Below are 53,733 nucleotides of genomic sequence, written 5' to 3'. Positions count from 1 at the left end.
GCCCCGGCGCGAGGTCAAGGCCCTTTCAGAGCCAGGGTGTTGCAACCGTACGCAGGGGCAATCCGGCCTTAAGAATTGCCCGCTAGCCCTATTGCAGGCAAACGAGGGGGCTTTCATGCTGCGTTATATTTTTGCAAACGATCTGGATCAGTACCCGCGTCTGCGCGATACGATGTTTCGCGACCGCGCGGATCAGTTCAAGGCGCGCCTTGGTTGGGATGTGTCGGTGACCGCGTCGGGCGAAGAGCGCGACGAATATGATGCGCTGAACCCTCTTTATGTGATCTGGCAGGGGCCGGACGGGCGCCATGGCGGATCAATGCGGCTTTTGCCCACCACCGGCCGGGTGATGGTGAACGAGCATTTTGGCCATCTGACCGGGGGCAAAAAGATCGCCGATCCTTCGATCTGGGAATGCACCCGCTTTTGTCTGGCGCGCGGTGCCACGCCCAATGTGGCGGGCGCGCTCATGCTGGCTGGGGGCGAGGTCATGCGCGGCTATGGCATCAAGCAATACGTCGGTGTGTTTGATGCGCGGATGGTGCGGATTTACCGGATGATCGGCGCGTCGCCCACGATTATCGGGTCAACGGGCGAAGGGCGTGATCAGATCAGCGTTGGCCTCTGGGGCTTCTCGGACGCATCGCGTCTGCGGGTGGCACAGCGTGCGGGTCTCTCGCCCGAAATATCCAACCTTTGGTTCCGACGCGCGGTTGGGGCGACGTCGGCTCTTTCCGCCTGAAGCGAAGCACGTCTTGAACCTGCGTCTTTCGCTGGTGCCGGGCGGGGCGTGACGCTAGGGTCGCGCCATGACAAATCAGGCGCTTACATACTCTTCCGATCAGGCCGAAGCGCATGACCGCATTTCCCAGATGCTGCGCGGCGCGGGCGTCGATCTTGACGAGGGTTTGCTGACCCCGTTGCAAGAGGAAAAACAGGCCGTGATGGCCGTTGTGGGCAAGGCCGGATCGGGCAAGACCCTGCTTCTGGCAGAGCTTTACCACGCGCTGGATGAGGCCGGTGTCGATATCGTTTCCGGCGATTACGAGGGCCGCAAGCGCCCCGACCGGCGCACGCTGGCCATTCTGGCGCCCACCAACAAGGCGGCCAGTGTGCTGCGCCTGCGCGGCGTGCCCGCAACCACCATTCACCGCATTCTATATACGCCCGTCTATCACCCCGAATATGAAAAGATCGCCGAATGGCTGGCCGGTCAGGGCGAACGCCCCGAGATCGAAGGGCTGACCGATCTGGCGCTTGATCGGGCCCTGGCGTTCTATCAGGGGCAGAAATCAATTCCCGGTGCGCTTGCCGCGGCCGGCTTGCGCGGCTCTGATTTCATCACCGGATGGAAGCGGCGCGAAGACCCGCTTGATATCGGCTTTGTCGATGAGGCAAGCATGCTTGACGAAAAGCAGCTTGACGATCTCAAGGACATTTTCCCGACGCTTTTGCTGTTTGGCGACCCGGCACAGCTTGCCCCGGTGAAATCTCAAGGCGGCATGGTGTTCGAGAGCCTGCCCGCGCCTGCGCGCCTTGAGCTAAGCCGCATTCACCGCCAGGACGCCGACAATCCGATCCTCGATCTGGCGCATGCGCTTGCCGATCCGGCGCTTGAGTTTCACGACTTCGAGCGCATGATCGAAGACGCCGCCGCGCGCGACGAGCGGGTGCAATGGGCACAGCGCGTCGAGGTCGATCTTATGGCCCGAAGCCCGGTTCTGGTCTGGCGCAATGCCACCCGCATCCGCCTAATCAATGCCTTTCGCGCGGTCCATGGTGCCCCCGAGACCGAGCTTTTGCCCGGTGAGCCGCTGATCTGTGACGGAATCGAACTTCCCCTCAAGCATCGCAAGAAGCGGCTTGACCTTGAGGCGCGCGGCTTGATCAAGGGCGCGCAGGTGGTCTATCTCGGGCCCGGACGCAGGCCGGGATTTTCGCGCTTGCATGTGGTCGGCGCCGAAGACCCGCAGGTCAGCGCGGCCAGCATCATCAAGATCGAAAAACCCGATGAGGAAGAACCCTTCATCCCGTTCGCTGCCAATATGGGCGCGACCTTCCTGCATGGCGCGGCGGTGACGATCCACAAGGCGCAAGGTAGCCAGTGGCGCGATGTTCAGGTGTTTTCCCCCGATATCTATGCCGCCGCGCGCATGGGCCGCTCCGAGGCCGGTCAACCGCTTTGGAAACGGCTTGCCTATGTGGCGATCACCCGCGCCGAAGAGCGGCTTCATTGGGTGGTGCGCAACCGCCTGTCAAAACCCAGCGTGCCCTTGGGGGTCGATGATCTCAAATCTGCGCCTGCGCCGCTGAAACTGGAGGAAGAAGAATGAAATCCATCGTGATCACCGGAGCAAGCTCTGGCATTGGCCGGGCCACGGCAGAGGTGTTTCTTGACGCCGGGTGGCAGGTCGGCCTGATCGCGCGGCGCGCCGATGTTCTGGGCGAGATCGCCAAAACCCATGACAACGCCACCGCCCTGCCATGCGATGTGACCGACCCGGACACCATGAAAACCGCCTTTGACAGCTTTGCCGCCAAGGCGGGCGGCCTTGATGCGCTGTTCAACAATGCCGGCATGTTCGGCCCCTCGGCGCCTATCGACGAGGTTGATATCGACGCCTTTGATCAGGTGATCGGCGTCAATGTCCGGGGCATGTTCATCGCCGCAAAGCTGGCCTTCGCGCAGATGCGCAGACAAGACCCGCAAGGCGGGCGGATCATCAACAACGGTTCGCTTTCGGCGCATAACCCGCGACCCGGATCAATCTGTTACACCACCAGCAAGCACGCCATCACCGGCATGACCAAGAGCCTCTCGCTGGACGGGCGCGCCTTTGATATCGCCTGTGGTCAGATCGACATCGGCAATGCCCGGACCGAGTTGGTCGAAGACCTGAACGCGCGCATTCTGGCGGAAAATCCAGAGGCGACCCTGATGCCGACAATGGATGTGACCGAGGCCGCGCGTTCGGTCCTGCATATGGCAGAGATGCCCCCCGAGGCCAACGTTCAGTTCATGACCGTGCTGGCCACCAAGATGCCCTATATCGGGCGGGGGTAAGGGCGCGCGGCTTTGTCGCCGCTCGCCTAAATCATTGTTGGGAAAGACCCATATGTCCAACGTCAATATGAGGTTTTCCCATCTGCCATGCGCCGAAAACCGACATCGGGGCAGAAATTCAACCCCGGCGCAGCGCCTGGAATGCGGCCGAGGCCATCCAGCCGGCGGCGATGGCGATGGCAAGCGACATCAGGCCGTAAAGTATTGGCTGTTCGCGCGAGAGGCTGAAAAGCCAGCGTTCAAGGCCCACTTTACGCACGTCAATCGAGGTGTTGAGCTGTGACACCACCCGGCCCTCGCGGGTCAGGAAAATGCGCGTCTGATAGATGCCTTCGGTCAGGTTTGCCGGCAGGCTGATCGAGGTGCGAAACAGGGTTTGCTCATCAAACGCCACGTCGCCTTCCCGCATCTGATAGGCGCTCTTGTCGCGCCGGATGCGGATCAGGGCATCGGTAAAGCGCTGTGCATCTTCGGCCATGGTTGCGGCCCCGACCGAACGGATCGCGCGGCCGATTGATACGCGGTGGCGCAGGTCTTCGGTATTGCTCAGCACCTTGTCCAGCGGGCCGGTGGTGGCCACGGCATAAAAGCTTGGCGCGGCGTCAAGTTCGACCATCTCGGTATTGACCCATATGCCAAGGCGCCGGTCCTTGCGCCGCACCGTCACCGGAAGCGAAGGCCCGGCGACGGTGATGATCACGTCGAGCGGGGCCTCGGCGATTGGCGCCTCGCGTTTGACCGCGCCAAAGATCAGGATGTCAGAGCCTTCAAACGTGGCCGTGATCGCAACCTTGTCGCTTGACAGCCCAAGCACCACCTCTTCGGCATGTACCGGCAGGACCAAAAGGACAAAGGCAAGGAAAATACGAAGCATCAATGCCCCCCGCCTGCGCCAAGCGAATAAAGCTCGGATGGCATGATCAGCAGATCAAGCGCCAGCTTGCCACAGACCACAAGAACCATGATCGCCAGCAAAATCCGAAGCTGTTCTGCCTTCATCTTGGTGCCGATAGTGGTGCCGATCTGTGCACCGATCACCCCGCCCACCAACAAAAGAACGGCCAGGGCAATATCCACTGTAAAGTTGGTAGTCGCATGCAGCATGGTGGTAAAGGCGGTCACAAATATGATCTGGAACAGCGAAGTGCCGACAACCACTTTGGTCGGCATGCCCAGCAAATAGATCATTGCGGGCACCATGATGAACCCGCCACCGACGCCCATGATCGCGGCCAGAATACCCACGGCAACGCCAACCAACAGCGGTGGAATCACGCTGATATAAAGACCTGACGTGCGAAAGCGCATCTTGAAGGGCAGGCCATGCACCCAGCCGTGCTTTTTGCGTTTGGGGGCTTTTCCTTTGCGTGTGTTTCGGATCGCGTTCAGGCTCTCGATGAACATCATCCCACCAATGATGCCCAGAAACACCACATAGCAAAGCTTGACCAGAAGATCGACCTGACCCTGGGCCTTTAGATAGTTGAATATGAAAACGCCAAGCCCTGCGCCGACCAGACCGCCGACCAACAGGACGGTGCCCATCCTCAGATCAACTGTTTTTCGCCTGAAATGCGCCAGAACACCGGAAAAAGACGAGGCAACGATTTGATTGGCTTCGGTCGCCACGGCAACCGCCGGGGGGATGCCGATAAAGAACAAAAGCGGCGTCATGAGAAAGCCGCCGCCAACCCCGAACATGCCCGAAAGGATGCCCACAATGCCACCCAGACCCAAAAGCAGGAAAGCATTCACCGAAACCTCGGCTATGGGGAGGTAGATTTGCATGGCAATTCCTATCCCCATGTCGCTTTGCATTGCAAGAGGGCGGATGGGGGCAGCGCGCGCAGGCCTGATGTTTTTCTGTAACTGGACCTATTTCACGGCCGCTTTAGGGCCAGAAAGGTCAGGGAATTGGTTTTTGAAGGACAAGCGCGTCAATCGGCCCGCGATCGGGGCGCGCGTAGTACCCCCTGCGACGCGCTGTTTGCACATAGCCCGCCGCGTCGTAAAGCGCGCGCGCCCCGGCATTGTCGGCGGCGACCTCCAGAAAGGCAATGCGCGCGCCACGGGCCTTGGCCGCCGCCTCGAAGGCGGCAAGACGGGCGCGGGCAAGCCCCTTGCGGCGATGATCGGGATCGGTGGCCAGCGTCAAAAGCTCGGCCTCATCCGCGATGGCGCGGCCAAGGGCAAAGGCACGCGCATCGCCGACGGCAAAGACCAGCGGGCTTTGCATCAGGTCGGCGATCTCCTGTGCGGACCAGCCACGCGATTGCCCGGTAAAGGCGCGCGCATGGGTCCGGGCCAGATCTTCAGGCGTCATCGGCAAGGATAACCGGCGGCAGATCGCGCGCAGGCGCGGCATCGGCAGGGCGAATGTAAAGCGGCGCGGGGGCCGGTCCATCGGTTGGTGACACTGCCGCAAGCCGCGCGATGGTCTGCGCCAAAAGCGCAGGCTCGGGCGGCAGGGCGGGGGCAAGCCCGCTGGCCTCTGCCTCGGCGAGAGGCAGAAGCCGGGGGCTGCCGCCGGGCGCGCGACTATAGGCCTGATCGCGCGGTGCGGGCACCGTCGCAAGGCCGGTCGGGCCGTGCAAATGGTCAATCACGTCAAATGTGCTGATCCCGATGACAGGGATATCAAGCGCAAGCGCCAGACCACGCGCGGCCGAGACCGAAATACGGATGCCGGTGAAATTGCCGGGGCCGATGCCGACGCCGATGCGCGCAAGATCGCCCCATGTTGCACCGCCCTCGGCAAGCATCTCTTGCAACAGCGGCATCAGGCGCTCGGCCTGACCGCGCCCCATATCCTCGGACCGGCTGGCAAGAACCTTGTCGCCGGACAGCAAAGCGGCCGCGCAATGCGCGGCCGATGTGTCGAATCCCAAGACCAGAGTGTCAGATACCAACGGGGCGAACCTCGGTCACTTCGGGGATATAATGGCGCAGCAGGTTCTCGATACCCATTTTCAGGGTGATGGTCGAGGACGGGCAGCCGGCGCAGGCCCCTTGCATATGCAGGTAGACAACGCCGCGATCGAACCCGTGAAAGGTAATATCGCCACCATCCTGGGCCACGGCGGGGCGCACGCGGGTATCCAGAAGCTCTTTGATCTGACCGACGATTTCGGAATCTTCACCGCTGTGATCGGCATGGCCCGAGGCGGTGGTTGCATCGCCCGCCATCACCGATTGGCCCGATTGGTAATGCTCCATGATCGCGCCGAGGATTGCCGGTTTTATATGGTCCCATTCGGTTGCGTCGGTCTTGGTTACAGTCACGAAATCATTGCCAAAAAACACGCCAGACACGCCTGCGACCTTGAAGATACGCTCGGCCAGCGGCGATTTTTCGGCCCCCTCGGAGGTAGGGAAATCGGCAGTGCCGGTTTCAAGCACCGTCTGACCGGGCAGAAACTTGAGCGTGGCGGGGTTCGGCGTAGATTCGGTCTGGATGAACATGGCGGCACCTTTCGTGTGTGTCCTTGATATGAGCGCCCAGAGGCTTTCTGTCAAGGTTTAGAACGATTCTAAGCTATTGCCTCAGGTGATCGCTTCCAGGCGTTCTTTCGACAGATCGCCCGGCACGATGGTGATCGGAATTGGCAAAGAGCCTGCGGTTTTGGTAAGCTGCGTCACCAGCGGGCCGGGGCCCTTTTTCCCGGTAGCGGCCCCCAGAACCAGAACGCCGATGGCAGTATCGGCCTGAACCTGAGCGATGATTTCATCGGCGGGCTCGCCCTCGCGGATGACAAGCTCGGGGTCGATGCCCTGTTTGTCGCGCATCCATTTGGCGAAGACCTGAAAATGCGCCTCGATCCGCTCGCGCTGTTCTTCGCGCATGATGTCTCCGACGCCGATCCAGTGGTTGAACTCTTCTGGGGGAATCACCGCCAGAATTTCAACGCCGGCCTGGGTATGGGCCGCGCGCATGGCGGCAAACCGCATGGCGTTGAGGCATTCGCGGCTGTCATCCAGCACCACGAGAAATTTGCGCATCTTCGAATTCTCCCAATTGCGCGGTATCATGCAGACAATTTTGCAACAGGGCAAGAACCGTTTCGGAGGCCAATGCGGGGCCGCAACGCACCCTGTGCGCGCTGCCTTGCAGGGCTAGTCGAAGGTGCCCGCAACCCGGCCCAAAAGCATGAAAGCCCGCGCGGTGCGGGTCTCTGAAAGCTCGGAAATCTCGATATCGCTGGCGGTTTCGGCAAACTGGGTGAACATCCGGTCAAACAGTCGCAAAAAGTGATGTGCCGCATCGCGAAAGATCGTATCCTGTTTCATCCGCGCCGCCGTCAGGGCCAGCGATGAGCGATCCCGCACGCCGCCAAGCGCGGCCACCGTGCGCCCACGCTCCCCGGCCGCAAAGCGCCGCCAGATTTCAGGCCGCGCCATATCGGGGCGCAGATCATCCATGTAAATTCCGTCGTGCGACATCAGCGTAAGGATATCCTGCGCCGCGCGAATAAGCTGGGCGGTGGGGCGATCCTTGAGCGCGCGGCGCAAAGCGGCAAACCCGGCCTTGTCCTCGGGGTTTTCGGGAAAATTCAGGGCGTGGATAAAATCAGGACGCTCAAGCGGCGGCAACATATCCTCGGCAGAGGTGCCAAGCGGAAGCGCCACCTGATCGTCGGCATTTGGCTCTGCCGCCGGTGGCGCGATCATGCGGCGCGGTTCCGGCTGGCCGACGCGGGTGCTTGAAAAAGTGGTCAGCGCGGTTTCGGTCTTGCGCTGTGCGGCGGCGATTTCATCCAGTTTCTGATTGACCGAGGTGTCCATCACAAAGCCGCCGGCCTGATTCTGGGTGACATAGGCATGGCGGATGGCATCAATGGCCGCCTGCAACCGCTGACTTTCTTCGCGCATCACCCGGCTGGCGCGGGCCGCTGTGGCCCCGACCCAGATCATTGCCACAGGCATGAAGACCGCAATCAGGATAACCACGAATTGCAGGGCACTTCCGCCGGCCTCTTCGCGCGGTGTCAAAACGAGAAAAAACAGCGCGGTGCCCGCGAGCCACAACAGCGACAGGACCACGGCCACCATTTCGATGGTCGTGATCTGGTTCGAAGTGTCTTTGGCGGGGCCGCCCTTTATGTCGGACGGCGGAGCGTTGCGAGGAAGCATGTGATTTCGGCCCGTCAGATAAAGGCGACCTTTAACACTTCGTAAGCGCGATCACCACCGGGCGTGCGCACTTCGACGCTATCGCCCTCTTCTTTGCCGATCAAAGCACGGGCAATGGGCGATTTTATGTTCAAAAGACCTCTTTCGATGCTGGCTTCATGCTCGCCAACGATCTGATAGGTCTTTTCTTCTTCGGTATCCTCATCCACAAGCGTGACGGTCGCGCCGAACTTGATGGTGCCCGACAATTTGGCAGGGTCGATCACCTCGGCAAGGCTCAGGATGCCTTCGATCTCTTTGATGCGCCCCTCGATGAAGGACTGTTTTTCCTTGGCCGAGTGATATTCGGCGTTCTCCGACAGGTCGCCATGTTCGCGCGCCTCTGCGATGGCGCGGATGATCGCGGGCCGCTCAACTGATTTCAGCTGTTTAAGCTCGACCTCAAGCGCGGCATGGCCGCCGGCGGTCATCAGGATCTTTTCCATTGCACTCGTCCATTGTTAAAGCGGGGCCGCGCAATGCAGGCCCCGTCATGTCAGTCATCAGATTTCAAGGCAGAGTGCCCGAAGCCCCGGCCCGATTGCAATAGGGTAAAGGAATTCGAGGCGTTTTCACGCCATAAAACGTGACAAATTGCCATTTTCCTTTCGGTTTAACGTCGTGTTTCAATTGACGGTGAAGGCGCAGGCACGATAGGCAAGTCGCAACTTTATTGCGCGCAGGCCGATGCCCACCGCGCACTGCGAAAAGGACAAGGTCAATGACGGATGTGACGCGCGAGGCAATGGAATATGATGTCGTGATCGTGGGGGCCGGGCCGGCGGGGCTTTCGGCCGCGATTCGCCTCAAGCAGCTTGACCCTGATTGCGCGGTTGTCCTGCTTGAAAAAGGCAGTGAGGTCGGCGCGCATATCCTGTCGGGGGCGGTGCTTGATCCGTGCGGCCTTGACGCGCTTATCCCGGATTGGAAAGCCAAGGGCGCGCCGCTGAACACCCCGGTCACGCAGGACAACTTTTACATGCTCGGCGAGGGGGGCAAAGTCCGGGTGCCGAATTTTCCGATGCCGCCGCTGATGAACAACCACGGCAATTACATTGTCTCGATGGCCAATGTCTGTCGCTGGATGGCCGAACAGGCCGAAGAGTTGGGTGTTGAAATCTTCCCCGGCATGTCGTGCTCTGAACTTGTCTATGACGAAAATGGCGGTGTCAAAGGTGTGGTCGCCGGCGAATTTGGCAAGAATCCCGATGGCACCGAAGGCCCGAATTATGAGCCGGGCATGGAGTTGCACGGAAAATACGTATTCCTGTCTGAGGGCGTGCGCGGGTCGCTGGCCAAGGAAGTCATTGCCAAATACGACCTGTCCAAGGGCAAGGAGCCGCAGAAATTCGGCCTTGGCATGAAGGAAATCTGGGAAATCGACCCCGCCAAGCACCGCCTTGGCACGGTGACCCATACGATGGGCTGGCCGCTTGGCAAGAATGCCGGTGGCGGGTCGTTTATCTATCACCTTGAGAACAATCAAGTCTATGTCGGTTTCGTGGTGCATCTGAACTATAAAAACCCGCATCTTTTCCCCTACATGGAATTCCAGCGCTTCAAGCACCACCCGATGGTCGCTGACCTGCTCAAGGGCGGCAAACGTGTGGCTTACGGGGCGCGCGCGATCTCCGAGGGCGGGTTTCAGTCGATGCCGAAAATGGTGGCACCGGGCGTGGCGCTTTTGGGCTGTTCGGTGGGCATGGTCAACGTGCCGCGCATCAAGGGCAACCACAATGCCATGCTCTCGGGCAAGGCCGCGGCCGAGGCCGCGCATGCCGCGCTTGCGGCGGGACGCGCCAGTGACGAGCTAAGCGATTACGAGACCGAGGTGCGCGGTGGCGCCATCGGCAAAGATCTTAAAAAGGTGCGTAACGTCAAGCCGCTGTGGTCGAAATTTGGCCTTTTGACCTCGCTTGGTCTTGGCGGGTTCGACATGTGGACCAACACGATCGGCTTTTCGCTTTTGGGCACGCTCGGGCATGGCAAGACCGATGCCGACGCAACCGAACCGGCCGATAAGCACAAGCCGATTGAGTACCCCAAACCCGATGGCAAGCTAAGCTTTGATCGCCTGACCAATGTGGCGTTTTCCTTTACCAACCACGAGGAAAGCCAGCCCGCGCATCTGCATCTCAAGGATGCTTCGGTGCCGATCGGCGTGAACCTGCCCAAATACGACGAACCGGCACAGCGCTATTGCCCGGCCGGCGTTTACGAGGTGGTGAGGGAAGAGGGTAAAGACCCGCGCTTTGTCATCAACTTTCAGAACTGCGTGCACTGTAAAACCTGCGATATCAAGGACCCGAGCCAGAATATCAATTGGGTCACGCCACAGGGCGGTGATGGGCCGAACTATCCCAATATGTAACCATCGCGTGAATAACAGGCGGCGGCGCGGCAAATGGACCGCGCCGCATTGCCTTGGGGGGGCTGGCATATTACGTTTGGGGCACATCCAGATGATAAAAGGCAGCTTCGCGTGAAAATCAAATCTCTTTCGGTCCTCGCAATCGTCGCTGCTTTGCAGGTCACCACGCCTCCGGTTCTGGCCGCAGAGCCGAGCGGCGCCTATCTGGCCGCGCGTCAGGCCCGCTATCAGGGCGATTTTGCCGCCGCCGCGCAATATTACGCGCAGGTTCTGGCCAAGGATCCGTCCAACCCCGCCATTCTTGAAAATGCCACTGTCGCCTATCTGGCGCTCGGTCAGCTTGATCGCGCCGTGGCGATTGCCCGCAAGATCGAGGGCGACGGCTTGCGCAGCCAGGTGGCGCACATGGCGCTTGTGGCCGATGAGACCCGCAAAGAGGAATACGATGCCCTTTTGACCCGCATTCAGGATGGGCGCGGCATTGGTGCGCTTGCCGACGGGTTGCTTGCGGCCTGGGCCGATCTTGGCAAGGGCGATATGACCGCCGCGCTTGCACGTTTTGACGCCGTGGCCGAAGAACGCGGGCTGCGCAGCTTTGCGATTTATCACAAGGCGCTTGCGCTTGCCTCGGTTGGCGACTTTGAGGGCGCTGACAAGGTTTTTTCCGGCGAGGCCGACGGCCCGATGCAACGCACCCGCCGCGGCGTCATTGCCTGGGCCCAGGTGCTAAGCCAGCTTGACGCGCAGGATCGCGCCGTCGCCGTGATCGACGACACCTTCGGCACCGACCTTGACCCCGAAATCGCCCAGCTTCGCGCCGGTCTTGCGGCGGGCAATCGCCTGCCGTTTGACCAGATCACCAAGGCCGGTGATGGCATCGCCGAGGTGTTCTATTCGCTTGGGCGCGCGCTCATGCAGGAGGCGAGCGACGAATATATCCTGCTCTATTCCCGTGTTGCCGAGGCGATCAAACCCGATCACATCGACGCGGTGATCATGAGTGCCGAACTTCTGGAACAGATGAAACGCCACGATCTTGCGATTGCGGCCTTCAAGAAGGTGCCGCGCGATCATCCGTCGTTTCATGCCGCCGAATTGGGGCGCAGCGATGTGTTGCGCCGTGCAGGCCGGACCGATGCCGCCATCGAGGTGTTGGAACAGCTTGCGCAGACCTATCCCGATCTGCCGACCGTGCATGTGGCCGCGGGCGATCTCTATCGCGAGCTGGAAAATTTTACCGCCGCCGTGACCGCCTATGACAAGGCGCTGGCGCTCTATGCCAAGCGCGACACCGATCAGTGGTTCGTGCATTACGCCCGCGCCATAAGTCATGAGCGGCTGGACAATTGGGACAAGGCCGAGGCCGATTTTCGCCGCGCGCTTGAACTTAACCCGGATCATCCGCAAGTGCTGAACTATCTCGGGTATTCGATGGTCGAAAAGGGCATTAACCTTGACGAGGCGCTTGGCATGATCGAGCGTGCCGTCGCCGCCCAGCCCAACAGTGGCTATATCGTCGATTCGCTTGGCTGGGTTCTCTATCGCATGGGCCGCTATGATGAGGCGATCGTGCATATGGAGCATGCCGCCGAACTGATGGCGGTCGATCCGGTGGTCAACGACCATCTTGGTGATGTTCTCTGGGCCGTGGACCGCAAGGTCGAGGCGCGCTTTCAATGGCGTCGCGCCCTGTCCTTGCACGATAGCACCCCTTCCGTGGATGTAGACGCCGACCGCATTCGCGCCAAGCTTGAGGTCGGGTTGGACAAGGTTCTGGCCGATGAGGGCGCCGCGCCGTTGAGGGTGGTGAATGACGGCGGTTAAGGCGCACGCACCGGCCAAGATCAATCTGACACTGCATGTGACGGGCCGCCGGAGCGATGGCTATCACCTGCTTGATTCACTTGTGGTTTTTGCCGATTTTGGCGATCTGATTACTGTCCGCCCCGCCACGGTTTCGCGTCTTGCGGTCACGGGCCCGATGGCGGCGGGCGTGCCGGTCGATGCCGACAATCTGGTGCTGAAAGCTGCCGCTTTGATTGATGTTACGGCCGATATTACCCTTGAAAAGCACCTGCCTGCGGCCGCCGGAATCGGCGGCGGGTCAAGCGATGCGGCCGCCACTCTGCGTGCTCTTTGCGACATGACAGGCGTTGCGATGCCGCGTGATGTCCTGGTGCTTGGGGCGGATGTGCCGGTGTGCCTTGCGCCCCGCGCGGCGCGGATGCGCGGCATTGGCGAGGATGTCACGCCGCTTGCGGGCGTGCCGTCGCTTTATGCGGTGCTGGTCAAGCCGCCCGTTGCGGTGGCGACGCCCGGCATTTTTGCCGGGCTGACACAGCGCGAAAACCCGGCGATGTCTGACCCTCTGCCGGTCTGGGCGGATGCCGCTGCGTTCATGTGCTGGCTGGGGGAGCAACGCAATGATCTGCAAGGCCCCGCCATCGCCGCAGGACCGATTATCGCAGAGGTCCTTGAGGCCTTGCTTGATACGCCGGGATGCCAGTTGGCGCGCATGTCGGGATCGGGGGCCACCTGTTTTGGCCTGTATGACCGCGCCGAAAGCGCCGCTGCCGCTGCTGGACGGCTGGCACAGGATCGCCCCGGCTGGTGGGCCAAGGCAACCAGGCTAAACGCCGCTTAGTTAATCCGCGCGACTACGTAATCCGCCAGATCAAGCAACATCTGGCGCACCGGATGCTCGGGCAGGGCGGCCATTGCGGTCTTGGCCTTTGCGGCCCATTCCAGCGCTTCTTGCCGGGTCTGGTCAAGCGCGCCATGGGTGTTCAGCAACCCTATCGCATGCTCAAGATCGCCGTCGCGCTGGTCGCCCTTTTCGATCACCCGCGTCCAGAATGTCCGCTCTTGCGTATTGGCGGCGGCAATCGCCTTGATCACCGGCAGGGTCAGCTTGCGTTCGCGAAAATCATCCCCGACATTCTTGCCCGTCGCCGATGTGTCGCCCTGATAATCGAGCAGATCATCAACGATCTGAAACGCAATCCCAAGCGCATCACCATAGTCAAACAGCGCCTTGATCTGCTCCTCTGGCGCGGCGGCAATCACGCCGCCCACCTCGGTCGCGGCAGAAAACAGCGCGGCGGTCTTGCCGCGCACCACTTGCAGGTAAATGTCCTCGGTGGTGGCCAGATCGCGCGCCGCCGTCAGTTGAAGCACCTCGCCTTCGGCAATGGTGGCCGAGGCATTGGCAAGGATATCAAGCACCCGAAGCGAGCCGGGTTCGACCATCAATTGGAACGCCCGTGCAAACAGATAATCCCCGACCAGAACGCTGGATTTGTTATCCCATAGCAGGTTGGCGGTGGGGCGCCCGCGTCGCTGTGCGCTTTCATCCACCACGTCGTCATGCAACAGCGTGGCGGTGTGAATGAATTCGACCGTGGCGGCGAGATGCACGTCATAGCCCCCGCCATAGCCACATAAATCTGCTGTTGCCAGCGTCAGCATCGGGCGCAGGCGCTTGCCGCCCGCCTCGACCAGATGTGCGGTGACCTGTGGAATGCGCGGCGCGTGACGCGACGCCATGCGCGCCCGGATCAGGGCGTTGACCGCATCCATCTTGCCCGCAAGATGCGCGGCCAGCTGTTCGTGCGGTTTGGTTGCGGCGTGATCCAATCCCATAACACTCCTGTCAGCACCACTCGACAAATCGTCTTTGGTGTCCTTATGTCGGTCCCATGAAACAGCTTTTACGCACCAATGATCTGACGTCCATCGCTTTTGCGCAGGCCCTGCTTCAGGGCGAGGGTATAGACTGCTTTGAAATAGACGTAAATATGAGCAGCCTTGAGGGATCAATCGGAATTTTTCCGCGCCGTCTTATGGTGTCGGAAGATGATTATAAAGCGGCGCGCGTGGCGCTTCTGGATAATGGGTTCGACCTTGAGATGTGACAGCTTTGACGCGACCGAGCTAAGCCAGGACGCCTTTCTTGGCGGGCGTCTTGTGATTGGCCAACCGAAAGATGGCTATCGCGCCGGGGTCGATCCGGTTTTGCTGGCCGCGAGCATACCTGCGCGGGCGGGTGAGAGGGTGCTTGACCTTGGCTGCGGCGGGGGTGTTGCGGGGCTTTGCCTGGCCGCGCGGGTGCCCGGCGTTCTGGTGACCGGCCTAGAGGTGCAACCAGCCTATGCCGATCTGGCGCGGCGCAATGCAGAGGCCAATAATCTGGCGCTTGATGTGGTGACGGGCGATTTGTCAAACATGCCGGATACCCTGCGCCAGCAGCAATTTGACCACGTCATCGCCAACCCGCCCTATTTTGACCGTCGCAAAAGTACGGCCGCACGCGACATGGGGCGTGAGCGGGCCATGGGCGAGGGTCTTGCGCTCGCGGATTGGGTCAGGGCGGCGGCGCGTCGGGTGGCGCAAAAGGGCAGCGTGACCTTTATCCAGCGTGCCGACCGCCTGCCTGATCTTATGGCCGCCGCTATGGTGCATTTGGGAAGCCTTGAGGTTTTGCCGCTGATTCCCCGACGTGGTCGCGTGGCGCGACTTGTGCTGTTGCGCGGGCGCAAAGGCGGGCGCGCGGGGTTTCGGTTGCATGATGGCTGGCTCCTGCATGAGGGGCCCGAGCACGTGCAGGGCGGCGAAAAATACACAGCCGCAACCAGCGAGGTGCTGCGAAATGCGGCAGCTCTGCCTTTTCCTGTCTGATTTTAGGATAATCCCATCGGAAAATACCCGCCTATGCTGCGCGCGCAGCGTGACAGATTTGTAAAACTGTGGTGGACTGGTGGCGTTGACTTTAAACCAAAGAGGAGACGGCCCATGAACTTGAGTTCACACATTGCGGAACTGAAGAGAAAACATCATTCGCTCTCGGAAAAGGTGGAGGCGGCACAACGCGCCCCGGGCACCAGCACTTTGGAAATTGCTGAACTCAAGAAACAAAAGCTGCGATTGAAGGAAGAGATCGAGAAGCTGTCTGTGACGGCCTGATCCGGCTAGGCGATATCGGTCTTATGATCCTGCCTTGTTGCATCGGCGCAGGGCCTTTGGGTTTTTGCTCCGATAGAGAAAACGAGAATACCATCTGACGAAAAAGGGCCGGTCGCATGGACCGGCCCTTTCATATGTTAGCCTGCGCAAATTGCGCGGGGTATTAGCTAAAGAACTGCGCGCCGTTGGCGGAGATGGTTGAGCCGTTGATGAAGCTCGCATCGTCAGATGCCAGGAACGTCACGCAGCGGGCGATCTCTTCGGGTTCACCCAGGCGACCTGCCGGGATTTGGGCGATGATCGACTCGCGCACTTTTTCGGGCACGGCCATGACCATTTCCGTCGCGATATAGCCGGGGCAAACGGCGTTGGCGGTGATCCCGGCGCGCGCGCCCTCCTGTGCGAGGCTGCGCACGATGCCGATGTCGCCTGCCTTGGTCGCGGCATAGTTGACTTGCGCGAACTGGCCCTTCTGGCCGTTGACCGAGCTGATGACGATAACGCGGCCAAATTTACGCTCGCGCATGCCGCTCCAGACCGGGTGCACGGTGTTGAAAACGCCAGTCAGGTTGGTGTCGATCACCTGATGCCATTGCTCGGGTGTCATTTTATGGAACGGTGCATCGCGGGTAATGCCGGCATTTGCGACGACGATATCGACGGGGCCAACTTCGGACTCGACTTTTGCGATGCCTGCAACGCTTTCATCATAGTCTGCGACGTTCCATTTGTAGGTCTTGATGCCGGTCTCGGCGGTGAAGGCGGCGGCGGCCTCATCATTCCCGGCATAGGTGGCGGCAACGTTGTAGCCTTCGGCTTTCAGGGCTTTCGAGATGGCCGCGCCGATCCCGCGCGATCCTCCGGTGACGAGTGCAGTTCTTGCCATGGTGTCCTCCAATCTGGCTTAGGTGTTGGTAACTTGGTTACTATCGTGCGAGTGGATACGCAACATTATTGCGTGATGAATTTCTCTCTATACATCGAACTCGGTAGCGGTAGGCGCGGGATTTAAAAAAGGGGCGCCGTTTCTGGCGCCCCTTTCACTGCGAATCACAGGCCGGGCCTGAAGTTCAGGGGCGTTCGACGCAAAGAGCGACCCCCATGCCGCCGCCGATGCAAAGCGTGGCAAGGCCTTTTTTGGCACCGCGACGTTTCATTTCGAACAGCAGCGTGTTCAGAACGCGACAGCCCGAGGCGCCGATCGGATGGCCGATTGCAATCGCGCCGCCATTCACGTTCACGATCGCCGGATCCCAGCCCATCTCCTTGTTGACGGCACAGGCCTGGGCGGCGAAGGCTTCGTTGGCCTCGACAAGGTCGAGATCCTTGACCGTCCAGCCGGCTTTTTCGAGCGCTTTATGGCTGGCATGGATAGGCCCCGCACCCATGATCGACGGGTCGAGACCGGCGGTGGCGTAGGATGCAATGCGCGCCAGCGGTTCAATCCCGCGACGCTCGGCCTCATCGGCGCTCATCAAAAGGGTGGCGGCGGCGCCGTCATTGAGGCCGCTTGCGTTGGCGGCGGTCACGCTACCGTCTTTGGTGAAGGCCGGGCGCAGTTTTTGCATGGCCTCCATGGTTGCACCATAACGGATGTACTCGTCCTTATCGACGATGATGTCGCCCTTGCGGGTCTTGACGGTAAAGGCCATGACCTCGTCGTCGAACTTGCCAGCTTTTTGCGCGGCTTCGGCCTTGTTCTGGCTGGCAACGGCGAATTCATCCTGCATGTCGCGGGTGATCTGCCATTTGTCGGCAACGTTTTCGGCGGTCTGCCCCATGTGGTAGTTGTTGAACGCATCCCAAAGCCCGTCGCGAATCATCGTGTCGATATACTTCATATCGCCCATTTTGTGACCGGCGCGCAGGTTGGCTGCATGCGGGCTCATGGTCATGTTTTCCTGACCACCGGCGCAAATGATCGCGGCATCACCAAGCTGAATATGCTGGGCTCCAAGGGCCACGGCACGAAGGCCCGAGCCACAAACCTGGTTGATGCTCCAAGCGGCGCTTTCAATCGGTAGGCCGGCATTGATATGCGCCTGGCGGGCGGGGTTTTGTCCTTGGGCCGCGGTCAGAACCTGGCCAAGAATGGTTTCGGAAACTTCCGATTTGTCGATCCCGGCGCGGGCGACAACCTCTTCCAGAACGGCGGCCCCCAGATCATGTGCGGGTGTGTTGGCGAATGCGCCGCCAAATGATCCAACAGCTGTACGGGCTGCGGATGCGATTACTACGTTGGTCATGTGTGTCCTCCACCAGGATTTGCCAGAGCGAAGGGGATGCTTGGGGTGTCACATCAGATGTGTCGCCCCAGACGGCCTCCGCCTTTACGCGGCGTCATATCTTAGATGCCGCATTGCGGCAATGGACGGAGTGTCACATTCAAGCGATGGCTTGGTCAAGGGCACTGTCAAGCCAGGGCGGCTTTACCGTTGGGGCACCAAAGTAATACCCCTGAAGACAGTCGATCCCAAGCGCTGTCAGATAGGCGGCATCAGCCGGTTTTTCGACGCTCTCGGCAACGGTGACCATGTCGAATTGTTGTCCAACACTGGTCAGGGCGGCAGTCAGCACCTGATTATCGGCGTCATGCGCGATGTCACGAATGAACTGTCCGTCGATCTTGAGGATGTCAAAGTAGAAATCCTTGAGATAGCGGAACGATGTATATCCGGCGCCGAAATCATCAAGCGCAAAACTGATCCCTTTTCGCTGCAATTCCTTCATGAAACCGATCACCAACTCGGGCACAAGCATGGCCGAACTTTCAGTGATCTCAAGGATAAGCCGCTCGGCAATTGTCGGATCTTCGCCAAGCCCGCGTTTGAGGATGCGCATCCAGCGGGCGTAGCCGATAGAGCGGGCCGACATGTTGATCGCCAGCCGCAAATCAGGATAGTCCATCAGCGTCTTGAGACCTTTTTCCAGGGCCAGGCAATCGACGATTCGACCGGTTTCGGTGGTTTCGATTGCGGCGATGAATTCACGCGCAGGGATGATACGCCCGGTTTCATCAAGGACCCGAATCAGCCCCTCGTAAAAGGCCGGTTTGGCCTGCCTGCCCGCAGGCACAACCGCCTGATAGGCCAACACGACCTGTTTGTGTTTCACCGCTTGGTTGACCATCTCTATGACGGACCGGTCCCGCGCCGAAATGGCATAGGCGAGCGGGTTGTCATGCCCGGCCGGAATGTCGGCCCATTTATTTTTCTTCCCCATGCTCTTCTCCGAAATGGCGTGCTTCACAAGTTGGGCCATTTCCGTTAAGTAAAGCTTAAAGAGTTGTTTTTAAACACATTTGCGTGATGTCGGCAAAAGATGAGGGTGAGCAGGATGGAAAGATGCGGCTGGGTTGGGGGGGATGCGCTCTATGAGGCTTACCATGATACCGATTGGGGCGTGCCCGAATATGACAGCCGCGCGCTCTGGGAAAAGCTTGTTCTTGACGGGTTTCAGGCGGGCCTGAGCTGGATCACCATCCTGCGCAAGCGAGAGAATTTTCGCGCCGCTTTTCAGGGGTTTGACCCGAATATCATCGCCACCTGGGGCGAGCAGGATGTGCAGCGCCTGCTGGCGGACCCGGGTATCATCCGCCACCGCGGCAAGATCGAGGCGACGATTGGAAATGCCCGCGTCTGGCAACAGATCGAGGCCGGGGGCGGGTTTGATCGCTACCTGTGGGATTACGTCGGCGGCACCCCTGTTCAGAACAAGTGGCAGAGCCTGTCCGAGGTCCCTGCGCAGACCGATCTTTCCATAAGAATTTCGAAAGATTTGAAGAAACGCGGGTTCAAGTTCTGTGGTCCCACAATCGTCTATGCCTTCATGCAGGCGGTGGGCATGGTCAACGACCATCTGGTCACCTGCCCCTGTCATGCGCCGGTCGCACAGCTTGGGCAATCAAAACGCCTTTGATCTGCGCAAAGCGAGACGGTTGTGCGCCCCACCTCCCCGGAAAGGTGTGTAATTCCCGCGCGAATCCTATATGGAGATGCATCCAGACCCTAACCGCGCGAATGACCATGACCCAGACTGCCCCGATCACGCAAGACGTTCTGACGATCCCCCGCAAGATGCCCGAGGGGCCGATCAACCTTGTCGGCCTGACCCGAGAGCAGATGCGCGAGGTTCTGATCGCGCATGGCACGCCGGAAAAACAGGCCAGGATGCGGGTCGGCCAGATCTGGCAATGGATTTACCAATGGGGCGTGCGTGATTTCGGCGAAATGACGAACCTGTCCAAGGCCTTTCGCGCCGAGCTTGCCGAGAGCTTTGTGATCGAAATCCCCGAGGTTGTCAGCAAGCAGGTCAGTGAAGATGGCACGCGCAAATACCTTGTGCGCATCAATGGCGGTCACGAGGTCGAGGTCGTCTATATCCCCGAAGACTCGCGCGGCACGCTGTGCATTTCATCCCAGGTTGGCTGTACCCTGACCTGTTCGTTCTGTCACACCGGCACCCAGAAACTGGTGCGCAATCTGACCGCTGGCGAAATCATCGGCCAGGTAATGATGGCGAGGGACGATCTGAATGAATGGCCCGAACAGGGCGCGCGTAATGTGGAAGGTCGGCTTTTGTCCAATATCGTTCTGATGGGCATGGGCGAGCCGCTTTATAATTTTGAAAACGTCCGCGATGCGATGAAGATCGCGATGGATGCCGAGGGCATTCAACTCTCTCGTCGCCGCATTACTCTCTCGACCTCGGGTGTCGTGCCGGAAATTGCGCGCACGGCGCAGGAAATCGGCTGTCAGCTTGCAATTTCCTTTCACGCCACCACCGATGAGGTGCGCGACCGCCTTGTCCCGATCAACAGGAAATGGAACCTTGAGGTGCTGCTTGAGGCGCTGCGCAGCTATCCCAAGGTCAGCAACTCCGAGCGGATCACCTTTGAATACGTGATGCTCAAGGGGGTGAATGACAGTGACGCGGATGCGCATCGCCTTATCCGTCTGATCGAGGGCATTCCGGCCAAGATCAACCTTATTCCGTTCAACGAATGGCCCGGTGCCCCCTATGAGCGATCCAGCAACAACCGCATCCGCGCCTTTGCCGACATCATCTATAATGCCGGTTATGCCAGCCCGGTCCGCACCCCGCGCGGCGAGGATATCATGGCCGCCTGCGGACAGTTGAAATCAGCCACCGAACGCGCCCGCAAGTCCCGGCGCGAGATCGAGGCCGACGCCGGGCTTGGCGATTAGGCCAAGACACGCTCAAGGTCACGCCTTGGGGGGGCGGCCTGTCAGACGGGCCGCTCGATTTGTGAAAGGGAGCTGTATCATGCCCAAGTTCGCCTACCTGCCTCAGCCGCTGAATGCCAGGGGCACCCCCCGCCTTGTCGGGGTCGAGATCGAGCTTGGCGGTCTGGACGAGGCCCGCGTTGCGTGCACCTGCGCCGACACCCTTGGCGGCAAGGCCGAACAGGGCGATGGCCCGTTCTGGACCATCAAGGATAGCGAAATCGGCAAGATCGAGATTTACCTCGACGTTTTTTTGCGCAACGCCCAGAAAAGCAAACTGCGCGATCTGGCGCTTGATATCGGCCGCGAGGTTATCCCGGTCGAAATCGTGACCGAGCCCTTGGATCACGCGGGCCTGTCACGGCTGGATGATCTGCGCGCGGCCCTGCGCGAGGCGGGCGGGTTGGGAAGCGGCGCGGGATGGTTCTTAGGGTTCGGCCTGCATCTCAACATCGAAATCGCAAGTGACGCCGACACCGATATCGTGCATCCGCTTCTGGCCTATGCCCTGATCGAGGATTGGATTCGCACCGCCAATCCGATTGACGATTCGCGCCGCGTGCTGCCCTTTACCGATCCTTATCCGACCGATTTCGTGCGCGCGCTGATCGCGGCCGGGCCGGGCGCCAGACTTGACCATGTAACCGGGCTTTATCTTCAATACACCCCAAGCCGCAATCGAGGTCTCGATATGCTGCCGATCTTTGCGCATTTTGATCCCGACAGGATAGCGGCGGCGATTTCCGACAAGACTGCGGCGCGCCCGACCTTTCATTTCCGCCTGCCCGATTGCCGCATCGACGAACCCGGTTGGTCCATAGCCGATGAATGGAACCGCTGGCTTCTGGTCGAGCGCGTGGCGCAGGATGCAGACCTCTTGGCAAAGCTTGCCAGGGCTTGGCAGGACGATCACGGTGTGTTGACCCTCAGCCGCAAAAGCTGGGCGGTGCGCTGTGGCGCGATCCTTAAGGCGGCGGGACTGGACCGCGTTTCGCCATGAGCGCAGGCAAACCCCTGATCGGGGTGACCACCTCGCGTCGCTCCGGCTGGCGGATATATCCGCTGATCGCGCTCAATGTCTGGCTGGCGGGGGGGCGCTCAACCCGTTGGGTGGCCGGGAGCGATGCCGATATCGACGCGGTGGATGGCATCATTATCGGTGGTGGCGATGACATTTCGCCCGATCTTTACGGCGGTCGGCTTGTCACCTCGGCGCGGCTTGACCCGGATCGCGATGCGCTGGAGCACGATATGGTTCTGGCGGCGTTCGAACGCAACAAACCGGTGCTTGGGATTTGCCGCGGCAGTCAGATGCTCAACATTGCGCTGGGCGGTTCTTTGCATCAGGATGCCTATGCCACCTATGCCTCAAGCGACCAGATCCGCACCATCCTGCCACGCAAAACCGTCTGTCTTGAGCCAGACACACGCCTTGCCGGGGTGGCGGGCGCGGCCCCGATGAAGGTGAATGCGCTGCATACTCAGGCGGTCGATCTTCTTGGGCGCGGCCTGCGGGTGGCGGCGCGTGACACCGGCGGCATGATCCAAGCGATCGAGCGGGTGTCAGAGCCCTTCGCCATCGGCGTGCAATGGCACCCCGAGCATCTTTTCTATGCGCATCGCCAGATGGGAATCTTTCGCGCCCTGGTGGCCGCCGCCGCCGCGTGCCGTGACGCCACCCCGCAATTGCCTGAGGTGGATGCAACCATCTGAGCGGCCCAGACAATACCCCGAGTGCGCCACAATTCAGAACAATTGCCGCCACAACCGTAAACTATCCCTGCTGTAGTGGTTAATTGTAATGAGGCAGGAAACGATGGAACGTCAAACAAACGAAACCCCCGCAAGCATCCGCGACATGGTCATGCGTGAACGCCAATTGGCGGTCTCTGAGCGGGAATGGAAACATCGCCTTCGCGGCTATGGCTATGCGATCCGTGATACCGCCGAGGGGCGTTTTGTGACCTCTTTGCTGCGCGGTGCGCCGATTTGCCAGCTTACCTGACTCCGGTCAAAACCGGCCCGGTTTCTTCTGGCCAAAAATATCCTGGGGGAGGTGCCCTGAACAGGGCACCGGGGGCAACGCCCCCAATGACAACAGCCCCAAAACGACAAACCCCCGAAGCATAGGCTCGGGGGTCGTCAAAAGCTTCACACATCTGGTCCGAAAACCGATAATCTTTTTCGGGATGTGAAAACCCCGTGTTGGCAAAAGCTGCCCGAGCGGTCCTTAGACCATCCCTTCGCGCTGAGCTTTCTTACGCGCCAGCTTACGGGCACGGCGAATCGCTTCAGCTTTCTCACGCGCTTTTTTCTCGGACGGTTTCTCGAAATGTTGCTTGAGCTTCATTTCACGAAAAACGCCTTCGCGCTGCAGCTTTTTCTTCAGGGCACGAAGCGCCTGATCGACATTGTTGTCGCGAACACTAACCTGCATGTGGTTTTCACCACCTTTCTAAGTTGAGTTGCAAGGATTTGCAGGAAATCGCCGTATAGCAAAGCACCCCAGTTTTGTCTAGTGTGCGCGAAGCGAAGAGGAAAAGCCGATGCATGACCCCGATTTGATGACCAGATTGCTTGATGCCGCCAAGCTGCATGTGCCGTTTGACGGCTGGAGCGAGGCCACATTGAACGCCGCTGCAAGCGAGGCGGATATTGATCCCGGTCTGGTCGCGGCGATCTGTCCGCGTGGTGCGGTTGATCTTGCCTTGGCCTATCACGAGGCGGGCGATCACGCGATGTTGGCGCGTCTCGAAGCGGCTGATCTGGGCGACATGCGGTTTCGTGACCGGATTGCCTTCGCTGTTCGTGCCCGGCTTGAGGCGGTCGAGGACAAGGAGCTTGTCCGCCGTGGCATGACCCTGTTTTCCCTGCCGATCTATGCCGCCGATGGCGCCCGCGCCGTCTGGCAGACCTGCGATCGGATCTGGCTGGCGCTTGGCGACACCTCGGACGATGTGAATTGGTACACCAAACGCGCGACGCTCTCGGGGGTCTACGGCACGACGGTGCTTTATTGGCTGGGCGACACCAGCGAAAATAGCGCCCGCACCTGGGAGTTTCTTGATCGCCGGATCGAGGACGTCATGCAGATCGAAAAGTTCAAGGCACAGGCGCGCGACAATCGTCTGATGTCAGGGCTGATGGCCGGGCCGTTCAGCTTTCTGAATAAAATTCGCGCGCCACAAGCGGGCGCGACGACCGGCATGCCGGGCCGTTGGAACAGGCCCACCTGAGACAGAAGGAATCAAAAGACATGAGCAAGACGATGCAGGCCGTTGAAATCACCCACGCAGGCGGCCCCGAGGTTTTGGCGCCCACATCCCGCCCACGCCCCGAGCCGCGCGCTGGTGAGGTGGTGATCCGGCTGGCCTATGCCGGGGTCAACCGCCCCGATGCCCTGCAACGTGCCGGGCTTTATGCGCCGCCCGCCACCGCAAGCGATCTGCCCGGGTTGGAGGGCGCGGGCGAGGTGGTCGCGCTTGGCGCGGGCGTTGGCGGCCTTGCGCTTGGCGATCAGGTCTGTGCGCTCTTGCCCGGCGGCGGCTACGCTGAATATGTTTCCACCCCCGCCGCGCATTGCCTGCCGGTGCCTGCTGGCATGGGGTTGAAAGAGACGGCCTGCCTGCCCGAGACGTTTTTCACCGTCTGGTCGAATGTGTTTCAACGCGGCGGCCTCAAGGCCGGAGAACGGTTTCTGGTGCATGGCGGATCAAGCGGCATCGGCACCACCGCGATTCAGCTCGCGCGCGAATTCGGCGCGCGGGTGTTTGCCACCGCCGGGTCGGATGAAAAATGCCAGGCCTGCGAAAATCTTGGCGCCGAGCGCGCGATCAACTATCGCAGGGATGATTTTGTCGATGTAATGCGCGCCGCGGGCGGGGCCGATCTTATCCTCGATATGGTCGGCGGTGACTATCTTCCGCGCAACGTCAAGGCGCTGGCCGATGACGGGCGGCTTGTGCAGATCGCGTTTTTGCAAGGGCCCAAGGTCGAGTTGAACTTTGCCCAGCTGATGATGCGCCGCCTGACAATCACCGGAAGCACCCTGCGCCCGCAAAGCGATCTGGCCAAGGCGCGGATCGCCGAGGCGCTTCTGGCAAACGTCTGGCCGCTGCTTGAAGCAGGCAAGATCGCGCCGGTGATGGATTCCGAATTTGCGCTGGCCGATGCGGCAGGGGCGCATGCGCGGCTGGAAACAAGCGGACATATCGGCAAGATCGTTCTGAAGGTCGGCTAGGGTGGCACTGCCGTCTCTGGCGATCCTTGCGCTTGCAGGGCTAAGCCTGTGCCTGAGCCTCTGGTCGATCCGGCGCGGTGTGCCGCTCAACTGGCGATTTGCGCGCCCAGAGGCTTTGCCCGACACACGCACCCCACGCTTTGAAACGCTGTTGGAGTACACCACCTCAGAGGGCCAGGCACATGCGCCCGCGATTGTGCAGGACGGGAATGGTTTTTCGGTGATCTGGTTTCAGGGCAGCGCCGAAGCAAAACCCGATGTGGATATTTTCGCCGTGCATTTCACCCGTGAGGGCGAGGTCTGGAACGGCTCAGAGCCCGCGCGCCATCTGACCCGCGAGGCCTTGGCGCGTGTGCTTGAGCCGCGTCAATTGGTGGTGACCCTTGGCAATACCATTCAGAATGACGCGGCGCCCGGTCACCTTTATACCACCGCCGTGTCGGTGGGGGGCTGGGCCATGGCCGCAATCGCGGATGTTGCGACAGGCGCGCGCGGGCCTGTCAGGGCCAGCAAGCTCAACCTCTCGCCAATCCTCAACCGGTCGTTTCTGGTGAAATCGCCGATGGTTTCCTACGCTGACGGCAGTCACGCCTTGCCTGTCTATTTCGAAATGGGTGTGACCTATGGCGCATTGGTGCGGTTTGACGCCAGGGGACGGGTCCGCGATCAGCGCCGTATGTCCGGTAGCGGCATCAAAGCCGTCCAGCCGATGATCGTACCACTTGACGCGACCCGCGCGCTTGCCTTTCTGCGCGATCTCGACCGCAGCGGAACGCTATGGTTGAGCCGGACCAGTGATGGCGGCCAAAGCTGGTCACCCGCCGAGGCGCTTGCAATTGCCAACCCGAACGCGCCGGTGGCGGCGCTGTCGCTTGGGAACGGGCGGATATTGATGGCGATGAATGACGATGCGGAGGCCCCCGACGCTCTTCGGCTTGCGGTGAGCGAGGATGAGGGCGCAAGCTGGCGGCATGTGCATCGCTTCGAGGCCAGGGGCGCGCTGCGCTATCCGATGCTCGCCCGTGTGGGGGATGACATCGCGCTGACCTATTCCACCGACGGCAAGCGCGGCATTCGCCTGCATCTGTTCAACGCGGCATGGGTGATGGCGCAATGAGGGCAGCGGTGGAGTGGATCGGGTTGGCCCTCGTCATAGCGTGGGTTGGATTTGCGATAGCAGGGCCGGTTGGCGGTGGTGCGATGGCCCTTGGGGTGCTCGTGTTGCGCAGCTGGCTGCCGGTGGCGGGGCTGATGGCGCTTTTGGCGCCTTTGGGGGTGGCTTTGCCCGCGCTGGCCCTGCGCCAGATGGCGGCGGGCATGGGCGTGGCGGTGATCCCGTTCGGAAGCGTCGAACTGCTGGTGTTCCTGCTGGCCTACCTTGTCTTTCTGGCCTCGGCCTTGGGGTGGATACGGGTTGATCTTTACCGGCTTGGCTATGCGCCGGTGCCGGTGGCGGTGATGGTGCTGGCGATTTGTGGATATGGCGTGCTGACGGGGCAGGTTTTCTTGCCACTCGTCGCGGTTCTGGGTCAGGCGCTCTGGATCATGGGCTGGGGCAGCAGCAACTGGTTTGATCATGTGTTGCACGTGGGTCTGGTGCCGGTGACGATCGTGGGTCTGATCCTGCGGATGCTCTGAGCGCGGGGAGCGCGGGATTTTGAGTATTTTTGGAAAGATGAAAGTCAGGGGCGACGCCTGCCTGAAATGTTACCTGACCGGATCGAAAAGCGCATCTTTCTTGCGGCAATCGCGCACCACGTCGCGCCCGCAGGGCACCGGGGTGAGGTCTTTGGAGAGGCAAAGCCGCGCCTCTTGAATGCGGCCCTCGCGGCAGGTGATGGTCAGCATATCCGGCTCCAGCCCCGGATTGGCCTTGAGGAAGGCCTCTTCGATCACAGAGGCGGGCAGTTTTACCGGTTTCGAGAGGTTGCGAAAGACCGGCGGGCGGGTGACGCTGTCATAGGCTTGGCGCGCCAGCGCATAGTAATCCGGCCCCGAAAGCCCGGTGCAGGCACCGTGCTTTTTCCATTGATACCAGGCCAGCCCCGAGGTGCCCATGATGTCGGCCATGGCGTTTGTCATCTGGCGCGAGGGCGGGCGTTCGGCGGTTTGGCAGTGGGCGGGAAAGCCGCGATGATATTGCGGCCAGAGCCCGTGCAGCACCCAGCCGTGATCACGCGCCTCATCGCATTGCGGAGAGCGGCGCGCATCGCCTTCAAGCGCGCACCATGTCGGCGACCAGCTGAGCGAGAGGACGTAATAGTCAAACTCTCCGGCGCGATCCGATTGTGCCAATGCGGGCAGGCTGAGCAGGCTGAACAGGACAAGCAGGATCACCGGCATTCTTTGGACTTTCATTTTGCGTCAGAGGCCAGTATATACCCCTCAAGTTCCCCGACAATGGAAACCCGTTCCGGCCTAGACCGGAACCGCCCCTCCAGGCGACGGGAAAGATTTGCGTGAAGGAGACCTGAGATGTCTAAACCAATCATGGCCAAGGCCACCGCCGTATGGCTGGTGGATAACACGACGCTGAATTTCAAGCAGATCGCGGATTTCTGCGGGTTGCACGAGCTTGAAGTGCAGGGCATTGCCGATGGCGATGTGGCCGCAGGCGTGAAGGGGTTTGACCCGGTCGCCAACAATCAGCTTACAGAGGAAGAGATTGAAGCGGGGCAGAAAAACCCGCTGCATAAACTCAAGCTCAAGTTCAACGCCGCCGCGCAGGGCGAGGAAAAGCGCCGTGGGCCGCGCTATACCCCGCTGTCCAAGCGCCAGGATCGCCCGGCGTCGATTTTGTGGCTGGTCAAGTTCCATCCCGAGCTGGCCGACAGCCAGATTTCGCGCCTTGTCGGCACGACCAAACCGACCATTCAGGCGATTCGCGAGCGGACCCACTGGAACATCGCCAATATTCAGCCGATCGACCCGGTGGCGCTTGGGCTGTGCAAGCAATCCGAGCTTGATGCCGCCGTGCAGAAGGCCAGCGCCAAGAAGGCCCGCGAAGGCGCCGCGATGAGCGATGACGAACGTCGCAAGCTGTTGAGCACCGAGCAGAGCCTTGGCATGGACGCCGAGCCCAAGATTCCGACCGCGATCGAGGGTCTTGAAAGCTTTACACTTGGTCAGGACTACCAGCCGGAAGAGCGCGAAAAGACATATGATGCCGAAAGCCTTTTCAACTTGCCCGATGCGTCGGATGACGACGATGAGGACGAGGGCGAAAGCCGCTGAACTGGCGCATAGCCTTGGCAAAACGATAGAACCCGGGCCGAAATGCCCGGGTTTTTTCATGCCTCATTGCCGCCGATTTGAAAAATTTGGCTGCACGGGATAAAAATTGTTGCGCCGACTCAATCACCGCCCTAAATGCGATTCATAGACGCCAACGCACGCGCCTCTGGCCGGTGGCCCCGCCACCCGTGTTTACGTAGCGACGGTAACGTCTCCTGTTATGAACTGGTCGGGTGAAAGCCCGGGTCTGATTGGAGATGACCATGAACGCTTACGTGAACCCCCTTGCGGGCGGCGATGCCGTATTTGCACCTTTCGATACCTCATCCGTGATCGTCGATTACATCCGACGCACGTCATTTGATCACCCGACGCTGGTGGTTCACCGTGACACGGTTGCGCGCCAGTATCGCGCGCTCAAGGCCGGTCTTGGCCGGGCCGACATTCACTATGCAGTCAAGGCAAACCCGACCCGCGAAATCATCGAACTGCTGATCGCAGAAGGCAGCCACTTTGATGCGGCCTCGCGTGGTGAGATCGAGCTTTGCCTGAGTCTTGGCGCGCATCCCGATCACATCTCGTTCGGCAATACCGTGAAACGCGCCAGCGACATCGCCTTTGCCCATAGCGCAGGCATCACCCTGTTTGCCGCCGATAGCGAGATGGAGCTTGAAAAGATCGCGACCCATGCGCCCGGCGCAGAGGTTTATATCCGCCTTCTGGTCGGCGCGACCGGCGCCGACTGGCCGCTGAGCCGCAAGTTTGGCTGTGCGCCCGAAATGGCGGGCGACCTGATGGGCCGTGCCCGCGATCTTGGCCTCAAGCCGGTTGGCCTGTCGTTCCATGTCGGAAGCCAGACCCGCCGCGCCGAAATGTGGCGCGAAACGCTGGATCAGGTCGCAGGTGTCTGGGCCGAGGCCCGCGCAGCCGGTTTTGACCTGAGCATGGTCAATATCGGTGGCGGTTTCCCGGCGTTTTACGGCGAAGAGATCGAAGCACCGCAGGTCTATGCCGCACAGGTCATGGCGATGGTCGAACCGCGCTTTCCCGGGGCCACCCGCGTGATGGCAGAGCCCGGTCGCGGCATGGTCGCCGAGGCCGGCATGATCGCCGCCGAAGTGCTTTTGGTAAGCCGCAAATCCGAGGATGACATCTGTCGTTGGGTTTATCTTGATATCGGCAAATTCTCGGGTCTTGCCGAAACCATGGACGAGGCGATCCGCTATCAGTTTCTCACAGAGCGCGAGCATGAGGCAACCGGCCCCTGCATTCTTGCGGGCCCGTCCTGTGACAGTGCCGATGTGCTTTACGAAAAGCGCCCGGTTGCGATGCCGCTTGGGCTTCAGTCCGGCGACCGGATCATCATCCGCAACTGTGGTGCCTATACGTCAAGCTATTCCTCGGTTGGGTTCAACGGTTTCCCGCCGCTTGAGGTTGTGGTGATCTAGGGCGACCCTCGCCGCGCTTTTGCATGCGCGTCTCGGTTTTGGCGGCCCGGGTGTCACAGCCCGGGCTTTGCTTTGCGCAGGAAACGGGTCGCGTGGCGGCGCGATTGCGGTAACTCTTGCTGGCAAAAGGAGGGCTGTCATGGGGCCTGCGATTTCTGCCTTGCTGATCTTTTTGTTGCCGCTGGCCTATAGTCCGGGGCCGGGCAACATGATCTTTGCCGCCATGGGCGCGCGGTTCGGTGTTGCGGCGACATGGCCTGCGAGCTTTGGCTATCACATTGCGACATGGGCGGTGACGCTGGCGATCGGGCTTGGCTTTGGTGTCGCGATGCGGGGCGCGCCCGCGGTGGCGCAGGCGCTTCAGATCATTGGCGCGGGCTATGTGATGTGGCTTGCGCTTGGGCTCTGGCGCGCCGGGGCAATGCAGGGCGGTGACATGCGGGCCGCGCGGCCGATGGGGTTTGGCGGCGGCATGGTGCTTTTGCTGTTCAACCCCAAGGCCTATGTGATCATCGCGCTGATGTTCACCCAATTCAGCGTGGCCCCCGGTCTTGGTGTGTTTGGGGTCGCGACGGTGTTTACCCTCAACAACATGCTGGCCTTTGCCCTTTGGGCCGCGCTTGGCAGGTGGCTTACGCGTCTTTGGTCGCACCCTGATCAGGCGGTTTTGCTGAACCGGGGGCTGGCGGCGATGCTTGCCGGGGTGGCGATCTGGATGGCGCTTGCCTAGGGGCACCAGCGGGACATGAAAAAACCCCGGCACAGATCAAGGTGCCGGGGTCAGTCAGGAAAAGAGAGGTCGTCTTGCCTAGCCGAACACGCGGGTCAGTGCCGCGTCGGTGGCCGAGATGATCTGATTGATATCGTCCTTGGTCGCGATCAAGGCCGGCGAGTAACACAGGGTGTTGTTAAAGCCGGGAACAGAGCGGTTGGTCGCGCCGATGATCACGCCCTGGGCCATGCAATCGGCCACAACCGCCTGAACCTGTTTCTCGGGGGTGGGCTCTTTGCTGGTGCGGTCGCTGACAAGTTCGGCGCCAAGGAACAGGCCCTTGCCGCGCACCTCGCCGATCACCGCGTGCTTGTCCTGAAGCGCGCGCAACTGATCGAGCATATAGTCGCCCATCGCCACGGTGTTGTCCAACAGACCCTCTTCTTCGATGATCGAGAGGTTTTCCAGCGCCGCCGCCGGGCCCGCCGTACAGCCGCCAAAGGTCGAGATATCGCGGAAATAGCTCATCGGGTCGGTGGCATCGTCGCGGAACATGTCGAACACGCGCTCTGAGGTCACGCAGCAGGCGATGGCGGCATAGCCAGAGGCGACACCCTTGGCCATGGTCACGAAATCGGGCTCGATGCCGTAATGCTGATAGCCGAACCATGTGCCGGTGCGCCCGACGCCACAGACGACCTCGTCGATATGCAGCAGGATGTCATACTTGCGGCAGATTTCCTGAACGCGCGGCCAATAGCCCTTGGGCGGAACGATCACGCCGCCACCGGCGGTTACCGGCTCAAGACAGAGCGCGCCGACGGTATCGGGCCCCTCGCGCAGGATCACCTCTTCAATCGCGTTGGCGGCGGCGATGCCGTAATCTTCGCCTTCCAGATCCCATTGCGCGCGGTATTCAAGGCAATGCGGCACCCGCACGAAACCGGGAGTGTAGGGGCCATATTCCGCGTTGCGCTCGTCCTGGCCGCCGGCCGAAAGACAGGCGATTGTGGTGCCGTGATAATCGCGCTCACGATAGAGGATCTTGTGTTTCTTGCCGCCATAGCGCTTATGCGCGATCTGGCGCACCATCTTGAACGCCTTCTCATTCGCCTCGGAGCCAGAGTTGGTATAATACACCCGTGTCAGACCCGGCATTTTCGCAATCAGCCGCTCGGAGAACATCGCGCCGGGGATCGAGCCGGCAGAGCCCGCGAAATACGGCAGCTTGATCAGCTGATCGCGCACCGCATTGGCAATCCGTTCGCGACCATAGCCGACATTGACGGTCCAGACCCCGCCCGAAACGCCATCAAGGTGCTCTTTGCCCTTTTGATCCCAGACCCGCATGCCGCGCCCCTCGACGATGATGCGCGGGTCGCCCTTGGGGGCCTCGCCGGTCCAGGGGGCGTGCTGAATAAGGTGATGCCAGACATGGGCGCGGTCGGCCTCGACCACGCGAGAGATATCATTGTCGAAAAGTTTGCCGTCCATCTTGATGCTCCATCGGGTTGAGGCCCGGCGCAACGCGCGGGCCTGTGGTCACTGTCCATATTGGTTCTGGCTTTATATCAGCCGGGAAATGCCACGTGCGGATAGGGCCAGAAGAAGTCAATATTTAAGGCCAAAAATCTGTTCTGGCCCTGAGTTTTGTGTCTAATGCATTGGCAAATAATGGGATTTTATCGCAACTAGCGGCAAATTGCCAGCTTTGAGGCAATCCAAAAACTTCTTTTCGGATATGCTGAAATGACCTTAGGTCTGCTATTATTGCGTTGATCGGTTCTGTTGGATCGGGTTCACTCTGTGACGATGCCTGTCGTCATCTGGGCTCAACTGATCAGGGCCGGACGCATCAAAAGCCGCCGAAAAGTGCGGTTTCAGGTATAAAAAGTAATGTAATCAACGGGAGAAAAACGATATGAAATTGAAATCAAAGCTGATGACGGCCGTGGCCGGTGCCGCCTTCGCGGTCAGTGCCGGCGCCGCGACAGCGCAGGAAATCACCGTGGGGTATTTCCTCGAATGGCCGATGCCGTTCCAATATGCCAAGGAAATGGGCACTTATGACGAAGAGATGGGCGTCAAGGTCAACTGGCGTGCCTTTGACACCGGCACCGCGATGAGCGCGGCCATGGCCAGCGGCGATGTGCATCTTTCGGTCAGCCAGGGCGTGCCGCCCTTCGTCGTGGCCGCAAGTGCGGGTCAGGATATTCAGGTGCTTGATGTGGCCGTGTCCTATGCCGAAAACGACAACTGCGTCGTTGCCGAGGCGCTTGAAATCGACAAAACCAACGCGGGCGAGCTTGCCGGCAAGAAAGTGGCTGTGCCGCTTGGCACCGCCGCGCATTACGGTTTCCTCAAGCAGATGAGCCATTTCGGCGTGGATATCGCCAGCATGGACGTGGTGAACATGGCCCCGCCAGAGGGTGCAGCAGCGATTGCACAGGGCGCTATCGACATGTTCTGTGGTTGGGGCGGAAGCCTGCGGCGCGCGAAAGAGCACGGCAATGTCCTTTTGACCGGCGCCGAAAAAGAAGCGCTTGGTATTCTGGTTTTTGACGTGACAAGCGCCCCGGCCGGCTTTGTTGCGGAAAACCCCGATCTGGTGGCCAAGTTCCTGAAAGTGACCGCAGATGCAAATGCCATGTGGAACGACGGCAGCAACCGCGACAAAATGCTGCCGGTGCTTGCCAAGGATAGCGGCATGGATCTGGATGCGACAGCCTCGACCATCGACACCTTCGTGTTCCCCAGCGTGGAAGAACAGCTCACAGCCAAATGGCTGGGCGGCGGCGCGCAGGAATTCATGAAAGGCGTGGCCGAAGTGTTCGTCGAGTCAGGTAGCATCGATTCGGCATTGGCCACCTATGAAGACAGCGTCAACACCGGCCCGCTGGCATCAGCCAACGGGATGTAAACCGCACCCGATGTGACAGACAGGGGCCCGTCCGTGCCGCGGGCGGGCTCTTGCGCAGCAATCCCAATGACAAACAGGGGGTGGGAATGTCCACACTTTCCATCGAAAATATCTCGATGCGGTTCGACTTGCCGAATGGCTCGCATGTGCAAGCCCTTCAGAATGTCTCGCTTGAATTGAAGACGGGCGAATTGATGAGTGTGCTTGGCCCGTCGGGCTGTGGCAAAACCACGCTATTGAATATTCTGGCCGGGTTTCTTGCCCCGACCGAAGGCCAGATCACGCTGAACGATCACCTTGTCACCGGGCCGGATGCCGAGCGTGGCATGGTATTTCAGCAAGGCGCGTTGTTTGAATGGATGAGCGTGCGCGAAAACGTAAGCTTTGGCCCGCGCATGAAGGGACAGCGCGAGGCCCAATACGCCGGTAACGTTGATCACCTGCTGGATGTCGTCGGACTTAAGGATTTCAAGGAAAAAGCGGTTTATGAGCTGTCTGGCGGCATGCAGCAACGGGTGGCGCTGGCGCGCTGTCTGGCCAATGATCCCGACGTGATCCTGATGGACGAGCCGCTTGGCGCACTTGACGCGCTGACCCGAGAAAAGATGCAGGGGCTGGTTCTGAAGCTCTGGAAAGAGACCGGCAAGACGATCGTCCTGATCACCCACTCGGTTGAAGAGGCCCTGTTGCTGGGAGAGCGTCTTTTGGTGATGGCGCCGCGGCCGGGGCGCATCCACAAGGAATACCGCCTGCCGTTTGCCGAAATGGGCGTCGGGCAAGACCTGCGCGAAGTGAAGAAACACCCTGAATTCGGGGCGAAGCGCGAAGAAATCCTGTCGATGATCTGGGATATGGAAGAAGAGATCATGGGCCGCACCGAGGAGGCAGAGGCATGACCATTCTGATCATCTATGTTGCCATTTTCGTGGCCGCGTTTTTCGCCGTGCGCAAGGGCGTCAGCAAGTTCCGCCAAATGAACGATTACACCTCGCTCAAGACGGTGACCTTTGGCGATGAAAGCGCGGTGCGGCCGGATCGGTGGGCCAGTGTGATTTCGGTTGTGACGATCTTTTTGCTCTGGGGCGCCTTCACCGGAAGCAAATGGGTGCCGATCCATGCGCCAGGACCGTTCATCGGCGATACCGAGTTTGTCTATACGCTTGAGGCCCCCGACGGCAGCCGCGATGACGCCACGGTTTACGCCCGCGTCTTCAAGGTCGGCGAAGAGGTGAGCGACCGCGAGATCGAGCCCGGCGATGGCTTTGCCAAGAACGATTCCATCACGGTGGGCGCCTGGCGCTCAGAGCTATTGCTGATGGACAAGAACGATGAGGCAAAACGTAAGGACGGCGCCAAGGTTGTGGCCATTGATGGCCAGCCCGTCGCCCCCGGTGACACCGCCAAGGTCAGCAACGGCACGGTTGCGATCACCAGCAAGGGGTCGTTGAATTTCGCGCCCTCCAAGGGCATGCAGATGGAGCCAATCTGGCTTCCGCCGCCGGAATCGGTGGTGTCGCGGGTCGCTGAAATCTCCGAGCAGGGCTATCAGAACTTTACCCTGTTCGAGCATCTCTACTGGTCGCTGTTCCGGGTGGTCGTGGGGTTTGCCCTTGGGGCTTTGGTGGGTATTCCGCTTGGCTATGCCATGGGGCTGAGTGACTGGTTCCGCGGCTGGTTCGATCCGATCGTGGAATTCATGCGCCCGGTGCCGCCTTTGGCCCTTATCCCGCTGGTGATCATCTGGGCGGGGATCGGTGAAAGCGGCAAGATCATCCTGCTGTTTCTTGCGGCGCTCTGGATCATGACCATTTCAGCGCGCGCGGGCGTGTCCGGCGTGGCGATTTCCAAAGTGCATGCGGCCTATTCCCTCGGGGCGAGCAAATGGCAGCTGATGCGCTATGTGATCATGCCCAACAGCCTGCCAGAGATCTTCACCGGCGCACGTGTCGCGATGGGGGTCTGTTGGGGCACGGTTGTGGCCGCCGAGCTTGTCGCCGCCGAAAAGGGCGCGGGCATGATGATCATGGTCGCGAGCCGGTTTCAGCTTACCGATATCGTGATCATGGGGATCATCCTGATCGGGATCATCGGCTATGGTATCGACATCCTGATGCGCAAGGCGGAAAGCTGGCTTGTGCCGTGGAAAGGGCGGGCCTGATCCGGCAGGGGTGACAGGGGGCGCTGCCCCCGTCGCCGCAAGCGGCGCCTCCCCCGGAGTAGTTTTGCCAAGAAGAAGGGGATGAAGCAGGGCAAACCTTGCTTCATCCTTTTACGTTTGAGGCTAGTTGAGCAGACCGGCGTGACGCAGACCGGCATCGACAAGCGCCTTGGTCGGCTCGGTGAGGGGGGTCAGGGGCGAGCGGACCTCGTCACTGCACAGGCCAAGCCGCGACATGGCGTACTTGACGCCGACGACGCCCGGCTCGGTAAAGATCGCGCGATGCAGCGGCATCAGACGATCCTGAATCTCAAGCGCCGTGGCGTAATCGCCCGCAAGCGTTGCCTCTTGGACCTGGGCCACCAGTTTGGGGGCGACATTGGCGGTGACCGAAATCACGCCTTGTCCGCCCTGGGCATTAAAGCCATGGGCGGTGCCGTCTTCGCCGGAAATCTGGGCAAACTCCTTGCCACAGGTGATCCGCTGGGCGCAGACGCGGGCCAGATCGCCGGTGGCATCCTTGACGCCGACAATGCGCGGCAGTTTTGCAAGCTGGCCCATGGTGTCGGGTGTCATATCCACGACCGAGCGGCCGGGGATGTTGTAGATCACGATCGGCAGGTCACAGCAGTCATGCAGCGCGGTGAAATGGGCGATCAGACCGGCCTGCGTGGGTTTGTTGTAATAGGGCGTCACCACCAGCGCGGCGTTGGCCCCGACCGACAGGGCATGCTGCATCAGGCGCATCGCTTCGCGGGTGTTGTTGGACCCGGCCCCGGCGATCACCGGAATGCGACCTGCGGCGGCCTTGACCACTTCGGCGACGACGGTTTCATGCTCGCCGTGGCTCAGGGTCGGGCTTTCACCGGTGGTGCCGACCGGCACGAGGCCATGGCTGCCCTCACTGATATGCCAGTCGACGAGTTTCTTGAGCGTATCCAGATCCAGCTCGCCGTCCTTGAACGGCGTGACCAGGGCAGGAAAAGATCCTTTGAACATGACACGCTCCTTTCGTCTCTACGTGAGGGCGGGCGGCGCCCGCTGTGATCAGCTTTGCCTGAGCGGTTCGGCGCGCATGGTCCGGGTGTTGTGAATGGACGCGGGCGCGTGTGACGCATAGGCTGGCGCTGTCTATCCTTCGCAATGGCGGGAAATGCAAGAGATGTTGCGCGTATGCACCCTTGTTCTGGGGTTTATCGGGTCGGTTTTGACGGCGCATGCCGCCGATTTGCCACGCATTGCCCCGCGCCCTCTGGCCAGTGCGCTTGAGGCGATGCAGGGCGGCCGCTGGGATATGGCGGCGCAATTGGCGCGGCGCGACGGGGCCGCGGCGGGGGATCTGATTGAATGGTATCGCCTGCGCGCCGGGCGAGGCGCGCCCGCCGAGGTGTTGGCGTTTCTCAATCGAAATGGCCATTGGCCGGGGCTTGAGTATCTGCGCCGACAGAGCGAAGAGGCGATGGCCCATGCGGCGTTTGACGACGTGCTGGCGTTTTATGAGGGCTATAGGCCGCAGACCGGCACCGGGGTGCTGAACTATGCCCGGGCGCTTGTCGCGCGTGGCCGGGTGGGCGATGCCGAGGCTGGCGTGGTTCTTGGTTGGCGCACGCTTGATCTGACAACCGAGGAGCATCACGATTTTCTGGCCGAGCATGGCGCACTTTTGGCGCCGCATCATGCCGACCGCCTTGAAATGGCGCTTTGGCGGGGGTTGCGCGATGTGGCCGATATGCTGCCTCTGGTCAGCGCGCCCGAACGCAGGCTGGCCGAATTGCGCCAACAGGTAGAGAAAGACGGCGGCGAGGGGCTGAGCGCGGCGCAGGAACGTCACCCCGGCATCGCCTATGAGCTATTCAACAGATATCTGAGAAACGACCCTGACAAGGCCATTGCGGTGATCCTGCGCCAAAGCCGGATCAAGGCGGGGCTTGGCGAGCCCGAGCGTTGGGCCAGTTGGCGACGCGCCCTGGCCCGCCAGCAGATGCGCGATGGCAAGGCGCAACTGGCCTATGATCTGGCGTCGGTGCATCAGCTTGTCGAGGGCGCGAATTACGCCGATCTGGAATGGTTGTCGGGCTATCTTGCATTGCGTTATCTTGAGGCGCCGGCATTGGCGCTTGATCATTTCCAACGCTTCCGCGCGGCGGTTGAAACGCCGATTTCGCTTGGTCGCGCGGGTTATTGGATCGGGCGCGCGCAAGAGGCGCTTGGGGATCATGAGGCCGGCAAGCTCGCCTATGGCGAGGGGGCCGCCTATCAGACAAGCTTTTACGGGCTGCTGGCAGCGGAAAAAGCAGGCCTGCCGGTCGATCCGATGCTGGCGGGGCGGGAAACCTTCCCGCCCTGGCGTCGGGCGGATTTTGCAACAAGCGACCTGCAAGAGATCGGCACGCTGGCGCTTGCGATGGGCGATCTCGGGCTTGCGCGGCGGTTTTTCATTCATCTTTCAGAAGCGCAGGATCGCACCGGGCTTGGCCAGATGGGCCAGATGCTTGACGAATTGAAGCAACCGCATTTGCAGGTGATGATTGGCAAAGCCGCCGCACAGCGCGGCCTCGTGATCGAAGCGCCCTATTATGCCCTGCATCCGTTGGCCGATATGTCGCTTGCGGCGCCAACCGAAATGGTGCTGGCGATTGCCCGGCGCGAAAGCGAGTTCAATCCGTCGGTGGTCAGCGGCGCGGGTGCACGGGGCCTTATGCAGGTGATGCCGGGCACCGCACGCGATGTGGCGCGCGATCTCGGGATTGCATATGAGCGTGACAAGGTGCTTGTCGACTGGGCCTATAATGCCCGGCTTGGCGCGACCTATCTGGCGCAATTAGGCGCGCGGTTTGATGGCAATGTGGTGCTGGTCGCGGCGGGCTATAACGCGGGGCCGGGACGAGCGGCGCAATGGTTGGCGGAATATGGCGATCCGCGTGACACCAACGGCGATGCGATTGTCGACTGGATCGAGCATATCCCGTTTCGCGAGACCCGCAACTACGTGATGCGCGTCGCGGAAAGCCTTCCGGCCTATCGCGCGCGTCTGGGCAAAGAGCCGCTGCCAACGCCCTTCACGCAAGAGCTGCGCGGCAGCAGTGTCGCCCCCCTTGGAGATTAGGGCCAAAGGGGGCGGGGTCTTAGAACGGTTTGCGCCAGGCGACGGCAATTGACCAATCGGTCTTTGACTGCACCCCGTTGAGGTTCTGATAGACCGGCACGCCAAGTTCGACCCCCAATAGCTGTCCCTTAAGAGGTCCGCGGCGCGGCGTGAGATCGGCCCCGGCATAGAGCGTGACATAGTCGCCGCCATAATTGCGCGGATCGGCCCCAAGCGAGGGGCCGGCAATATTGCTGTCGCGGCCTTTGATCCGCCCGGCATGGCGATATTCGGCGCGTCCGGAATAGCTTATCCAAGGCGCGGCGCGATAGCTGAGCCATCCGCTTAGCGCGGCCTCATGCCCAAGACGATAGCCCTCGTCATTATCGCCCAAACGCACGATTGCGCGCATCTGGCCACCCCAGTTGAGCGCACCGCGTCCGGTTTCGTAGGTCAGGCTTGGGTGAAGGTCAAAGGTGCCCGATCCAAGTTGCATCGAATAAGCCAGCCGCCGGGTGGGGCGGGTGTTCATCGGCGAGAGCATCTGCCCGGTCTCGGTGATCGACCCGGTCGGCAGGCTAAGCCCAAGCCCAAGGCGTGCGCCGCCCTTGGGCGTCTTGTTGAGCGCCAGCAAAGCCCCGAGCCGGATATCGCCGAGCCCGTTCGATCTGGTGGTGTTGTCGCCCAGAACAGTGGTGCCGACAGGCCCCGCATAGGTGCGCATGGTCATGGATTTTTCCACATAGGGCAGCATCCCCATCAAGGTAAGCCGCTTGCTTGGGGCATACATCGCGCCCAGCATATGCATGTCCATGCTCATGTTGACCGGGGCGACGCGGATGGTGGGCGGCTGTCCGGGCAGGGCGGCAAAGGCGTTTGGCACGGTGGTGACAAGGGTGTTGGCATCCATGTCATTGGTGCCCTGACGGATGCCCGACATTTCCATGCCGCCATAGCGATAGGTCAGCACCAGTTTGCCCTTGGGCAATTGATGCCGTCCCGGCACGCCAATCGGGCCGTGGCGGTGCATTTGGTGGTGTTTCCCGGCATGAGGCATGTCGTTCATGTCGCTCATGTCTTGCGGCATCATGTCGTCGCCCTGCTGGGGCATGGTCTGGGCGGTGGCCATTGTGGCCATTGTGGCCAGCAATCCGGCGCAGGCAAGCGCCGCGCCAAAGGTTCGGTTGATCATCATCATATCTTTCGGATCGGGCGCGCCCTGTGGCGGCCCTCTATTTCGGTCTTGGTGTTGAAAGGCGTGGGTCTTCAGGACCAAAGATATGGTGGCGCGCGCGGATGATATCCGGCGGGCCGCGCAGCGCTTGCCCAAAATAGGGCGGGCGGTGCGATCTGTTTCGAGATGCTCAGGCGGCTTGGAATGGAAAGCGGCAGGTCGGGGGAAACAAGGGCTGCGACGACACCAAAGGCGGGGCAGGGATCGTGCTGTGTCTCGCCCTCGCCGGACGCGCGCTCCAAAGGCAGGCTCTGGCCGCCGATGGGGATATAGATGATCTCGGCGCCGGTGCAGATTGCCATCATGCCGGGGCCGGGCGCGCCGCCTGCCATCACCATCGGCAAGGCCGTCACGCGCAGCGCTAGAAGGCAGGCAATCAGGATCGCCAAAAAGCTACGGGCGCCTGATTTCATGTGTGAATTTGTGCGCCGCATGCCTGCCTTGATGGTGGTTTCGGGCTGTTATATGCTCGCTCACGAATTTGTGAAGTGCGGCCGGGCCGATTGGCCCCTTTTGCCGCAGGGCCGGGCGCGCAGGCTGGGCCGCGCGCCCGGATCGCCTTAGAACGCCAACTGCCAGCCCAGTGTCGCGGTCCAGTCAGTTTCCATTTGGGGGCCGTTCAGTTTCTGATAGATCGGCACACCCAACTCGAACGCAAGGCGATGGCCGCGCAGCGCGCCCCTTTGCCCCATCAGGTTGAAACCGCCATAAAGCGTGACGGTGTCGCCGCCATAGTTATCGGGGTCGGCGGTTTGCACCGGCCCGGCGATCAACGGGTCACGACCGGTGATATCGCCGGTGGTGCGCGCCTCGACGCGGCCCGACAGGCTTATCCAGGGTTCGGGCTGATAGCTGGCCCATGTGCTCACGGCGAGCTGATCGCCAAGGCGATAACCGTTGTTCTTGCCGGTGCGGATGACGCCCGAAAGCTGCGCGCCCCATTTGGTAAGCCCCTGACCGCCATTATAGGTGATGCCGGGCAAGAGGTCATAGGTGCCCGAACCAAGCTGCATCGCATAGGGCAGGCGCACAGTGGGGCGTGTGCCGTTGGGCGCAAGAATGGTGCCGGTCTCCGAGGTTGACCCGGTCGGCAGGCTGACACCCATGTTGAGGTGAACCTTGTTGTTGCCGCTCTCCATCAGCCCGATCAGCGCCGAGACCTTCACATCGCCGATGCCTTCGGATTTGGTGCGAAAGCCCCCCAGGACCGTGGTGCCGGCACCGCCCTGATAGGTCAGGTGATCCATCTGCTTATCAATATAGGGCAGCATCGCCATCAGGGTGATGCGATCATTGGGGGCATACATGGCGCCAAACATATGCATCTGCATCTGCATGTCCGTGGGCACGATGCGCAATGTGGGCGGTTGGCCGGGGGCACCGAAAAAGCGGTTCGGAACGGTGGTGGCAATCGTGTCGTTGCTGACGTTGTTGCTGCCGATCTGGTTGCCGCGCATGTCCATATGCATGAACCGATAGGACAGCATCACCTCGCCTCGCTTGTGGCGGTGTTCGCCCATCACGCCAATCGGCGCGTGACCATCGGCCCGCAGCGGCGGCAGGTCGGTTGTGGTCACGGTGAAGCCCGTGGCGGCATCATTGGCGGGAACCGGATCGTCTTCATGGGCAAAAACCGGGGCGGCGAGGGCGGTCAGCGAAAGGGTGGCGCAGAATGCGGCTGCGCGCAGGGAAACCTGTGTCATGTGAGATAACTCATTTTATTGTTTTAGGGCTTGGCTCTTCAAAGGCCGGACCAAATCGAAGGTGATAAAGTCAGGCCGTAATGGGGGCTGGCATGGCCGATATGGCCCTGTTCACCGGTTCCGAAGCACCCACCGGCCCACGTTTGCACGGGGCGGAAAAGCGATTTGGCTGAACAGGTAACTACGTAACTATGCGGCAGGCGCGCGTGCGCCGGATGTCCCGCTGGAGATGCACCAAGGCCGATAATTCGACAGGGCGCACGGGCAGGACCAATCGGCGAATGCCAGCTATCCCAGGGCCGACACCGGCGGCGCGCGAGAGCTGTAGGCGGCAGGCAAATCGCCTGCCGCCGCCCGAAAATCGTCATTCGGTACATGTGTCCGTGAGTAGACAAGGTTGGTGGCATCCGGGTCGATGTCACAATCCGGCAATGCCCCCGCAGTTTTGAAGAACGGGCAGGGCGTGAAAACGTGATGGGCTTCGTGTTTGTCGGTCTGGCCGGGGTTGTGGTCACTATGCTGCGCATGCGCGGCGACCTTGGCCTGCGCGGCCTGCGCTGCCAGTTCGTGTTGACATTCGACCGCGGCGGAGGCGGCGACACGCAGGACAAGCAGCACGACAAGAAACGCCGGGAGCATGCCCAGAGCTTTTATCGCGTTGATGATTCTGCCGATTTTCATCGCCACCAATTTCCCGACCCCAATAAAACAGGCCGATTGTTCCAAAATCCGTCGCTGGCCCGAGTAATGAATGGGGCTGCGTTGCCTTGAGCGTACCCCGGTGGGGCATCTGCTGGCCTGTGGCGGATTGCCACACCCTCTTGCCGAGCGGCTTGGCCTAGGCAGCGCGGCGTTGCCGCCAGAGTGTAAACAGCCCCGCGCCGACGATAAGCGCGCCACCGAGCGCCACATTCAGGCGGATCGTTTCGGAAAAGGCCAGAATGCCGATCGTGCTGGCAAACATTAGTTGCAGATAGGCAAAAGGCTGAACCGCGCTTGCCTCGGCGACCTCATAGCATTTGATCAGGGTCCAGTGCCCCGCGGCGCCGGTGATGCATAGCGCGCCCATCCAGACCCAGTCAGAGGCGATCATCGGCTCCCAGAACCACATGCCAACGGCGGTCATCGCCACAGAGCCGACCGTGCCGGTCCAGAAAAAGCTTGTCGCGGCAGTATCGCGACGCGCCACGTAGCGCGTCAACAGGCCGTAAAGCGCAAACATCAACGCGGCGATCAGCGGCACGATGGCTTGCGGTTCGAACACCCCAAAGCCCGGCTCGAGGATGATGATCACCCCGACAAAGCCAACCCCGATGGCCAGCCACCGCCGCCAGCCGACCTTTTCCCCCAGAACCGGCCCCGACAACGCGGCGATCAACAGCGGATAACAGGCAAAAACCGCATGGCTTTCGACAAGGCCCAACAGGGTAAATCCAAAGATCATTACGCAGATCTCGGTCACCAGAAGCAGCGAGCGAAACGCCTGCATCAACGGCTGGCTCGTGGTGGCGGCGGCGCGCAACCCGCCCGCCTTGCGGCTGGCGATGGTCATGACGAAGGCGGCAAAGAACCAATAGCGGATCATCACCACCATCAGCACGTTGTATTCGCCCGCAAGATGGCGCGAAATGCCGTCCTGCACCGCAAAGATAAACGTCGTGGCGATCATCAGCCAGATCCCCAGCCGGGTGTTTTGTGCGTTCATGTCGTGCCCTTCGTGGCGGTGGTCATATGGCGTTTGCGGCCAAACCCCGGCTGACGGGTCACGACAAATCCAGCCGCCTCAAGCCCACGGCGCACGAAACCCGCCGCCGTATAGGTCGCCGCCGTGCCGGTGGCGGTTGTGTGCCGTGCGACCTCGGCCAAAAGGTCGTCTTGCCAAAGCTCGGGGTTCTTGGCCGGGGAAAACCCGTCGAGAAACCATGCATCGGCCTGGCCTTGCCAATCGGCAAGGGTCTGGCGCGCATCGCCCTCGATCAGGGTGAATGTCAGGTCGGTCAGCGTAATCACCTGCGCACCGCCCTGCCAAAGCGGCGCAAGTTCTGCCGCGACATCCGACAGCTCGGGAAAGGCCGACTGTGCGCGTCGCATCTGTTCGGGGCTCATTGGATAGGCCTCGAACGTGGTGAAATGCAGTCGCCCGTCGACATTGGCCGCACGCCATGCGGCGAGGCTTGCCAAAAGGTTCAAGCCGGTGCCAAAACCCAGCTCGGCAATGTGAAACCCATCGTAAAACCGCGCCGGAAGGTCATTGCCCGTCAGAAACACATGCCGCGTTTCCGCCAACCCGTTCTCAAGGCTGAAATAGGGATCATCAAACCGGGTCGAGACGGGAATATCGCCGTCATTCCAGAGGATATCGACCTGCTGGCCCTGCATGCTGTGATCCTTTAAAGCGGGGGTGGATGGGCGTGACCATGCAGGGGGACAGGCGCTTTGGCAATGGCCGATATAACGGTAATGGGGGCGGGGATCTTTGGCCTTTCGGTGGCGTGGACCTGTGTACGGCGCGGCGCGCGGGTGCGGGTGATTGATCCCCATGGCCCCGGTGCAGGGGCGTCGGGGGGTATCGTCGGTGCGTTGGCCCCGCATGTGCCGGAAAACTGGAATGACAAAAAGGCGTTTCAATTCAAGAGCCTGCTCATGGCGCGCGCCTTTTGGGCCGGAGTCGCCGAGGCCTCGGGTCAATCGCCGGGTTACGGCCGCCTTGGGCGGTTGCAACCGATTGCCAATGAGGCGGCTTTGACGCTGGCCAATGCCCGCGCCCTTACCGCGCGCGATCTCTGGCAGGGCAAGGCGGACTGGCGCGTGATCAGGGCCGGGGGGGAGTGGGCCCCGTTCACGCCCACCGGATATCTGATCGAGGACACGCTCAGCGCGCGCCTGCATCCGCGCCGCGCCTGCGCCGCGCTTGTGGCGGCGATTCGCACGAAGGGCGGCGAGGTGGTGCCCTCGGGCGTGCTCGAGGGTCGGGTGATCTGGGCCACCGGCGTTGCGGACCTGCAAGAGCTAAGCCATGCCCATAGCCGCAGCGTCGGCCATGGCGTCAAGGGGCAGGGCGCGCTGTTGGGTTATGACGCGGCAAGCCTGCCTCAGCTTTTTGCCGACACGCTTCATATCATCCCGCATGAGGATGGCACCACAGCGGTCGGATCGACCAGCGAGACCACCTACGACGAGCCCACCACCACCGACGACCAGCTTGACGCGGTGATCGCGCGGGCGCGCGCGGCGGTGCCGGTTTTGGCCGATGCGCCGGTGCTGGCCCGGTGGGCGGGTATTCGCCCGCGCAGCCGCAGCCGCGCGCCGATGCTCGGGGCGCACCCCCTGCGCGCGGGTGAATTCATCGCCAATGGCGGCTTCAAGATCGGCTTTGGCATGGCCCCCAAGGTCGGGCAGGTGATGGCCGATCTGATGCTTGACGAGGTGGATGGCATCCCCGAGGGCTTTCGCCCCGAGGTCTCATACTGAAAGGACTGCGCATGCAACCCAAGTTGACCGGGCTTGATCATCTGGTGCTAACGGTGGGCAATCTTGACGCGACGATCGCCTTTTACCGCGACGGTCTGGGGATGCAGGCCGAGGCGTTTACATCCATGGACGGGACGGTGCGATGGGCGCTAAAGTTTGGCGCGCAAAAGATAAACCTGCATGTTGTCGGCGCCGAGTTTGAGCCCAAGGCGCGTTGCGCCACGCCCGGATCGGCGGATTTGTGTTTCCTGAGCGACGTGGCAATTTCAGATTGGCAGGCGCATCTTGCCGTTCTTGGCATCCCGGTGGAAGAGGGCCCGGTGCGACGCACAGGGGCCATGGCCCCGATCCTGTCGCTTTACCTGCGCGACCCGGATGGCAATCTGGTCGAGGTATCAAACCCAATCATGAGTTAACCCGGCGTCTTGTCCATCACCCGCCATGTCATCGGGGCCTCGTCCTGACCGGAGAAATCGGCGGCCAGATCGCGGATCCTGGCGTGATCCGGGGATTTGACACAGACCGGATCGGTTGCAGTGGGGTCGCCCGCAATCGCCATCGCCTGACAGCGGCAACCGCCGAAATCAATCGTCTTGCGCTCGCACGAGCGGCAGGGTTCCTGCATCCAGTCGGTGCCACGATAGGCGTTGAAGGCGCTGCCGTCCTGCCAGATATCGGCCAGCGGACGGTCGCGGACATTGTCAAATTCGAGGCCCTTGATGGTCTGCGCCGCATGGCATGGCAGCACGAGCCCGTCGGGCGCGACATTGATGCCAGTGCTGGCCCAACCGCCCATGCAGGGCTTGGGGTAATCGGCATGATAATCGGCGGGAACATAGTCGATCACCAGCCTGCCCTTGAGCCGCGCGCGGGCCTCGGCGACGGTGCGATTGGCCTCTGCCGCCTGTTCGCGGGTGGGCATCAGGGCGCCACGGTTCTGCATCGCCCAGCCGTGGAATTGCACCGTTGCCACCTCGATCCGCCGCGCGCCCATCTCCTGTGCCATTTCAATCGCGCGGCCAAGCTGATGCATATTGCCCCGGTGCATCACGAAATTTAGGGTAAGCGGAAAGCCAATCGCGCCGATCCATTTGGCCACCATCATCTTGCGGTCATAGCCGCCCTTATAGCCGCCGATCCGGTCGGCCATCGCCGCATCGGTGCCCTGAAGCGAAAGCTGGACATGATCAAGCCCGGCGGCATCAAGCTCGGCCAGCCGCTTTTCGGTCAGGCCAATGCCAGAGGTGATCAGATTGGTATAAAGCCCCGAATCGCGCGCGGCGCGCACAAGATCGGTAAGGTCGCGGCGCGAGGCCGGCTCGCCCCCCGAAATATGCAATTGCAGCACCCCCATCGCGGCGCCCTGTTGAAATACCGAGCGCCAGTCATCGGTCGAAAGCTCGGCCTCGCGCGCCGTCAACTCGACCGGGTTGGAACAATAGGGGCAAGACAACGGACAGCGATGGGTCAGTTCCGCCAGCATCGCGATGGGGGGCTGAACCTGCATCATGTCACCTCGAGAAAGCGGCGATTGGCCAGCTCTTGCAAGAATTCCGTGCTGTCGCGGGTCACATCCTCCAGCGGCGCCTTGAACGTTTCCGAAAGGTCGGCGGCGATTGCCGCGAGCGTGGTTTTCCCGTCAACCCGGCTTAGGATCGCGTGACCGATAGGGTCAAGCCGGATCGTGCGTTCAGGCGCCAAAAGAACCCAATTGTCGCGCACCTTGTCAAAATGCAGACGCACACCGCGCGGCAGATAAGGGGTGCCCTCGGGGGTCATGCCGCTCCCTTTGCCAGCAAGCCCTGGCCCGGTTGCCATGCACCGGGGGGGATGCGCGCCGGATCGACATAGGCCGCATAAAGCGCATCAAGCTGTGACCATAGCACATCGGTCTTGAACACAAGGGCGGCGGCGGCGGCATCCTGCTTTTCGGCCGTGTCGGCGTGATCAAGCACCCATTTCAGGCCGAATGCCACATCCTTGGGGGCCTCTTTCAGGCGATTGCGAAAATAGGCAAGGCTGCTGTCATCGGCAAAGGCGTAATTGGCCAGCAATCCCTCGATCCGCTCGGCGTGGATTTTCGGCGCGAAAAGCTCGGTCAGCGAGGCCGCGACCGCCTCAAGCAGGGGTTTGTCGCGCACGAAATGCACATAGGCATCGACCGCGAACTTGGTGGCAGGCAGCACGCCATCGGTGCTTGCCACATACTCGGGGTCAAGCCCGACCGCCTGCGCCAGGCGAAGCCAGCGGCGAATGCCGCCCTCATTTTCGGCGGTGCCATCATGATCCTCGATCCGCGAGCGCCAGATGCGGCGCAGATCGGGGTCATCGACGCGGCTCAGAAAGGCGGCATCCTTCATCGGGATGCGGGCCTGATAATAATAGCGGTTGATCACCCAGGCGCGCACCTGATCGGGGGTGCAGCCGCCCGAATGCAGCAGATGATGAAACGGGTGCCGGTCGTGATAGCGCTCGGCACCGATCTGGCGCAGGCGGGCCTCGAAGTCAGCGGGGGTGGCGGTCATAGCGTCAGCTCCATTCCATCCTGTCCGATGATCCAGCCTGCGGCCTCGGCCTCGGCCCGTTCGGCCGCATCGGGGCGGAACACCGGGTTGGAATTATTCATATGCACAAAAACCTTACGCCCGATCCCGAGATCGCGCAGCGCGGCGATAGAGCCCTCTGGCCCGCTCATCGAGATATGGCCCATGCGCTTGCCGGTCTTTTGGCTCAGGCCCATTTCAAGCATCTCATCATCGCGCCAGAGCGTGCCGTCGAAAAACACCATGTCGGCCCCTCGAAGGCGGTTTGCCAGACGCTCGGTCACGGCGGCGCAGCCGGGGATGTAATAGATGTCGCGCCCCTCGGCGTTGATATGCACGCCAGTGGTCTGCTCGCCCTCAAGGTCGGTTTTGACCTCGTCCCCCTCCATGTAAAGCGGCACCTTGCCGGGGACCGAAAACAGCGTCGCGCTCAGGCCGGGCAAAAGCGTGACCTCCTTGTCCAAAGCGATGGTGACACGCGGCACTCGGGCCGGATCAACCGCCTGCAACAGCGGGTTGGCGGCCAGAACCTCGTGGATTTCGCCGGTGGCATGCAGGGCAAAGGGCTGTTGTTCGCGCAGCGACAAAAGCCCCGCAACGTGGTCAATATCGCCATTGGTCAAAAGCACTGCCGCAATCGGGGAGTCGCGCAGGCCCGTCGGATGCAGCGCCGGATTGTCGGCGATTTGGGCGCGGATATCCGGCGAGGCGTTCAAAACGACCCACCGCTCGCCATCTACGCTGATAGCGAGCGAGGATTGTGTGGATGACGGGATTTTACCCGCGCGGGCTAGATTGCAATTCTCGCAGCCGCAATTCCATTGCGGAAGCCCGCCCCCGGCCGCAGCACCAAGTATCAGAGCTTTGAACACTTGCTACCTCGCTGCGCCCGAGATTGAAATATTCAGAACAGGACGCCGCCGCCGTCGCGTTCTTCTGCGGGGCCGTACATGTTGATTTCCATGCCGCAGTTCAACTCACGCAGAACAGGTTTACTCCATGCCATGATCAATCCTCCCTTGGGTTCGTGGCTAGACACCTGAATTAGATATTTGCAACCTCGGCTTGTCAACGGTCCTGACCGGATCGGCCCTACGACTTTAGTGCAGGGCGTGGGCGAGGGGCTTGTGTCGCCTCCCTGTCATGGGCGAAGTTAAGGCAGGAGAGGTTTGCGAGGGACCGGCATGATCGAGCTTTTGTTTGTCATCTGCCTCAAGGCGCAACCCGCGATCTGCGAAGAGCGGGTGTTTCAATACACCGATCGGGGCACGCGCGGCTGTATTGCCGAGGCGATCCCGCAGCTAAGCCTTTGGGCCAACGACCACCCGCGCTGGCGCGTTTCGCGCTGGTCCTGCCAGCCGCTTGGTGGGGCAAGGTCACGGGCCTGAGGGCCGGAACAGGATGAAAATGACGCATAAAAAGGCAGAATTCATGAAGAAACCGGGGCTTGTCCTGGCTATGATCTGTGCAATGGCCATCGGGATCACGGGGGCCGTTCACGCCGCAGACGACACTGAAGGCTATGACCTCATCTTTCGCACCGGCACGCTCGACGATTTCGCGCCCGGCGATCATCTGCGCTATGAGTCGGTGACGGCAAACGAGGCCGCCGCCCCGCAAACGCCGCAGAGCCTAGACCTTGTGATCGAAGACGACGACACCGCCCGCCTGAGCCGCGATATCGACGGCAAGCGCCAGTCGCTCGCGGTTTTTGACGCCAGTGTCGGCAACCCTATGGCGATGTTCTTTCTCGAACGGCTTGTGCGCGATCTGGCGGTGTCGACCGGCGGCAGCAAGTTTTACATCCGCAATCGGATCAAGGACTCGCTGCTTGCGCCCGAGGCAATTACCTCGGATCACATTAGTTATGACGGGGCCGAACAGCCCGCGACACGGGTCACGTTGGCACCCTTTGTGGCCGATGAGAACCGCGCGCGCCTTGGGCCTCTTGCCGATCTGCGGATCGACTTTCTGATGTCGGATGCGGTGCCTGGCTGGTATTACATGATCGAGGCCGCTACGCCCATGCGCGAGGCGGGTGGGCGGTTCTTTCACTCCACGTTGCACTTGTCCGAGGAGGTTCAATAACCATGCGCGCACTGGCGATACTGGCCCTGATTACCCTGCCCATCGGCGCGGCGGCGCAAGACATGGCCGAGCGTCTCAATGACTATCCGACCGAGGCGCGGGCGGATTATGTCTTTGGCTGCATGGCAAGCAACGGCACCACCCAGGACATGCTGCGGCGCTGTTCGTGTTCGATTGATGTGATCGCCTCGATCCTGCCTTATGAAAAATACGTGCAGGCGGAGACCGTGTTGTCGCTGCGCCAAGGCAGCGGCGAGCGGATATCGCTGTTTCGCAGCGCCGCAAGCAGCAACACCATGGTCGCCGACCTGCGCCGTGCGCAAGCCGAGGCCGAAATCGTCTGTTTCAACTGATCAGGATTCGCCGCCCTTTGGCAGGATCTGTTCAAACACATGGCCGTCGGTATCTTCGGCCCGCACCCGCAGATTGGGCGCACCATTATCGGTATAGCCAAAGCGAAACACCGGATCTTCGGAAATTGAAATGCCCCCCGTCAGGCTGAACAGCATCTCATCGCCCTGCCAGACCTTGAGATCCTGAATGAACAGTGCAGGCACGAAAAGCTGGGTGATCTGATCGCGTTGCAGACCGGAGTAATTCGGATGGCGGATCATCAACTGGGCATCGCGGCGGCTGCCGACCTGAACCGGGCCAGTGTCGAAATGGCGCAGACGCATCTTGCCGATATTCTCCATCGCCACCTCTGGGTCGCGGGTGGCGGGCGCGGCACAGCCGCCGGCGGCCTTGACGAAACGCCCGTCGATAAAGCTGGCGGTGTCGGTTTCGGCAACCACGCGCAGGTTGGAATAGGCATTCACCCGAACCCGCGTTTCAAAGCTAAGCGGTGTCATCGCCGGGCCGAAATTGATCTCGGCGGCAAGCGGCGCGGGGTTTTCGTCAACCACGAGTTTCAGCGTCTTGATCGCACCGACGCTCTGATCGGTCTGGATGACGACCACCGGCACGGTTGCCGCATCATGGGCGCGGTAGGGCGCATCGACGCTAAAGATCGCGCCGGGCCTGACCGATTTGGTTTCGTTCAGGATGTCACCGCGCAGATACTCCCAGGTTTCACCGTTCACCAGCGGGTTTCGCAACTCTTCCGCCCAGGCAACCGAACTAAGCGCGATCGCCAAAATCGCGGTCGGGATCGTCAAAGATTTCATCTTGGTCCTCCGAAAGGCACAGTGGCACTTAAGGACAATAGCATGAAACCCGTCAAAATCGTATCAACCATTAGTAGCAGTCGTGCGAGGGCAGGCGATGTTTGAAATTCTGGTCAGCCTCTGTCTGGTGGGGCAACCCGATCTTTGCCAGGCGCGGCTTGTTCCCACCGATGCACCCGATTGCGCCACTGCCCTTGCCCGCGCGGCAAAGGTCGCGCCGGAGTGGGGCGCGGGCTTTACCGCCGGGCCGCCGGAATGTGTGCCGCGTCGCGCCAGCACGCTTGCGTTTTCAGAAATCGCGCCGGGCGTGTACGTGCATCGCGGGCAGGTCGCCGATGTGGCCCCCGAGAACCTTGGCGATGTGGCCAATATCGGCTTTGTCATCGGCCGCGACAGCGTCGCGGTGATCGATTCCGGCGGCAGCCGCGCGATTGGCGAAGAGGTTTACCTTGCGGTGCGCGCGGTGACGCCCAAGCCGATATCGCACATCATCCTCACGCATATGCACCCCGACCATGTCTTTGGCGCCAGCGTCCTTGCCGAGGCCGACGCCGAGATCATCGGCCATCGCAAGCTGGCGCAGGCGCTGAATGCGCGGGCCGAGACCTATGAGGCGAGTTTTGCCCGGCTGATCGGCCCCGGTTTTAGCGCAAGCCGCGCGCCGCTTGCGATCACCCCGGTCGCCGACAGCACTGTGATAGACCTTGGCGCGCGCGCGCTTGTCCTGGTGCCTTGGGAAACCGCGCATAGCGAAAGCGATCTGACGGTGTTTGACGGCGAAACGGCGACGCTCTTTGCCGGGGATTTGCTGTTTGATGAGCATAGCCCGGCGCTTGACGGCTCACTCCTTGGCTGGCTTCGGGTGCTTGACGCCATGGGCACGCCGCCCCCCGCCCGTGTGGTGCCGGGACATGGCGGCCCGGTGATGGGCTGGCCCGAGGGTGGCGAGGCCTTGCGGCGTTACCTTGAAACCCTGCGCGATGAGACCCGGATCGCGGTGGCCGATGGGCTGCGCCTGTCAGAGGCGGTGGAAACGGTCGGGCAGGATGAGGCCGATAACTGGCACCTGTTCGATCTGTTTCACCGGCGCAATGTGACAGCGGCCTTTACCGAGTTGGAGTGGGAATAGCGGCGCTAGTCGTTGATCCGCGCCGCCAGCATCTGGGCAATGGCATAAAGCCGCTTTTCCAACAGTACCGGCGTTTCGCAGGCATAGGTCAATGACAGCGCGCGATCGTGAAACACCCGCTCGCGCCAATCAAGGTCTGCCTCGATCTGATCGATTTGGTCAAAATCGGGTGACTCGGCGGCGGTCATGGTCGCGATCTGGTTGCGCATGGTGTCGATTTCATCGGCCAGTCGCGCCTGATTGCGCGCATAGCGGGTGATGCCGGTCATCAACAGGCTGCGCCGCTGATTGAGACGCTCGAACACATCCGCAAAAATCGCGTTATAGTCATCGCGATCCAGCGCAGGTGTGCCATTGGCGGCCTCATCCAGCGCTTCTTCAGCCTCTTCGAGACTGATTCGCCGTAACGCCAGAAGTTGAGCGAGCTCGGCGGTGGCCGCCGCAGGTTTTTCTTTGGCCGCTTGCGACTCAGGTTGATAGGGCCACATGACGGCCGCCGAAAGCGTATCAACCCGACGCTGAACACAGGGCCAGTCCGGATCATGCGATCCCGCCGCGTAAAGCGGAGAAACCCCAGTAAAAACAATGGCTAAAAGATGCGGCAGGAATTTCATTACAACCTCTACGACTAAGGTCTTACTGAGCGATAGAGCAATCTTGGCACATATTGTCACAGTAGGAAACCGGGTGATTTGAAAACCGTTCTTTGGGGCGAATCGCCAAAAGGTTGTATCGTTGAAGGTACGAGAGAGGACGAACTTGATGAAGACGCGTGCCGCTGTTGCCGTTACTGCCGGTCAGCCGATGGAGATCATGGAGGTGAACCTTGAGGGCCCGAAGGCGGGTGAGGTTCTGGTCGAGATCAAGGCCACCGGGCTTTGTCATACCGATGATTTCACCCTGTCGGGCGCCGATCCCGAAGGGGCGTTTCCGGCCATTCTGGGGCATGAGGGCGCGGGCGTCGTGCTTGAGGTCGGGTCCGGCGTGACCAGCCTTGCGCCCGGCGATCACGTCATCCCGCTCTACACGCCCGAGTGCCGCGAATGCGAGTATTGCCTGAACCCGAAAACCAACCTTTGCCAGAAGATCCGCAGCACCCAGGGCGCGGGCGTGATGCCCGACGGCACCAGCCGGTTTTCGATGCTCGATGGCACGCCGATCCTGCATTACATGGGCTGTTCGACGTTTTCCAATCACACGGTTCTGCCCGAGATCGCGCTGGCCAAGGTGCGCCGGGATGCGCCGTTCGACAAGATCTGCTATATTGGCTGTGGCGTGACCACCGGCATCGGCGCGGTGATCAACACCGCCAAGGCCGAGCTTGGCAATCGCAGCATCGTCTTTGGCCTCGGCGGCATCGGGTTGAACGTGATCCAGGGCCTGCGCCTGTCGGGTGCCGATCAGATCGTGGGGGTTGATCTCAACCCGGCGCGGGTCGAGATGGCGCGGCGCTTTGGCATGACTGATTTCGTCAATCCCAATGACGTGGAGGGCGATCTTGTGGCGCATCTGGTCGAGCTTACGGGGGGCGGCGCGGATTACACCTTTGACGCCACCGGCAACGTCGGCGTGATGCGCACGGCGCTTGAGGCGGCGCATAAGGGCTGGGGCGAAAGCATCGTGATCGGGGTGGCGCCTGCGGGGGCCGAGATCTCGACCCGCCCGTTTCAGCTTGTGACCGGGCGAAGCTGGCGCGGCACCGCGTTTGGCGGCGCGCGCGGGCGCACCGATGTGCCCAAAATCGTCGATTGGTACATGGACGGCAAGATCGAGATCGACCCGATGATCAC

61 protein-coding genes are annotated in these 53,733 nt (G+C 61.1%); 32 read left to right on the top strand and 29 right to left on the bottom strand.

Annotation, left to right across the window (positions count from 1 at the left end; translation table 11 throughout):
- Positions 1-115: 115 nt before the first annotated feature.
- The 3 genes from BMZ91_RS04570 to BMZ91_RS04560 all read left to right on the top strand — a co-directional run bounded on the left by BMZ91_RS04570 (position 116) and on the right by BMZ91_RS04560 (position 3,064).
- Entirely contained in the window at positions 116-742 is a 627-nt protein-coding gene (locus tag BMZ91_RS04570) for an acyl-homoserine-lactone synthase (RefSeq protein WP_092835230.1), read from the top strand.
- Between the two features lie 67 nt (positions 743-809).
- Positions 810-2,333, top strand: a complete 1,524-nt coding sequence (locus tag BMZ91_RS04565) for an ATP-dependent DNA helicase (RefSeq protein ID WP_092835229.1) — start codon at positions 810-812, stop codon at positions 2,331-2,333.
- Positions 2,330-3,064, top strand: a complete 735-nt coding sequence (locus BMZ91_RS04560; RefSeq protein WP_092835227.1) for an SDR family oxidoreductase — start codon at positions 2,330-2,332, stop codon at positions 3,062-3,064. The genes BMZ91_RS04565 and BMZ91_RS04560 overlap by 4 nt, the downstream gene beginning before the upstream one ends.
- 118 nt (positions 3,065-3,182) lie before the next feature.
- Here the strand turns inward: BMZ91_RS04560 and BMZ91_RS04555 are convergent, their stop codons facing one another.
- From BMZ91_RS04555 to greA, 8 genes are all read right to left on the bottom strand, one after another.
- Complete coding sequence (locus BMZ91_RS04555) at positions 3,183-3,938, bottom strand: TIGR02186 family protein (RefSeq protein WP_092835225.1); 756 nt, start codon at positions 3,936-3,938, stop codon at positions 3,183-3,185.
- Positions 3,938-4,852 (bottom strand): sulfite exporter TauE/SafE family protein, encoded by a 915-nt coding sequence (locus BMZ91_RS04550; RefSeq protein WP_092835223.1) that lies wholly within the window; start codon positions 4,850-4,852, stop codon positions 3,938-3,940. The genes BMZ91_RS04555 and BMZ91_RS04550 overlap by 1 nt, the downstream gene beginning before the upstream one ends.
- 118 nt (positions 4,853-4,970) lie before the next feature.
- Complete coding sequence (locus BMZ91_RS04545) at positions 4,971-5,387, bottom strand: GNAT family N-acetyltransferase (protein ID WP_092835221.1); 417 nt, start codon at positions 5,385-5,387, stop codon at positions 4,971-4,973.
- A complete protein-coding gene (gene tsaB, locus BMZ91_RS04540; protein WP_092835219.1) occupies positions 5,377-5,973 on the bottom strand; it encodes a tRNA (adenosine(37)-N6)-threonylcarbamoyltransferase complex dimerization subunit type 1 TsaB in 597 nt (198 codons plus the stop codon). The genes BMZ91_RS04545 and tsaB overlap by 11 nt, the downstream gene beginning before the upstream one ends.
- A complete protein-coding gene (locus tag BMZ91_RS04535; RefSeq protein WP_092835217.1) occupies positions 5,963-6,526 on the bottom strand; it encodes a NifU family protein in 564 nt (187 codons plus the stop codon). The genes tsaB and BMZ91_RS04535 overlap by 11 nt, the downstream gene beginning before the upstream one ends.
- Before the next feature lie 81 nt (positions 6,527-6,607).
- Complete coding sequence (locus BMZ91_RS04530) at positions 6,608-7,063, bottom strand: universal stress protein (protein WP_092835518.1); 456 nt, start codon at positions 7,061-7,063, stop codon at positions 6,608-6,610.
- Positions 7,064-7,177: 114 nt separating this feature from the next.
- Positions 7,178-8,194 carry a hypothetical protein gene (locus BMZ91_RS04525; RefSeq protein ID WP_092835215.1) on the bottom strand — a complete coding sequence of 339 codons (1,017 nt, stop codon included), beginning with the start codon at positions 8,192-8,194 and terminating at the stop codon, positions 7,178-7,180.
- 14 nt (positions 8,195-8,208) lie between these two features.
- Positions 8,209-8,679 carry a transcription elongation factor GreA gene (greA, locus tag BMZ91_RS04520; protein WP_092835213.1) on the bottom strand — a complete coding sequence of 157 codons (471 nt, stop codon included), beginning with the start codon at positions 8,677-8,679 and terminating at the stop codon, positions 8,209-8,211.
- A 275-nt stretch (positions 8,680-8,954) separates the two neighbouring features.
- On the opposite strand from greA, the gene BMZ91_RS04515 reads away from it, so the two are divergent.
- The 3 genes from BMZ91_RS04515 (at position 8,955) to BMZ91_RS04505 (ending at position 13,248) form a co-directional block, all read left to right on the top strand.
- Positions 8,955-10,604, top strand: a complete 1,650-nt coding sequence (locus tag BMZ91_RS04515) for an electron transfer flavoprotein-ubiquinone oxidoreductase (protein ID WP_092835211.1) — start codon at positions 8,955-8,957, stop codon at positions 10,602-10,604.
- 111 nt (positions 10,605-10,715) lie between these two features.
- Positions 10,716-12,428: a tetratricopeptide repeat protein gene (locus BMZ91_RS04510; protein ID WP_177193789.1), complete on the top strand. Its 1,713-nt coding sequence runs from the start codon at positions 10,716-10,718 to the stop codon at positions 12,426-12,428.
- Positions 12,415-13,248 carry a 4-(cytidine 5'-diphospho)-2-C-methyl-D-erythritol kinase gene (locus BMZ91_RS04505; RefSeq protein WP_092835209.1) on the top strand — a complete coding sequence of 278 codons (834 nt, stop codon included), beginning with the start codon at positions 12,415-12,417 and terminating at the stop codon, positions 13,246-13,248. The genes BMZ91_RS04510 and BMZ91_RS04505 overlap by 14 nt, the downstream gene beginning before the upstream one ends.
- Here the strand turns inward: BMZ91_RS04505 and BMZ91_RS04500 are convergent.
- The gene (locus tag BMZ91_RS04500) at positions 13,245-14,246 is read right to left on the bottom strand and encodes a polyprenyl synthetase family protein (protein WP_092835207.1); all 1,002 of its coding nucleotides are present in this window, start codon (positions 14,244-14,246) and stop codon (positions 13,245-13,247) included. The two genes, BMZ91_RS04505 and BMZ91_RS04500, sit on opposite strands and share 4 nt — an antisense overlap.
- A gap of 56 nt (positions 14,247-14,302) precedes the next feature.
- Between BMZ91_RS04500 and BMZ91_RS04495 the strand changes: the two genes are divergently transcribed.
- The 3 genes from BMZ91_RS04495 (at position 14,303) to BMZ91_RS04485 (ending at position 15,566) form a co-directional block, all read left to right on the top strand.
- Positions 14,303-14,518 carry a putative signal transducing protein gene (locus BMZ91_RS04495; RefSeq protein ID WP_092835205.1) on the top strand — a complete coding sequence of 72 codons (216 nt, stop codon included), beginning with the start codon at positions 14,303-14,305 and terminating at the stop codon, positions 14,516-14,518.
- Positions 14,508-15,281, top strand: coding sequence for a tRNA1(Val) (adenine(37)-N6)-methyltransferase (locus BMZ91_RS04490; protein WP_245736204.1), 774 nt, complete (start codon positions 14,508-14,510; stop codon positions 15,279-15,281). The genes BMZ91_RS04495 and BMZ91_RS04490 overlap by 11 nt, the downstream gene beginning before the upstream one ends.
- Positions 15,282-15,395: 114 nt before the next feature.
- Entirely contained in the window at positions 15,396-15,566 is a 171-nt protein-coding gene (locus BMZ91_RS04485; RefSeq protein WP_092835516.1) for a YdcH family protein, read from the top strand.
- Between the two features lie 163 nt (positions 15,567-15,729).
- Here the strand turns inward: BMZ91_RS04485 and phbB are convergent, their stop codons facing one another.
- The 3 genes from phbB to BMZ91_RS04470 form a co-directional block, all read right to left on the bottom strand.
- Entirely contained in the window at positions 15,730-16,452 is a 723-nt protein-coding gene (phbB, locus tag BMZ91_RS04480; protein ID WP_092835201.1) for an acetoacetyl-CoA reductase, read from the bottom strand.
- A gap of 184 nt (positions 16,453-16,636) precedes the next feature.
- Entirely contained in the window at positions 16,637-17,812 is a 1,176-nt protein-coding gene (locus BMZ91_RS04475) for an acetyl-CoA C-acetyltransferase (RefSeq protein WP_092835199.1), read from the bottom strand.
- A 139-nt stretch (positions 17,813-17,951) separates the two neighbouring features.
- Positions 17,952-18,788: an EAL domain-containing protein gene (locus BMZ91_RS04470; protein ID WP_092835514.1), complete on the bottom strand. Its 837-nt coding sequence runs from the start codon at positions 18,786-18,788 to the stop codon at positions 17,952-17,954.
- 114 nt (positions 18,789-18,902) lie between these two features.
- Here BMZ91_RS04470 and BMZ91_RS04465 point away from each other — a divergent pair, with 114 nt between their 5' ends.
- The 5 genes from BMZ91_RS04465 to BMZ91_RS04445 all read left to right on the top strand — a co-directional run bounded on the left by BMZ91_RS04465 (position 18,903) and on the right by BMZ91_RS04445 (position 22,817).
- Complete coding sequence (locus BMZ91_RS04465; RefSeq protein ID WP_092835197.1) at positions 18,903-19,484, top strand: DNA-3-methyladenine glycosylase I; 582 nt, start codon at positions 18,903-18,905, stop codon at positions 19,482-19,484.
- Between the two features lie 107 nt (positions 19,485-19,591).
- On the top strand, positions 19,592-20,773 hold the full coding sequence (gene rlmN, locus BMZ91_RS04460) for a dual-specificity RNA methyltransferase RlmN (protein WP_092835512.1): 1,182 nt from the start codon (positions 19,592-19,594) through the stop codon (positions 20,771-20,773).
- Between the two features lie 79 nt (positions 20,774-20,852).
- Positions 20,853-21,812 carry an amidoligase family protein gene (locus BMZ91_RS04455; protein WP_092835195.1) on the top strand — a complete coding sequence of 320 codons (960 nt, stop codon included), beginning with the start codon at positions 20,853-20,855 and terminating at the stop codon, positions 21,810-21,812.
- Positions 21,809-22,525 (top strand): gamma-glutamyl-gamma-aminobutyrate hydrolase family protein, encoded by a 717-nt coding sequence (locus tag BMZ91_RS04450; RefSeq protein ID WP_092835193.1) that lies wholly within the window; start codon positions 21,809-21,811, stop codon positions 22,523-22,525. The genes BMZ91_RS04455 and BMZ91_RS04450 overlap by 4 nt, the downstream gene beginning before the upstream one ends.
- A 103-nt stretch (positions 22,526-22,628) precedes the next feature.
- Positions 22,629-22,817: a hypothetical protein gene (locus BMZ91_RS04445; RefSeq protein ID WP_092835191.1), complete on the top strand. Its 189-nt coding sequence runs from the start codon at positions 22,629-22,631 to the stop codon at positions 22,815-22,817.
- Positions 22,818-23,042: 225 nt separating this feature from the next.
- Here the strand turns inward: BMZ91_RS04445 and rpsU are convergent, their stop codons facing one another.
- The gene (gene rpsU, locus BMZ91_RS04440; RefSeq protein WP_092835189.1) at positions 23,043-23,249 is read right to left on the bottom strand and encodes a 30S ribosomal protein S21; all 207 of its coding nucleotides are present in this window, start codon (positions 23,247-23,249) and stop codon (positions 23,043-23,045) included.
- Between the two features lie 109 nt (positions 23,250-23,358).
- Here rpsU and BMZ91_RS04435 point away from each other — a divergent pair, with 109 nt between their 5' ends.
- From BMZ91_RS04435 to BMZ91_RS04420, 4 genes are read left to right on the top strand one after another with little or no spacing between them, the layout of a single operon-like run.
- A complete protein-coding gene (locus tag BMZ91_RS04435; protein WP_092835187.1) occupies positions 23,359-24,048 on the top strand; it encodes a COQ9 family protein in 690 nt (229 codons plus the stop codon).
- 20 nt (positions 24,049-24,068) lie between these two features.
- On the top strand, positions 24,069-25,052 hold the full coding sequence (locus tag BMZ91_RS04430) for an NAD(P)H-quinone oxidoreductase (RefSeq protein ID WP_092835185.1): 984 nt from the start codon (positions 24,069-24,071) through the stop codon (positions 25,050-25,052).
- A gap of 1 nt (position 25,053) precedes the next feature.
- On the top strand, positions 25,054-26,169 hold the full coding sequence (locus BMZ91_RS04425; RefSeq protein WP_092835183.1) for an exo-alpha-sialidase: 1,116 nt from the start codon (positions 25,054-25,056) through the stop codon (positions 26,167-26,169).
- Positions 26,166-26,690 (top strand): hypothetical protein, encoded by a 525-nt coding sequence (locus tag BMZ91_RS04420; RefSeq protein WP_143076297.1) that lies wholly within the window; start codon positions 26,166-26,168, stop codon positions 26,688-26,690. Before BMZ91_RS04425 ends, BMZ91_RS04420 begins: the two co-directional genes overlap by 4 nt.
- Before the next feature lie 69 nt (positions 26,691-26,759).
- Here the strand turns inward: BMZ91_RS04420 and BMZ91_RS04415 are convergent, their stop codons facing one another.
- Positions 26,760-27,410 (bottom strand): ribonuclease T2 family protein, encoded by a 651-nt coding sequence (locus BMZ91_RS04415; protein ID WP_092835179.1) that lies wholly within the window; start codon positions 27,408-27,410, stop codon positions 26,760-26,762.
- A 117-nt stretch (positions 27,411-27,527) separates the two neighbouring features.
- On the opposite strand from BMZ91_RS04415, the gene BMZ91_RS04410 reads away from it, so the two are divergent.
- From BMZ91_RS04410 to BMZ91_RS04400, 3 genes are all read left to right on the top strand, one after another.
- A complete protein-coding gene (locus tag BMZ91_RS04410; protein WP_092835177.1) occupies positions 27,528-28,286 on the top strand; it encodes a DUF1013 domain-containing protein in 759 nt (252 codons plus the stop codon).
- A gap of 263 nt (positions 28,287-28,549) precedes the next feature.
- Positions 28,550-29,734, top strand: a complete 1,185-nt coding sequence (locus BMZ91_RS04405; protein WP_092835510.1) for a type III PLP-dependent enzyme — start codon at positions 28,550-28,552, stop codon at positions 29,732-29,734.
- 139 nt (positions 29,735-29,873) lie between these two features.
- Positions 29,874-30,464 (top strand): LysE family translocator, encoded by a 591-nt coding sequence (locus tag BMZ91_RS04400; protein ID WP_092835175.1) that lies wholly within the window; start codon positions 29,874-29,876, stop codon positions 30,462-30,464.
- A 78-nt stretch (positions 30,465-30,542) separates the two neighbouring features.
- On the opposite strand, the gene BMZ91_RS04395 is transcribed toward BMZ91_RS04400, so the two are convergent.
- Positions 30,543-31,940: an aminotransferase family protein gene (locus BMZ91_RS04395; protein ID WP_092835173.1), complete on the bottom strand. Its 1,398-nt coding sequence runs from the start codon at positions 31,938-31,940 to the stop codon at positions 30,543-30,545.
- A 427-nt stretch (positions 31,941-32,367) separates the two neighbouring features.
- On the opposite strand from BMZ91_RS04395, the gene BMZ91_RS04390 reads away from it, so the two are divergent.
- From BMZ91_RS04390 to BMZ91_RS04380, 3 genes are all read left to right on the top strand, one after another.
- Positions 32,368-33,366 (top strand): taurine ABC transporter substrate-binding protein, encoded by a 999-nt coding sequence (locus tag BMZ91_RS04390; protein ID WP_092835171.1) that lies wholly within the window; start codon positions 32,368-32,370, stop codon positions 33,364-33,366.
- 86 nt (positions 33,367-33,452) lie between these two features.
- Positions 33,453-34,262 carry a taurine ABC transporter ATP-binding protein gene (locus BMZ91_RS04385; RefSeq protein ID WP_092835169.1) on the top strand — a complete coding sequence of 270 codons (810 nt, stop codon included), beginning with the start codon at positions 33,453-33,455 and terminating at the stop codon, positions 34,260-34,262.
- Positions 34,259-35,524 carry an ABC transporter permease gene (locus BMZ91_RS04380; protein WP_092835167.1) on the top strand — a complete coding sequence of 422 codons (1,266 nt, stop codon included), beginning with the start codon at positions 34,259-34,261 and terminating at the stop codon, positions 35,522-35,524. Before BMZ91_RS04385 ends, BMZ91_RS04380 begins: the two co-directional genes overlap by 4 nt.
- Before the next feature lie 123 nt (positions 35,525-35,647).
- Here the strand turns inward: BMZ91_RS04380 and dapA are convergent, their stop codons facing one another.
- The gene (gene dapA, locus BMZ91_RS04375; protein ID WP_092835165.1) at positions 35,648-36,523 is read right to left on the bottom strand and encodes a 4-hydroxy-tetrahydrodipicolinate synthase; all 876 of its coding nucleotides are present in this window, start codon (positions 36,521-36,523) and stop codon (positions 35,648-35,650) included.
- Between the two features lie 154 nt (positions 36,524-36,677).
- Between dapA and BMZ91_RS04370 the strand changes: the two genes are divergently transcribed.
- Positions 36,678-38,630 carry a lytic transglycosylase domain-containing protein gene (locus tag BMZ91_RS04370; RefSeq protein ID WP_092835163.1) on the top strand — a complete coding sequence of 651 codons (1,953 nt, stop codon included), beginning with the start codon at positions 36,678-36,680 and terminating at the stop codon, positions 38,628-38,630.
- Positions 38,631-38,649: 19 nt separating this feature from the next.
- Here the strand turns inward: BMZ91_RS04370 and BMZ91_RS04365 are convergent, their stop codons facing one another.
- From BMZ91_RS04365 to mnmC2, 6 genes are all read right to left on the bottom strand, one after another.
- Positions 38,650-39,801 (bottom strand): transporter, encoded by a 1,152-nt coding sequence (locus tag BMZ91_RS04365; RefSeq protein WP_177193788.1) that lies wholly within the window; start codon positions 39,799-39,801, stop codon positions 38,650-38,652.
- Positions 39,802-39,875: 74 nt separating this feature from the next.
- On the bottom strand, positions 39,876-40,256 hold the full coding sequence (locus BMZ91_RS04360; RefSeq protein WP_092835159.1) for a DUF2946 family protein: 381 nt from the start codon (positions 40,254-40,256) through the stop codon (positions 39,876-39,878).
- A 147-nt stretch (positions 40,257-40,403) separates the two neighbouring features.
- On the bottom strand, positions 40,404-41,546 hold the full coding sequence (locus BMZ91_RS04355; RefSeq protein ID WP_092835157.1) for a transporter family protein: 1,143 nt from the start codon (positions 41,544-41,546) through the stop codon (positions 40,404-40,406).
- A 288-nt stretch (positions 41,547-41,834) separates the two neighbouring features.
- Entirely contained in the window at positions 41,835-42,272 is a 438-nt protein-coding gene (locus BMZ91_RS04350; RefSeq protein ID WP_245736203.1) for a hypothetical protein, read from the bottom strand.
- A gap of 112 nt (positions 42,273-42,384) precedes the next feature.
- Positions 42,385-43,251 carry a DMT family transporter gene (locus BMZ91_RS04345; protein WP_092835155.1) on the bottom strand — a complete coding sequence of 289 codons (867 nt, stop codon included), beginning with the start codon at positions 43,249-43,251 and terminating at the stop codon, positions 42,385-42,387.
- Entirely contained in the window at positions 43,248-43,925 is a 678-nt protein-coding gene (gene mnmC2 / locus BMZ91_RS04340; protein WP_092835153.1) for a tRNA (5-methylaminomethyl-2-thiouridine)(34)-methyltransferase MnmC2, read from the bottom strand. The genes BMZ91_RS04345 and mnmC2 overlap by 4 nt, the downstream gene beginning before the upstream one ends.
- A gap of 63 nt (positions 43,926-43,988) precedes the next feature.
- Here mnmC2 and BMZ91_RS04335 point away from each other — a divergent pair, with 63 nt between their 5' ends.
- Together BMZ91_RS04335 and BMZ91_RS04330 are read left to right on the top strand one after the other, a co-directional pair.
- The gene (locus BMZ91_RS04335) at positions 43,989-45,017 is read left to right on the top strand and encodes an NAD(P)/FAD-dependent oxidoreductase (protein WP_092835151.1); all 1,029 of its coding nucleotides are present in this window, start codon (positions 43,989-43,991) and stop codon (positions 45,015-45,017) included.
- Between the two features lie 11 nt (positions 45,018-45,028).
- The gene (locus BMZ91_RS04330; RefSeq protein ID WP_092835149.1) at positions 45,029-45,433 is read left to right on the top strand and encodes a VOC family protein; all 405 of its coding nucleotides are present in this window, start codon (positions 45,029-45,031) and stop codon (positions 45,431-45,433) included.
- On the opposite strand, the gene pqqE is transcribed toward BMZ91_RS04330, so the two are convergent.
- From pqqE to pqqA, 5 genes are read right to left on the bottom strand one after another with little or no spacing between them, the layout of a single operon-like run.
- Positions 45,430-46,524, bottom strand: coding sequence for a pyrroloquinoline quinone biosynthesis protein PqqE (pqqE, locus tag BMZ91_RS04325; RefSeq protein WP_092835506.1), 1,095 nt, complete (start codon positions 46,522-46,524; stop codon positions 45,430-45,432). The genes BMZ91_RS04330 and pqqE overlap by 4 nt on opposite strands.
- A complete protein-coding gene (gene pqqD, locus BMZ91_RS04320) occupies positions 46,524-46,796 on the bottom strand; it encodes a pyrroloquinoline quinone biosynthesis peptide chaperone PqqD (RefSeq protein ID WP_092835147.1) in 273 nt (90 codons plus the stop codon). Before pqqD ends, pqqE begins: the two co-directional genes overlap by 1 nt.
- Positions 46,793-47,542: a pyrroloquinoline-quinone synthase PqqC gene (pqqC, locus tag BMZ91_RS04315; RefSeq protein ID WP_092835146.1), complete on the bottom strand. Its 750-nt coding sequence runs from the start codon at positions 47,540-47,542 to the stop codon at positions 46,793-46,795. The genes pqqD and pqqC overlap by 4 nt, the downstream gene beginning before the upstream one ends.
- Positions 47,539-48,432 carry a pyrroloquinoline quinone biosynthesis protein PqqB gene (pqqB, locus tag BMZ91_RS04310; protein ID WP_092835144.1) on the bottom strand — a complete coding sequence of 298 codons (894 nt, stop codon included), beginning with the start codon at positions 48,430-48,432 and terminating at the stop codon, positions 47,539-47,541. Before pqqB ends, pqqC begins: the two co-directional genes overlap by 4 nt.
- 32 nt (positions 48,433-48,464) lie before the next feature.
- Positions 48,465-48,566 (bottom strand): pyrroloquinoline quinone precursor peptide PqqA, encoded by a 102-nt coding sequence (gene pqqA / locus BMZ91_RS04305; RefSeq protein ID WP_073198349.1) that lies wholly within the window; start codon positions 48,564-48,566, stop codon positions 48,465-48,467.
- A 178-nt stretch (positions 48,567-48,744) separates the two neighbouring features.
- Between pqqA and BMZ91_RS04300 the strand changes: the two genes are divergently transcribed.
- From BMZ91_RS04300 to BMZ91_RS04290, 3 genes are read left to right on the top strand one after another with little or no spacing between them, the layout of a single operon-like run.
- A complete protein-coding gene (locus tag BMZ91_RS04300) occupies positions 48,745-48,948 on the top strand; it encodes a hypothetical protein (protein ID WP_092835142.1) in 204 nt (67 codons plus the stop codon).
- 19 nt (positions 48,949-48,967) lie between these two features.
- Positions 48,968-49,648, top strand: a complete 681-nt coding sequence (locus BMZ91_RS04295) for a hypothetical protein (RefSeq protein ID WP_245736202.1) — start codon at positions 48,968-48,970, stop codon at positions 49,646-49,648.
- A 2-nt stretch (positions 49,649-49,650) separates the two neighbouring features.
- The gene (locus BMZ91_RS04290; protein ID WP_092835140.1) at positions 49,651-50,001 is read left to right on the top strand and encodes a hypothetical protein; all 351 of its coding nucleotides are present in this window, start codon (positions 49,651-49,653) and stop codon (positions 49,999-50,001) included.
- Here BMZ91_RS04290 and BMZ91_RS04285 read toward each other — a convergent pair whose 3' ends face one another.
- Positions 50,002-50,814 carry a quinoprotein dehydrogenase-associated SoxYZ-like carrier gene (locus BMZ91_RS04285; RefSeq protein ID WP_092835138.1) on the bottom strand — a complete coding sequence of 271 codons (813 nt, stop codon included), beginning with the start codon at positions 50,812-50,814 and terminating at the stop codon, positions 50,002-50,004.
- Between the two features lie 97 nt (positions 50,815-50,911).
- Between BMZ91_RS04285 and BMZ91_RS04280 the strand changes: the two genes are divergently transcribed.
- Positions 50,912-51,943 carry a quinoprotein relay system zinc metallohydrolase 2 gene (locus BMZ91_RS04280; protein ID WP_092835136.1) on the top strand — a complete coding sequence of 344 codons (1,032 nt, stop codon included), beginning with the start codon at positions 50,912-50,914 and terminating at the stop codon, positions 51,941-51,943.
- Between the two features lie 5 nt (positions 51,944-51,948).
- Here BMZ91_RS04280 and BMZ91_RS04275 read toward each other — a convergent pair whose 3' ends face one another.
- On the bottom strand, positions 51,949-52,557 hold the full coding sequence (locus BMZ91_RS04275) for a hypothetical protein (protein ID WP_245736201.1): 609 nt from the start codon (positions 52,555-52,557) through the stop codon (positions 51,949-51,951).
- Positions 52,558-52,705: 148 nt separating this feature from the next.
- On the opposite strand from BMZ91_RS04275, the gene BMZ91_RS04270 reads away from it, so the two are divergent.
- Positions 52,706-53,733: S-(hydroxymethyl)glutathione dehydrogenase/class III alcohol dehydrogenase (locus BMZ91_RS04270; RefSeq protein ID WP_092835500.1), on the top strand; the 1,028-nt coding region annotated here is incomplete at its 3' end.

It is taken from the genome of Roseovarius lutimaris, assembly GCF_900115165.1.
Lineage (GTDB): Bacteria > Pseudomonadota > Alphaproteobacteria > Rhodobacterales > Rhodobacteraceae > Roseovarius > Roseovarius lutimaris.
Note: the sequence above shows the minus strand (reverse complement) of the source record. Positions and strands in the feature narration are given on the sequence as shown.

Coding starts and splice junctions, on each gene's coding strand:
- rpsU (WP_092835189.1), bottom strand. CDS start 23,249: ATGCAGGTTAGTGTTCGCGACAACAATGTCGATCAGGCGCTTCGTGCC.
- BMZ91_RS04335 (WP_092835151.1), top strand. CDS start 43,989: ATGGCCGATATAACGGTAATGGGGGCGGGGATCTTTGGCCTTTCGGTG.
- BMZ91_RS04550 (WP_092835223.1), bottom strand. CDS start 4,852: ATGCAAATCTACCTCCCCATAGCCGAGGTTTCGGTGAATGCTTTCCTG.
- dapA (WP_092835165.1), bottom strand. CDS start 36,523: ATGTTCAAAGGATCTTTTCCTGCCCTGGTCACGCCGTTCAAGGACGGC.
- BMZ91_RS04390 (WP_092835171.1), top strand. CDS start 32,368: ATGAAATTGAAATCAAAGCTGATGACGGCCGTGGCCGGTGCCGCCTTC.
- BMZ91_RS04365 (WP_177193788.1), bottom strand. CDS start 39,801: ATGATCAACCGAACCTTTGGCGCGGCGCTTGCCTGCGCCGGATTGCTG.
- BMZ91_RS04300 (WP_092835142.1), top strand. CDS start 48,745: ATGATCGAGCTTTTGTTTGTCATCTGCCTCAAGGCGCAACCCGCGATC.
- BMZ91_RS04330 (WP_092835149.1), top strand. CDS start 45,029: ATGCAACCCAAGTTGACCGGGCTTGATCATCTGGTGCTAACGGTGGGC.
- BMZ91_RS04410 (WP_092835177.1), top strand. CDS start 27,528: ATGTCTAAACCAATCATGGCCAAGGCCACCGCCGTATGGCTGGTGGAT.
- BMZ91_RS04525 (WP_092835215.1), bottom strand. CDS start 8,194: ATGCTTCCTCGCAACGCTCCGCCGTCCGACATAAAGGGCGGCCCCGCC.
- BMZ91_RS04400 (WP_092835175.1), top strand. CDS start 29,874: ATGGGGCCTGCGATTTCTGCCTTGCTGATCTTTTTGTTGCCGCTGGCC.
- BMZ91_RS04430 (WP_092835185.1), top strand. CDS start 24,069: ATGAGCAAGACGATGCAGGCCGTTGAAATCACCCACGCAGGCGGCCCC.
- mnmC2 (WP_092835153.1), bottom strand. CDS start 43,925: ATGCAGGGCCAGCAGGTCGATATCCTCTGGAATGACGGCGATATTCCC.
- pqqA (WP_073198349.1), bottom strand. CDS start 48,566: ATGGCATGGAGTAAACCTGTTCTGCGTGAGTTGAACTGCGGCATGGAA.
- BMZ91_RS04475 (WP_092835199.1), bottom strand. CDS start 17,812: ATGACCAACGTAGTAATCGCATCCGCAGCCCGTACAGCTGTTGGATCA.
- BMZ91_RS04465 (WP_092835197.1), top strand. CDS start 18,903: ATGGAAAGATGCGGCTGGGTTGGGGGGGATGCGCTCTATGAGGCTTAC.
- rlmN (WP_092835512.1), top strand. CDS start 19,592: ATGACCCAGACTGCCCCGATCACGCAAGACGTTCTGACGATCCCCCGC.
- BMZ91_RS04275 (WP_245736201.1), bottom strand. CDS start 52,557: ATGAAATTCCTGCCGCATCTTTTAGCCATTGTTTTTACTGGGGTTTCT.
- pqqC (WP_092835146.1), bottom strand. CDS start 47,542: ATGACCGCCACCCCCGCTGACTTCGAGGCCCGCCTGCGCCAGATCGGT.
- phbB (WP_092835201.1), bottom strand. CDS start 16,452: ATGGCAAGAACTGCACTCGTCACCGGAGGATCGCGCGGGATCGGCGCG.
- BMZ91_RS04370 (WP_092835163.1), top strand. CDS start 36,678: ATGCAAGAGATGTTGCGCGTATGCACCCTTGTTCTGGGGTTTATCGGG.
- BMZ91_RS04470 (WP_092835514.1), bottom strand. CDS start 18,788: ATGGGGAAGAAAAATAAATGGGCCGACATTCCGGCCGGGCATGACAAC.
- BMZ91_RS04495 (WP_092835205.1), top strand. CDS start 14,303: ATGAAACAGCTTTTACGCACCAATGATCTGACGTCCATCGCTTTTGCG.
- pqqE (WP_092835506.1), bottom strand. CDS start 46,524: ATGCAGGTTCAGCCCCCCATCGCGATGCTGGCGGAACTGACCCATCGC.
- BMZ91_RS04545 (WP_092835221.1), bottom strand. CDS start 5,387: ATGACGCCTGAAGATCTGGCCCGGACCCATGCGCGCGCCTTTACCGGG.
- BMZ91_RS04290 (WP_092835140.1), top strand. CDS start 49,651: ATGCGCGCACTGGCGATACTGGCCCTGATTACCCTGCCCATCGGCGCG.
- BMZ91_RS04445 (WP_092835191.1), top strand. CDS start 22,629: ATGGAACGTCAAACAAACGAAACCCCCGCAAGCATCCGCGACATGGTC.
- BMZ91_RS04555 (WP_092835225.1), bottom strand. CDS start 3,938: ATGCTTCGTATTTTCCTTGCCTTTGTCCTTTTGGTCCTGCCGGTACAT.
- BMZ91_RS04285 (WP_092835138.1), bottom strand. CDS start 50,814: ATGAAATCTTTGACGATCCCGACCGCGATTTTGGCGATCGCGCTTAGT.
- BMZ91_RS04485 (WP_092835516.1), top strand. CDS start 15,396: ATGAACTTGAGTTCACACATTGCGGAACTGAAGAGAAAACATCATTCG.
- BMZ91_RS04450 (WP_092835193.1), top strand. CDS start 21,809: ATGAGCGCAGGCAAACCCCTGATCGGGGTGACCACCTCGCGTCGCTCC.
- BMZ91_RS04355 (WP_092835157.1), bottom strand. CDS start 41,546: ATGACACAGGTTTCCCTGCGCGCAGCCGCATTCTGCGCCACCCTTTCG.
- BMZ91_RS04380 (WP_092835167.1), top strand. CDS start 34,259: ATGACCATTCTGATCATCTATGTTGCCATTTTCGTGGCCGCGTTTTTC.
- BMZ91_RS04345 (WP_092835155.1), bottom strand. CDS start 43,251: ATGAACGCACAAAACACCCGGCTGGGGATCTGGCTGATGATCGCCACG.
- BMZ91_RS04565 (WP_092835229.1), top strand. CDS start 810: ATGACAAATCAGGCGCTTACATACTCTTCCGATCAGGCCGAAGCGCAT.
- greA (WP_092835213.1), bottom strand. CDS start 8,679: ATGGAAAAGATCCTGATGACCGCCGGCGGCCATGCCGCGCTTGAGGTC.
- BMZ91_RS04420 (WP_143076297.1), top strand. CDS start 26,166: ATGAGGGCAGCGGTGGAGTGGATCGGGTTGGCCCTCGTCATAGCGTGG.
- BMZ91_RS04515 (WP_092835211.1), top strand. CDS start 8,955: ATGACGGATGTGACGCGCGAGGCAATGGAATATGATGTCGTGATCGTG.
- BMZ91_RS04415 (WP_092835179.1), bottom strand. CDS start 27,410: ATGAAAGTCCAAAGAATGCCGGTGATCCTGCTTGTCCTGTTCAGCCTG.
- pqqD (WP_092835147.1), bottom strand. CDS start 46,796: ATGACCCCCGAGGGCACCCCTTATCTGCCGCGCGGTGTGCGTCTGCAT.
- BMZ91_RS04435 (WP_092835187.1), top strand. CDS start 23,359: ATGCATGACCCCGATTTGATGACCAGATTGCTTGATGCCGCCAAGCTG.
- BMZ91_RS04360 (WP_092835159.1), bottom strand. CDS start 40,256: ATGAAATCAGGCGCCCGTAGCTTTTTGGCGATCCTGATTGCCTGCCTT.
- BMZ91_RS04505 (WP_092835209.1), top strand. CDS start 12,415: ATGACGGCGGTTAAGGCGCACGCACCGGCCAAGATCAATCTGACACTG.
- BMZ91_RS04560 (WP_092835227.1), top strand. CDS start 2,330: ATGAAATCCATCGTGATCACCGGAGCAAGCTCTGGCATTGGCCGGGCC.
- BMZ91_RS04530 (WP_092835518.1), bottom strand. CDS start 7,063: ATGCGCAAATTTCTCGTGGTGCTGGATGACAGCCGCGAATGCCTCAAC.
- BMZ91_RS04405 (WP_092835510.1), top strand. CDS start 28,550: ATGAACGCTTACGTGAACCCCCTTGCGGGCGGCGATGCCGTATTTGCA.
- BMZ91_RS04280 (WP_092835136.1), top strand. CDS start 50,912: ATGTTTGAAATTCTGGTCAGCCTCTGTCTGGTGGGGCAACCCGATCTT.
- BMZ91_RS04395 (WP_092835173.1), bottom strand. CDS start 31,940: ATGGACGGCAAACTTTTCGACAATGATATCTCTCGCGTGGTCGAGGCC.
- BMZ91_RS04500 (WP_092835207.1), bottom strand. CDS start 14,246: ATGGGATTGGATCACGCCGCAACCAAACCGCACGAACAGCTGGCCGCG.
- BMZ91_RS04535 (WP_092835217.1), bottom strand. CDS start 6,526: ATGTTCATCCAGACCGAATCTACGCCGAACCCCGCCACGCTCAAGTTT.
- BMZ91_RS04295 (WP_245736202.1), top strand. CDS start 48,968: ATGACGCATAAAAAGGCAGAATTCATGAAGAAACCGGGGCTTGTCCTG.
- BMZ91_RS04570 (WP_092835230.1), top strand. CDS start 116: ATGCTGCGTTATATTTTTGCAAACGATCTGGATCAGTACCCGCGTCTG.
- BMZ91_RS04385 (WP_092835169.1), top strand. CDS start 33,453: ATGTCCACACTTTCCATCGAAAATATCTCGATGCGGTTCGACTTGCCG.
- BMZ91_RS04455 (WP_092835195.1), top strand. CDS start 20,853: ATGCCCAAGTTCGCCTACCTGCCTCAGCCGCTGAATGCCAGGGGCACC.